53 protein-coding genes and 1 pseudogene (1 of these 54 running past the window's edge) are annotated in these 57,671 nt (G+C 53.1%); 19 read left to right on the forward strand and 35 right to left on the reverse strand.

What is annotated here, in order from left to right; translation table 11 throughout:
* Positions 1 to 46 precede the first annotated feature (46 nt).
* On the forward strand, positions 47 to 430 hold the full coding sequence (locus tag VE954_RS44055) for a zinc ribbon domain-containing protein (protein ID WP_414698960.1): 384 nt from the start codon (positions 47 to 49) through the stop codon (positions 428 to 430).
* Between the two features lie 36 nt (positions 431 to 466).
* On the opposite strand, the gene VE954_RS02165 is transcribed toward VE954_RS44055, so the two are convergent.
* A complete protein-coding gene (locus VE954_RS02165; protein WP_324949187.1) occupies positions 467 to 1,693 on the reverse strand; it encodes a hypothetical protein in 1,227 nt (408 codons plus the stop codon).
* Positions 1,694 to 1,739: 46 nt separating this feature from the next.
* Positions 1,740 to 2,378: a plasmid pRiA4b ORF-3 family protein gene (locus VE954_RS02170; RefSeq protein ID WP_324949189.1), complete on the reverse strand. Its 639-nt coding sequence runs from the start codon at positions 2,376 to 2,378 to the stop codon at positions 1,740 to 1,742.
* A 583-nt stretch (positions 2,379 to 2,961) separates the two neighbouring features.
* On the opposite strand from VE954_RS02170, the gene VE954_RS02175 reads away from it, so the two are divergent.
* Positions 2,962 to 3,486: a hypothetical protein gene (locus tag VE954_RS02175; protein WP_324949191.1), complete on the forward strand. Its 525-nt coding sequence runs from the start codon at positions 2,962 to 2,964 to the stop codon at positions 3,484 to 3,486.
* A 231-nt stretch (positions 3,487 to 3,717) separates the two neighbouring features.
* On the opposite strand, the gene VE954_RS02180 is transcribed toward VE954_RS02175, so the two are convergent.
* On the reverse strand, positions 3,718 to 4,032 hold the full coding sequence (locus tag VE954_RS02180; RefSeq protein ID WP_324949193.1) for a DUF2288 family protein: 315 nt from the start codon (positions 4,030 to 4,032) through the stop codon (positions 3,718 to 3,720).
* Positions 4,033 to 4,189: 157 nt separating this feature from the next.
* On the opposite strand from VE954_RS02180, the gene VE954_RS02185 reads away from it, so the two are divergent.
* Positions 4,190 to 4,393: a hypothetical protein gene (locus VE954_RS02185; protein WP_324949195.1), complete on the forward strand. Its 204-nt coding sequence runs from the start codon at positions 4,190 to 4,192 to the stop codon at positions 4,391 to 4,393.
* Positions 4,394 to 4,401: 8 nt separating this feature from the next.
* Here the strand turns inward: VE954_RS02185 and VE954_RS02190 are convergent, their stop codons facing one another.
* A complete protein-coding gene (locus VE954_RS02190; protein ID WP_324949197.1) occupies positions 4,402 to 4,626 on the reverse strand; it encodes a hypothetical protein in 225 nt (74 codons plus the stop codon).
* Positions 4,627 to 4,867: 241 nt separating this feature from the next.
* The gene (locus VE954_RS02195) at positions 4,868 to 5,722 is read right to left on the reverse strand and encodes an ABC transporter substrate-binding protein (RefSeq protein ID WP_324949199.1); all 855 of its coding nucleotides are present in this window, start codon (positions 5,720 to 5,722) and stop codon (positions 4,868 to 4,870) included.
* Between the two features lie 213 nt (positions 5,723 to 5,935).
* Between VE954_RS02195 and VE954_RS02200 the strand changes: the two genes are divergently transcribed.
* The 4 genes from VE954_RS02200 (at position 5,936) to VE954_RS02215 (ending at position 11,040) form a co-directional block, all read left to right on the forward strand.
* The gene (locus VE954_RS02200; RefSeq protein ID WP_324949201.1) at positions 5,936 to 6,556 is read left to right on the forward strand and encodes a hypothetical protein; all 621 of its coding nucleotides are present in this window, start codon (positions 5,936 to 5,938) and stop codon (positions 6,554 to 6,556) included.
* A gap of 88 nt (positions 6,557 to 6,644) precedes the next feature.
* Positions 6,645 to 9,338 (forward strand): alanine--tRNA ligase, encoded by a 2,694-nt coding sequence (gene alaS, locus VE954_RS02205; RefSeq protein ID WP_324949203.1) that lies wholly within the window; start codon positions 6,645 to 6,647, stop codon positions 9,336 to 9,338.
* Between the two features lie 3 nt (positions 9,339 to 9,341).
* Positions 9,342 to 10,109 (forward strand): exodeoxyribonuclease III, encoded by a 768-nt coding sequence (locus VE954_RS02210; protein WP_324949205.1) that lies wholly within the window; start codon positions 9,342 to 9,344, stop codon positions 10,107 to 10,109.
* Between the two features lie 10 nt (positions 10,110 to 10,119).
* Positions 10,120 to 11,040, forward strand: coding sequence for a LysR family transcriptional regulator (locus VE954_RS02215; RefSeq protein WP_324949207.1), 921 nt, complete (start codon positions 10,120 to 10,122; stop codon positions 11,038 to 11,040).
* A gap of 42 nt (positions 11,041 to 11,082) precedes the next feature.
* Here the strand turns inward: VE954_RS02215 and VE954_RS02220 are convergent, their stop codons facing one another.
* Positions 11,083 to 12,867 carry a DUF885 domain-containing protein gene (locus VE954_RS02220; protein ID WP_324949209.1) on the reverse strand — a complete coding sequence of 595 codons (1,785 nt, stop codon included), beginning with the start codon at positions 12,865 to 12,867 and terminating at the stop codon, positions 11,083 to 11,085.
* A gap of 136 nt (positions 12,868 to 13,003) precedes the next feature.
* Between VE954_RS02220 and VE954_RS02225 the strand changes: the two genes are divergently transcribed.
* The 3 genes from VE954_RS02225 (at position 13,004) to VE954_RS02235 (ending at position 16,675) form a co-directional block, all read left to right on the forward strand.
* Positions 13,004 to 13,612, forward strand: coding sequence for a hypothetical protein (locus VE954_RS02225; protein WP_324949212.1), 609 nt, complete (start codon positions 13,004 to 13,006; stop codon positions 13,610 to 13,612).
* A 291-nt stretch (positions 13,613 to 13,903) separates the two neighbouring features.
* Positions 13,904 to 16,000 carry a S8 family peptidase gene (locus VE954_RS02230; RefSeq protein WP_324949214.1) on the forward strand — a complete coding sequence of 699 codons (2,097 nt, stop codon included), beginning with the start codon at positions 13,904 to 13,906 and terminating at the stop codon, positions 15,998 to 16,000.
* Positions 16,001 to 16,072: 72 nt separating this feature from the next.
* Positions 16,073 to 16,675: a hypothetical protein gene (locus tag VE954_RS02235; RefSeq protein ID WP_324949216.1), complete on the forward strand. Its 603-nt coding sequence runs from the start codon at positions 16,073 to 16,075 to the stop codon at positions 16,673 to 16,675.
* On the opposite strand, the gene VE954_RS02240 is transcribed toward VE954_RS02235, so the two are convergent.
* Positions 16,662 to 17,513: a DMT family transporter gene (locus tag VE954_RS02240; protein ID WP_324949218.1), complete on the reverse strand. Its 852-nt coding sequence runs from the start codon at positions 17,511 to 17,513 to the stop codon at positions 16,662 to 16,664. The genes VE954_RS02235 and VE954_RS02240 overlap by 14 nt on opposite strands.
* The gene (locus VE954_RS02245; protein ID WP_324949220.1) at positions 17,514 to 19,535 is read right to left on the reverse strand and encodes a HEAT repeat domain-containing protein; all 2,022 of its coding nucleotides are present in this window, start codon (positions 19,533 to 19,535) and stop codon (positions 17,514 to 17,516) included.
* 187 nt (positions 19,536 to 19,722) lie between these two features.
* Here VE954_RS02245 and VE954_RS02250 point away from each other — a divergent pair, with 187 nt between their 5' ends.
* The 4 genes from VE954_RS02250 (at position 19,723) to VE954_RS02265 (ending at position 24,688) form a co-directional block, all read left to right on the forward strand.
* Complete coding sequence (locus VE954_RS02250) at positions 19,723 to 20,040, forward strand: thioredoxin family protein (RefSeq protein WP_324949222.1); 318 nt, start codon at positions 19,723 to 19,725, stop codon at positions 20,038 to 20,040.
* A 110-nt stretch (positions 20,041 to 20,150) separates the two neighbouring features.
* Complete coding sequence (locus VE954_RS02255; protein WP_324949224.1) at positions 20,151 to 21,959, forward strand: DUF885 domain-containing protein; 1,809 nt, start codon at positions 20,151 to 20,153, stop codon at positions 21,957 to 21,959.
* A gap of 86 nt (positions 21,960 to 22,045) precedes the next feature.
* Positions 22,046 to 23,386 carry a HAMP domain-containing sensor histidine kinase gene (locus VE954_RS02260; protein WP_324949226.1) on the forward strand — a complete coding sequence of 447 codons (1,341 nt, stop codon included), beginning with the start codon at positions 22,046 to 22,048 and terminating at the stop codon, positions 23,384 to 23,386.
* A complete protein-coding gene (locus VE954_RS02265) occupies positions 23,387 to 24,688 on the forward strand; it encodes a hypothetical protein (RefSeq protein WP_324949228.1) in 1,302 nt (433 codons plus the stop codon).
* On the opposite strand, the gene VE954_RS02270 is transcribed toward VE954_RS02265, so the two are convergent.
* The 10 genes from VE954_RS02270 to VE954_RS02315 form a co-directional block, all read right to left on the reverse strand.
* Entirely contained in the window at positions 24,670 to 26,682 is a 2,013-nt protein-coding gene (locus tag VE954_RS02270) for a hybrid sensor histidine kinase/response regulator (RefSeq protein WP_324949230.1), read from the reverse strand. The two genes, VE954_RS02265 and VE954_RS02270, sit on opposite strands and share 19 nt — an antisense overlap.
* Before the next feature lie 129 nt (positions 26,683 to 26,811).
* The gene (hppD, locus tag VE954_RS02275; RefSeq protein WP_324949232.1) at positions 26,812 to 27,837 is read right to left on the reverse strand and encodes a 4-hydroxyphenylpyruvate dioxygenase; all 1,026 of its coding nucleotides are present in this window, start codon (positions 27,835 to 27,837) and stop codon (positions 26,812 to 26,814) included.
* Positions 27,831 to 28,316, reverse strand: a complete 486-nt coding sequence (locus tag VE954_RS02280; protein ID WP_324949234.1) for a thioesterase family protein — start codon at positions 28,314 to 28,316, stop codon at positions 27,831 to 27,833. The genes hppD and VE954_RS02280 overlap by 7 nt, the downstream gene beginning before the upstream one ends.
* Positions 28,297 to 29,172 carry an S-methyl-5'-thioadenosine phosphorylase gene (mtnP, locus tag VE954_RS02285; RefSeq protein ID WP_324949236.1) on the reverse strand — a complete coding sequence of 292 codons (876 nt, stop codon included), beginning with the start codon at positions 29,170 to 29,172 and terminating at the stop codon, positions 28,297 to 28,299. The genes VE954_RS02280 and mtnP overlap by 20 nt, the downstream gene beginning before the upstream one ends.
* Positions 29,173 to 29,177: 5 nt before the next feature.
* Positions 29,178 to 31,673 carry a Tex family protein gene (locus VE954_RS02290; protein WP_324949238.1) on the reverse strand — a complete coding sequence of 832 codons (2,496 nt, stop codon included), beginning with the start codon at positions 31,671 to 31,673 and terminating at the stop codon, positions 29,178 to 29,180.
* A 33-nt stretch (positions 31,674 to 31,706) separates the two neighbouring features.
* Entirely contained in the window at positions 31,707 to 32,120 is a 414-nt protein-coding gene (gene ndk / locus VE954_RS02295; protein ID WP_324949240.1) for a nucleoside-diphosphate kinase, read from the reverse strand.
* A 311-nt stretch (positions 32,121 to 32,431) separates the two neighbouring features.
* Positions 32,432 to 32,644, reverse strand: coding sequence for a hypothetical protein (locus VE954_RS02300; RefSeq protein ID WP_324949241.1), 213 nt, complete (start codon positions 32,642 to 32,644; stop codon positions 32,432 to 32,434).
* Between the two features lie 208 nt (positions 32,645 to 32,852).
* Positions 32,853 to 33,368: a hypothetical protein gene (locus VE954_RS02305; protein ID WP_324949243.1), complete on the reverse strand. Its 516-nt coding sequence runs from the start codon at positions 33,366 to 33,368 to the stop codon at positions 32,853 to 32,855.
* A 157-nt stretch (positions 33,369 to 33,525) separates the two neighbouring features.
* Positions 33,526 to 33,927: a hypothetical protein gene (locus tag VE954_RS02310; protein ID WP_324949245.1), complete on the reverse strand. Its 402-nt coding sequence runs from the start codon at positions 33,925 to 33,927 to the stop codon at positions 33,526 to 33,528.
* A complete protein-coding gene (locus VE954_RS02315; RefSeq protein WP_324949247.1) occupies positions 33,908 to 34,261 on the reverse strand; it encodes a hypothetical protein in 354 nt (117 codons plus the stop codon). The genes VE954_RS02310 and VE954_RS02315 overlap by 20 nt, the downstream gene beginning before the upstream one ends.
* A gap of 476 nt (positions 34,262 to 34,737) precedes the next feature.
* Here VE954_RS02315 and VE954_RS02320 point away from each other — a divergent pair, with 476 nt between their 5' ends.
* Positions 34,738 to 37,047, forward strand: coding sequence for an ATP-binding protein (locus VE954_RS02320; protein WP_324949249.1), 2,310 nt, complete (start codon positions 34,738 to 34,740; stop codon positions 37,045 to 37,047).
* 18 nt (positions 37,048 to 37,065) lie between these two features.
* Here the strand turns inward: VE954_RS02320 and VE954_RS02325 are convergent, their stop codons facing one another.
* The 3 genes from VE954_RS02325 to VE954_RS02335 all read right to left on the reverse strand — a co-directional run bounded on the left by VE954_RS02325 (position 37,066) and on the right by VE954_RS02335 (position 38,753).
* The gene (locus VE954_RS02325) at positions 37,066 to 37,392 is read right to left on the reverse strand and encodes a hypothetical protein (RefSeq protein WP_324949251.1); all 327 of its coding nucleotides are present in this window, start codon (positions 37,390 to 37,392) and stop codon (positions 37,066 to 37,068) included.
* A gap of 186 nt (positions 37,393 to 37,578) precedes the next feature.
* Entirely contained in the window at positions 37,579 to 38,277 is a 699-nt protein-coding gene (locus tag VE954_RS02330) for a DUF4386 domain-containing protein (RefSeq protein ID WP_324949253.1), read from the reverse strand.
* 23 nt (positions 38,278 to 38,300) lie between these two features.
* Positions 38,301 to 38,753, reverse strand: coding sequence for a hypothetical protein (locus tag VE954_RS02335; RefSeq protein WP_324949255.1), 453 nt, complete (start codon positions 38,751 to 38,753; stop codon positions 38,301 to 38,303).
* Between the two features lie 56 nt (positions 38,754 to 38,809).
* Between VE954_RS02335 and VE954_RS02340 the strand changes: the two genes are divergently transcribed.
* Both VE954_RS02340 and VE954_RS02345 read left to right on the forward strand, forming a co-directional pair.
* Positions 38,810 to 39,856 (forward strand): AraC family transcriptional regulator, encoded by a 1,047-nt coding sequence (locus VE954_RS02340; RefSeq protein ID WP_324949257.1) that lies wholly within the window; start codon positions 38,810 to 38,812, stop codon positions 39,854 to 39,856.
* Positions 39,857 to 39,953: 97 nt separating this feature from the next.
* Complete coding sequence (locus tag VE954_RS02345; protein ID WP_324949259.1) at positions 39,954 to 40,610, forward strand: hypothetical protein; 657 nt, start codon at positions 39,954 to 39,956, stop codon at positions 40,608 to 40,610.
* Positions 40,611 to 40,633: 23 nt separating this feature from the next.
* On the opposite strand, the gene VE954_RS02350 is transcribed toward VE954_RS02345, so the two are convergent.
* Complete coding sequence (locus VE954_RS02350; RefSeq protein ID WP_324949261.1) at positions 40,634 to 42,676, reverse strand: ferritin-like domain-containing protein; 2,043 nt, start codon at positions 42,674 to 42,676, stop codon at positions 40,634 to 40,636.
* Between the two features lie 264 nt (positions 42,677 to 42,940).
* On the opposite strand from VE954_RS02350, the pseudogene VE954_RS02355 reads away from it, so the two are divergent.
* A pseudogene (locus VE954_RS02355) lies at positions 42,941 to 43,348 on the forward strand (DsbA family protein); the annotation flags it as partial.
* 49 nt (positions 43,349 to 43,397) lie between these two features.
* On the opposite strand, the gene VE954_RS02360 reads toward VE954_RS02355, so the two are convergent.
* The 13 genes from VE954_RS02360 to VE954_RS02420 all read right to left on the reverse strand — a co-directional run bounded on the left by VE954_RS02360 (position 43,398) and on the right by VE954_RS02420 (position 57,021).
* Positions 43,398 to 44,342 carry a S1C family serine protease gene (locus VE954_RS02360; RefSeq protein ID WP_324949263.1) on the reverse strand — a complete coding sequence of 315 codons (945 nt, stop codon included), beginning with the start codon at positions 44,340 to 44,342 and terminating at the stop codon, positions 43,398 to 43,400.
* A gap of 131 nt (positions 44,343 to 44,473) precedes the next feature.
* A complete protein-coding gene (locus VE954_RS02365) occupies positions 44,474 to 45,028 on the reverse strand; it encodes an acetyl-CoA carboxylase biotin carboxyl carrier protein subunit (RefSeq protein WP_324949265.1) in 555 nt (184 codons plus the stop codon).
* Positions 45,029 to 45,042: 14 nt separating this feature from the next.
* Positions 45,043 to 46,551, reverse strand: a complete 1,509-nt coding sequence (locus VE954_RS02370; protein WP_324949267.1) for an acetyl-CoA carboxylase biotin carboxylase subunit — start codon at positions 46,549 to 46,551, stop codon at positions 45,043 to 45,045.
* A 10-nt stretch (positions 46,552 to 46,561) separates the two neighbouring features.
* Entirely contained in the window at positions 46,562 to 48,148 is a 1,587-nt protein-coding gene (locus VE954_RS02375; protein WP_324949269.1) for an acyl-CoA carboxylase subunit beta, read from the reverse strand.
* A gap of 11 nt (positions 48,149 to 48,159) precedes the next feature.
* Positions 48,160 to 48,903: a hypothetical protein gene (locus VE954_RS02380; protein WP_324949271.1), complete on the reverse strand. Its 744-nt coding sequence runs from the start codon at positions 48,901 to 48,903 to the stop codon at positions 48,160 to 48,162.
* A gap of 91 nt (positions 48,904 to 48,994) precedes the next feature.
* Positions 48,995 to 49,696 carry an RNA methyltransferase gene (locus tag VE954_RS02385; RefSeq protein WP_324949273.1) on the reverse strand — a complete coding sequence of 234 codons (702 nt, stop codon included), beginning with the start codon at positions 49,694 to 49,696 and terminating at the stop codon, positions 48,995 to 48,997.
* A complete protein-coding gene (locus VE954_RS02390) occupies positions 49,693 to 50,598 on the reverse strand; it encodes a hypothetical protein (protein ID WP_324949275.1) in 906 nt (301 codons plus the stop codon). Before VE954_RS02390 ends, VE954_RS02385 begins: the two co-directional genes overlap by 4 nt.
* Before the next feature lie 90 nt (positions 50,599 to 50,688).
* Positions 50,689 to 52,215 (reverse strand): sigma-54 dependent transcriptional regulator, encoded by a 1,527-nt coding sequence (locus VE954_RS02395; protein ID WP_324949277.1) that lies wholly within the window; start codon positions 52,213 to 52,215, stop codon positions 50,689 to 50,691.
* On the reverse strand, positions 52,212 to 53,696 hold the full coding sequence (locus tag VE954_RS02400) for a sensor histidine kinase (RefSeq protein WP_324949279.1): 1,485 nt from the start codon (positions 53,694 to 53,696) through the stop codon (positions 52,212 to 52,214). Before VE954_RS02400 ends, VE954_RS02395 begins: the two co-directional genes overlap by 4 nt.
* Positions 53,689 to 54,309, reverse strand: coding sequence for a hypothetical protein (locus tag VE954_RS02405; RefSeq protein ID WP_324949282.1), 621 nt, complete (start codon positions 54,307 to 54,309; stop codon positions 53,689 to 53,691). Before VE954_RS02405 ends, VE954_RS02400 begins: the two co-directional genes overlap by 8 nt.
* Positions 54,306 to 55,478, reverse strand: coding sequence for a POTRA domain-containing protein (locus VE954_RS02410; protein WP_324949284.1), 1,173 nt, complete (start codon positions 55,476 to 55,478; stop codon positions 54,306 to 54,308). Before VE954_RS02410 ends, VE954_RS02405 begins: the two co-directional genes overlap by 4 nt.
* Positions 55,479 to 55,488: 10 nt before the next feature.
* Positions 55,489 to 56,217 carry a YebC/PmpR family DNA-binding transcriptional regulator gene (locus tag VE954_RS02415; RefSeq protein WP_324949286.1) on the reverse strand — a complete coding sequence of 243 codons (729 nt, stop codon included), beginning with the start codon at positions 56,215 to 56,217 and terminating at the stop codon, positions 55,489 to 55,491.
* A 24-nt stretch (positions 56,218 to 56,241) separates the two neighbouring features.
* Positions 56,242 to 57,021, reverse strand: a complete 780-nt coding sequence (locus VE954_RS02420; RefSeq protein ID WP_324949288.1) for an AMP nucleosidase — start codon at positions 57,019 to 57,021, stop codon at positions 56,242 to 56,244.
* Between the two features lie 174 nt (positions 57,022 to 57,195).
* Between VE954_RS02420 and VE954_RS02425 the strand changes: the two genes are divergently transcribed.
* Positions 57,196 to 57,671, forward strand: partial view of an ABC1 kinase family protein gene (locus tag VE954_RS02425; protein ID WP_324949290.1) — the beginning only. The gene runs 976 nt beyond the window's last position; only the first 476 of its 1,452 coding nucleotides appear in the window; the start codon lies at positions 57,196 to 57,198; the stop codon falls past the right edge of the window.

Below are 57,671 nucleotides of genomic sequence, written 5' to 3' on the forward strand. Positions count from 1 at the left end.
AGACTGGGACAAACGGGAGACACTTGCCGATACCGGCAGCGCCTTTGTGAATCGCAAAATCAATCGAGCTGTTCAAAATAATAATCCTCTACAAAAGCTCATCGACATACTGCACTACAAGGCTCAGCGCCTTGGCCAGAGGCTCCAAAAAGTCGATGAAAGAGGAACGACCAGAACCTGCTCCCAGTGTGATCGCAAGCTGAAGGACGGACTGAAACCAGAGATAAGGAAATTTTCATGCCCCGAATGCGGGTTTGAATTTCCGAGGGACCAACAAGCCTGTCTTAATTTACTGAAAAGATATGAATCAGCGGTGTGGCTCCGCCTTCCCGAGTTATACTCGGGTCGTAGCAGACGGTTGGCCCTCGGGCCATTCTCCTGCCAACTTCAAGAGTCCTGGAAGGATCTTCCAGGACTCATCGCATCTTAACTACAGGATGTTCGGGAATTTATTCCCGAGAGGATGTCACAGCTTTCTGGTATCCAGCACATCAAAGGAATCAAGCAGGCTGATTTCCGGAACCGTGGGCACGGCTTCCGGCTGCGGCCAGTTATGATCCAGGATCTTTTGCCAGCCGACATGCATCTTGAATGAAAAAACCATCCCATTGAGCAAGGTATTATCCGCGAGACCGTAACTCAAATAACCACGCTCGGTATCCTTGTGTAAAAATCCGCCCAGATCGATCGTGTTGCGGAGTTTGCCGAATAATTCCCGATCCCCAAATTCCTTGGCCGCCAGCATTCCAAATAGGGTGGCCAGGCGTGAAGGTCCCCCATAACGGGATTCGCGCACGACGGCGAAGGGACCGTATTCCCGAACAAAGAGATCCTTCCATTTGGGATAAATCTTCGCCTGGTATTCCTTATCGAAGGGCCTTAGCATGACCATCGTCCACGCATTGGTGTAACCGGACAGATAAGGAATCGTGATGTCGTGCGAAGGATGATAGGCCTCGTGATACAGTCCGGTTTCGGGATCGATCAAACGCTCCCGGATAAATTTCATGACGTCCTCGCCATAGTACTTCGCATAAGGCGTGCCATAGATTCGATCATAGATTTCGAGGCTCAAAAGACCAATGGCATTGCACTGCACGAAATAACGATCCGGCTCGCACACCACGCCGCGAAATTTGCCCTGCTTCGACTCTTCGATTTCTTCGACAATTTTTTGCGTCAGCCAGGTGAATTCACTCGCATAGCGGTCCGAGCCGGTCATGAGCTGGTAAAGGCCGTACATCAGGTTCAGGTGGCCCTTATACATGATGTTGTCTTTGCAGATGGGATCATCACCAAAACCGTAGCGTTGCCAGTCCTCCCAGACTTTCTTGGCCTTCATTTTGTGGATCATCACCGAGAGAAAATATTCTGCCAGAGGCTTGTCTTCGGGCTTGATGATGGCCATGGATGGCATGCTGTAGGCCAGGAAAGCGATGGCATATTTCCACATATCCTGCTGCGATTCGTCCCAGCCTTTAAATTGTTCACCGGTGGCCTCCAATTCCGTATAGAGATGCCGAATATAGTGCCACTGGCCCACTTCATCCTTCTGCAGCTTGCGGACACCAGGCTTTTCAAAATAGGCCCCAGTCTGCGGAAAACTGTGCATTCGAAAGGCAAGGGCCAAAACCAGGCCAAGACCAATCAAAACCAGTCCAGCCACCAGTTTCAGGAAACGTTTTGCCTTCATGCAGGGGGTCCTTTGTGCGAGGGTAGACTGCCGAATTTCGCACAATTTATCGCATATTTCCATCCAACATTTTTTTAATATGAGCGTTGGCCTGACGTAGATTGAACTGCTGTGGGTCAAAGCTCTGCGTCAGGCTCCTCAGGGCTTCGGCGTGCTGGGGATGCTGGGAATCCTGAAGGGCTTCGAGCAGTTCCTCATAACCAAGCGAACCCCCACAATCCTCGGGCGGGCCGTGTCGGGCGCCGTCTACACAAAGTGGCGCAAGGATATCGCGGGTTTTTTTCTGAACCTGCTCAATTTTGATTTTATGCATCCAGTTATCGCCCATATCATAGACATAGCGAAAACTCTTGATTTGCCGCTGGATGAGATCATAGAGATGGATCAAGCGACTATCGCCATCCTCGTCCTCGGCATTGAAATCAAAAGCCGATGGCCGTAAGGAATACACTTCACCCTGCTTGACGATAAAACTGTGCAGATGGTTGTTCTTCCAACCAAAGGCTCCCTGAATGGCCAGATGCAGTTCGTGCAGACTGATGGCATCGCTCACCTGGAGACGGCGCCATATCCGGGGTTCAATATCCGAAAGACTGATATGCAGAGTGACTTCCTGTTCCTCGCTGGGAACAAGTTTCAGCACGCAATCGCCTCGCTTTTTCTGCTTGTTCGGATCCCCTTGCATGAGCAGCCTCCCGATCGGTCATCATCGTGAATCTCTAATTTAACCAATCCTCGGCCTGAATTCTGCTGGAAAAACGTTTTGGAATCGTACGCTTAGGTCGCTTTATCATCTGAGTTTACAAAACTTCGCCGAAAAATACGTGTTCCATGGAGCTTCGCGACGGATGAGTGCATGGAATCGGGAATTTTCAGAGTATCGTGGTGCGCAATTTACGAAGTGCTGGCCCTGAGCTGCTCTGGGGACCTCAAGGTTGAAACCTCTTTCGCGGCATGTCGACAAACTTTTTGGTCGATCTTATGCTTCCACGTGTGCTACGCCGCAAACCAGAACTGTGTGCAGAATCTTTAAGCCTGCTGACCTTACTCCACGTCCCATCGCGGTAAGCCGCTCGCATGGTTATACCAGGCAGTAGGTCCTATGACTTAAAATTTCCTTTTGAAAATGCGGTCTACGACTTAAGTCCTATTTTTTTTCGCTCCCTTATGCCGATATAGGAAACCTGACCGCAAGCTCCAGTGATTCCAAGAATGTACAGGCTCAAGGCCCCGCCTGATGTCCAGACAGAAAACGACGAGGAATTTCGATGTCATATCATTCGACGAAGATCCGGCTCATGTGCAGAAAATTTTATGATGTGACCCTGAAGATCGGTGTCATGGCGCTTGTGCTTGGCTCGGGTGCGTGCTCGGATGACGAACCTGCAGCGTCGAGGGTCCTTCGCGATATGCAGGCTGGCCAGTCATCTCAAGCAGCAGTCTCTCAATTCAAGATTGCCTGGTCGGAACCCATCAAGTCGACAAAGTTCAACTTAGCGGCTAACAAGGATGTCGATGGCAAGACTTTGCAGCAAATTATCACAAGCCAGGTCTCCGGACGAGACGACGGATTGCTGTGTAGCAGCTGTCATAACAATATCGACAAACAGGGAGGCTATGGAGTCCCAGCAGGACGCAACACCGCAAGTCCCGGCCTCAAACCGAATGAGAAAGTCGGTCTCTATTCTTGGGATACTCCCGGCGGATGGGCTGAAAAATTCAGCACCAATGCCACCAAACCCGAAAACTTGAGAATAATGGTTGAGGCCTGGATGAACAATGGTTACAAGTGATTCATGCCACTTGTCACTTTGGGTCAGAAGTCATCAAGGCCAACTCTGGCAACAGGCCATCTGAAGGTTTAACAACCCGCCGATTTCCACAAGAAAAGTATTTTTTGCATAGGTTTACACCTCGAGATCTCATGGTCTTTATGCCTTCCGTTTTGATCGCGTGATGAAAAAAATCGATCCATTGGATTTGAACGTTGTCGATAAACCCGACGCTGATGCCGCAAGCCAGCGTCAGGTCTGGCGGTCGTTCTGAACTTGAATCAAGACAAATGGACTTATAACCAGCACATCAAAGTTTGCGTTCGTTGTCACCCAGGCCTGAACCTCTTCATCGTGCGGTTGTTCCAACCGTTTTTGGGTCATCGCCTCCTGGACCGCGGCCTTGTCATCCCGATGCAAGGCGAGGGCGGCATCGAGGATATCCCAAGGCGGACGGACGACATAGACCCGTCCAAAAGCAAAATGACGTACAAGAGCGGACCAAGGGGCGATGTCCACTTCGGCCGCAAGCTTGGGACGGAGTTCAAGTTCGGGGTTTTGGCTCATGGGTTGCTCCTGTTTGGACTTCACATGCGGACGGTAATTTGGCCCAAAAAAGTCCAAATGTCCACAAAACCAGGTCTTGCCTTTTTCCAGGCGCAGCCTTTGAATAAAGCCATGACCCTTGCCATGGCAAGGGTCATGGCCAGGAGGAGGACGTGCCTTGCTCAAAGTATGCAAAAATTGTGATCTGGAAAAAGATGAGCGCGAATTTTTTATCAGCCTGAAGACAGGGCGGCTTGAGGATTTTTGCAAATCCTGCAAGCGCGAATTAAAAAAATCAGAGAGTGCACAGTCGTGGGAGAAAACCAGAAAACGCAAGGAGCTTCCAGAAAAATTTCATCTGCGCGAGCAGCTGGATAGCTGACCTGGATTTTAGCGCCGGAAATGCTTCAAGGATATGACGTTGTCGGGTGTTTCGCGCCGCGATTGCTTGCGGTCGCCACCCACCAGACGTGAAAGGTGAAGTGTGCTGTCAAAGCCGCCCATATAAAGGGTTCCAGCACAGATTGCGCACGCTACCGAGTCGCTCCATACAGCACGAATGATGAGAACGAGTGCGAGCAGGCGCATGAGATCCTTGAAAACATTCATAGACAAAATCACTGGATCCTCGTCGAATCGATTTTAAAAGTTAGTATTTCTGTTTTATGGGCTTGATTATAACAGCTCCGCATAAACGTACCAGCTGTCTGCAAAATTTTTTTTTTAATTTGTTGGTCGCTTAACCGCAAACGTAGGGAATCTTTAAAAACCTTGCTGCCAGAGGCAGACAGATGGTGCTTCATTCTGAATTTTTAGCCGAGCGGCCAAGAGCGGGAAGCCGCTGCTCGGCTTTTGATCAAGGGCATTGCATGGTGCGTGCGTCGGCCAAAGTTCGCACCAGTTTTGTCACATGATGCGACACCGTATAGAGTTGTCGCTCGGGAATGACAACGACACGACCGGCTTGCACCGCCGCAAGTTTTTGCCAGGCGGGAGCTTTTTTCAGCTGCTTGTGAATGGTCTTCGCCTGGGCAGGATCACCAGCCACGATGATAAAATCGGGATTGAGCGTGGCCAAAACTTCCTGACTCAGCGGCGCCCAGCCTTTGAGCTTGAGGCGAGCCGCAAGATTGATCAGTCCGGCGTGAGCGGCTGCATCGTTGATGATGGTGTCGGCGCCAGGCACAGTATCGTAACCGGAATACTGAAGGAAGGTAGGATCGCCTTTTTTACAAGCTTGTTTGGGTTTGGCGTTGTGCAAGTCCCTTTGCATCTCCTGGACGAGGGCTTCGGCTTCCTTTTCAGTTCCGGTCACCCTGCCGATCAATCGAATGTTGTTCTGGATATCCATGAGGCTGCGAAAATTATCCTGCGTGATGATCGGAATTCCCGCGGCTTTCACCTGATGGCTGATCTCCTGGCGGTTGTAGCTGGCGACGATAACGAGATCGGGTTTCAAAGCCAGGAGCGCCTCGACACTGTCGCCGACCCGGCCTTTGATGGAAGAGGGGAGTTTATCCAAATGGCTGTAACTCTTGTTGTCAGAAAAGATGGAGACCGCGATCAGGCGATGCAGCTCCTGCCGTCGGCTGAGGATATCAAAGAGAATTTCATCCGTCCCCACCGTGGCCGAGGCAATGCGCTGCGGACTGGCAGCCAACCCGAGCCAGGATTTCGAAACGAGCAGGAGGACGAGGATAAAACGGAGCATGATCTTCCATCCCGATTGCGGTGGATCCGAAGCTGTCGCATGCTACTCCTCTTTGCGGTAACGAACAAGAATAGGCCGCACAGCCCGGGAGGCGCGTCGGAATAAGGTTTCTATCTGGGTATATTTGTTTGCTTATCCTGGTTTTCTTGAGTTTTTCCCTGGTCCAGCCGATAACAATACAGACACTTTGCACATACAATTGAAGGCTGGTCTATGCTCTTGCATGGTCGCGTTCTTATAGCGCTGATGCTTATCAGTTCTGGCTTGGGCTGTCGCGGCACCCAGCAGGACCGCTTCGCGCGCATGCAGGGCGAACTCCGCGAAACCTTTGAAGGCCCGGATCAGGACTGCCGCAAACCGCGCAATATTGACCCTCAACTCCAGGGCTATTTCGACGACTATGTGACCGATGCCCAAAGTCTGGGGCCGAATTATTATCCCCTGGGCCGTCTGGACGAGGTTCAGACCCTGGTCCTGGTGCCCCTCGGCGCCGGTGAATTGCAGAATGATACAATGCGCATGGGTTTGAACCGTCGGGTGGAATGCTATGACGGCCGGCGGGTGTTCAACATCTATATCGTGGATCCCGCTTCGACGCCGGAACGTCACCGCTTGCGAGGACGACATATGCTACGGCAAGTGGTATATCACGAGCTGGCTCATACCTATTTTGACCATTACAACGATGACCCCGAGGCCAGCTCCACCGATGTGGGAATCATGGCCGCCATCACCGACGACCGCGGCCTCAGTGACGACGAAATGGAACAGCGCAAATTTGAGCTGTTTTCCACGGAGTCCGATTACCTGAAGCACCTCCCGCCCCGCGATTGATCACAAGCTCATTCCAGATTACACTGTCCCTTTCTTCTCAGCGGCCAATCCCTATTGGCGGCGTAAGACATCCTTGTAGGTAAATCGTATGAAAGTAGCCGAAATTCGCTCCCGATTTCTGAAGTTCTTTGAAAACCACGGCCATACCGTTGTGGAAAGTTCCTCGCTGGTTCCCCATAACGACGCGACGCTACTCTTCACCAATGCCGGCATGGTTCAATTCAAGGACTGTTTTCTGGGCAAAGACAAACGTTCCTATACCCGTGCGGCCAGCGTGCAAAAATGCGTGCGCGCCGGCGGCAAGCATAACGATTTGGAAAACGTCGGCTATACAGCCCGTCACCACACGTTCTTTGAAATGCTGGGGAACTTTTCATTCGGCGATTATTTCAAGGTCGATGCCATTCGCTACGCCTGGGATTTTGTGACCAAGGAATTACAACTGCCGGTCGATAAACTTTATGTCACCGTTTTCAGAACGGATGACGAGGCTTCGGATATCTGGGAAAAACAGATCGGCATTCCCAAGAATCGGATCTTCCGTTTCGACGAGAAGGATAACTTCTGGTCGATGGGCGAAACGGGACCGTGCGGTCCTTGTACGGAAATGTTCGTCGATCGTGGCGAAGCCTACGGTTGCGGCAAGAGCACCTGTACGGTCGGCTGCGATTGTGATCGCTATATGGAATTCTGGAACCTTGTGTTCATGCAGTACAACCGCGATAGCGAAGGCACGCTGCATCCCCTGCCTAAACCTGCGGTCGACACCGGAATGGGTCTGGAGCGGGTGGCTTCGATTCTGCAAAAAACCGAAACCAATTACGAGATCGATACCTTCCTCTATATTCTGCAGAAGGTCGCGGCTCTGGTTGGCAAGACCTATGATCCCAAAGCGAAGGATAACTTCCCTTACCGCGTGATTGCGGATCATGCCCGCGCCACCACCTTTCTGATCACCGATGGTGTGATGCCGGCCAATGAAGGCCGCGGTTATGTGCTCCGCCGTATCATTCGTCGCGCTGTTCGTTATGGTAAAAAATTGGGTCTCGATAAGCCGTTCCTCTACAAGGCCTGCGGCTTCGTGATTGACCAGATGAGCGATGCTTATCCGGATATCAAAGAAAAAGCAGCCTTTATCGCTCGCGCTGTCCAGGCCGAAGAGGAACAATTCTTCAAAACTCTGGAGCGCGGTCTCGCCCTTCTCGATGAAGAGATGGCCAAGGCCAAATCGAGTGGCGTCCTCTCGGGCGAGGTGGCCTTTAAACTCTACGATACCTTTGGTTTCCCCGTGGACCTGACCCGCATCATCTGTGTGGAAAACGGTCTGACAGTGGATGAAGCGGCTTTTGAGAAAGCCATGGAAAAGCAAAAATCCCAGTCGCGCGCGCACTGGAAAGGCGGCGCGGGTGAATCGGCTGCGGATCATTACTATCAGGACATCGCCGAGGAACTGGCCGCACGCAACGTGCAGATCAAGTTTGTTGGTTATGATGCCATGCAGGCTCATGGCCGCTGCCTGGCCATTGTCCAAAAACACGGTCAGGAAAAAACCCGGCTGGAAACTGCAGCGATGGCTTCGCCTGAAGTGACGTTCGAAGCCGTCTTTGACGAAACCCCCTTCTATGCTGAAAGTGGTGGCCAGGCGGGTGACAAGGGTCGGATCAGCGGTCATGGTTTTGAAGGCGAAGTGATCGATGTGTTGAAGCCGGTGGAAGGCCTCGTGGTGGTCCATATCAAGCCGACCAAAGGCATGCTGACCATCGGCGAATCCTATCAGCAGGAAACCGATCAGCAGCTGCGGAATCTGACCGCGCGCAACCATACCGCGACGCATATTCTGCACTGGGCCCTGCGCAAGGTGCTCGGTACGCATGTGAAGCAGGCCGGCTCGCTGGTGACGAGTGACCTCTTGCGGTTCGACTTCAATCACTTCCAGGCTTTGACGGAAGAGGAGCTAACGGAAATCGAGCAGCTGATCAATGATCGCATTTTCAGCGAGCAGGTGGTCCGCAAGGATGAAATGGAAAAAGAGCAGGCCATTGCCGCCGGTGCCATCGCCTTCTTCGGTGAAAAATATGGCGACCGCGTGCGGGTCATTCGCGTCGGCGAGTTTTCAACGGAACTCTGCGGCGGCACGCACGTCAACAACACGGCCGAGATCAATCTGTTCGTGATCGCTCAGGAATCCTCGATCGCAGCCGGCGTCCGTCGTATTACGGCGTATACGTCGCAAAAAGCCTTTGAATACCTGAAGGCTCGCGAGCAGGAAAGCCGTGTGGTCCGCAACAAATTGAAAGCGGCCAGCCTTGAGGACGTCACGAGCAAAATCGACAAACTCCTGCAGAGCGAGCGCGATTTGAAAAAGCAGATCGAAAAACTGCGATCGCAATCCCTCGCCCAGCAGATCGATACCATTCTGGAAGAGTCCCCGCTGGTGCATGAAACCCGCGTGGTCACCTTCCTCTGTCCTGAAGATGATCAGGGCGTGAAAACCCTGCGCGATCTGAGCGATCAGATTCTGCAGAAAGCTCCGAATGCTGTTGTGGTACTAGGCATGAAGCAGGAAAACGCCCACAAGGCTTTCCTTCTCGTTGCCAAAGGCAAGCAGGTACCGACGGGATTCTCATCGCAGGAGCTCTTGCAAAAGCTCGCGCCTGAAATCAACGGCAAGGGCGGTGGCAAGGCGGATATGGCTCAGGCCGGTGGTGACAAGCTGGAAGGTCTTAAAGTGGCCCTAAACAAGGCTCGCGATCTGGCTCCTTCCATGCTTGGGAAGGGCTGATTGGTGACCAAGCTTATTTCGTGGAATGTGAATGGCCTGCGCGCGATTTTGAAAAAAGGATTCGTCGAGTTTTTCGAACAGGAAATGCCCGATATCCTTTGCCTGCAGGAAGTCAAAGCCACCCAGGATCAGATTGATGTCGATTTTCCGGGTTATGAGCTCTACTGGAATGCGGCCGAGAAAAAAGGCTATTCCGGAACGGCCATCTATACCCGTTTCAAACCACTGGATGTGAAGTATGGCCTGGGTCTGGATCATCATGACAAGGAAGGCCGCGTCATCACCCTGGAGTTTGACAAGGTCTTCGTCGTCACGGTTTATACGCCCAACTCCCAGGATGATCTGCGGCGCCTGCCTTATCGCACGACGCAGTGGGACTGTGATTTCCTGGCCTATGTGAAAAGCCTGGAACAGAAAAAACCGGTGATTTTCTGTGGCGATTTGAACGTCGCGCATAAGGAAATCGATCTGGCCAACCCCAAGACCAACACACGTTGTGCCGGCTTTACCATCGAGGAAAGAACCGGCTTTGACAATATCGTGGCCGCTGGGTTCGTGGATACGTTCCGGCACTTCAATCAGGAACCGAAGAATTACACCTGGTGGAGTTATCGGACCAATGCCCGGGCCCGTAATGTGGGTTGGAGAATCGACTATTTTTGTGTCTCCGCTGTCCTGCGGGAGCATCTGGTGGCCGCTGCCATTCATCCCGATGCGATGGGATCCGATCACTGTCCGGTCAGTATAATCGTCAAAGATCTGTTTGAATAAAGGACGTCCGGTGACACTCGATCAACTGCTCGTGCTCAGCAAAATTGCGGAAACAGGCAGTTTTCGAGCGGCAGCCGGTGCTCTGCATCGCGCTCAATCCGCCGTTTCCTATGCCATCAAAAATCTGGAAGATGAACTGGGTGTGGAACTCCTTTGTCGTGATCAGTATCGCCCGACGCTGACACCGGCAGGTGAAGCCGTCCTCCTGAAAGCCCAGCGCGTGCTGGCCGGTACGGATGAGATCCTCGAACTCTCACGACAGCTGAAAATGGGTGACGAGCCCTTTGTGAATCTGGCCATCAGTGCGATTGTGCCGATGGGCCCGGTGATCCCGGCTTTGAAAGAGGTGGGTCAACGCAAGCCACATTTGATACTGAATCTACGAATCGAGGTGCTTGCGGCTCAGATCAAGGTGCAGGATGATCAGGTCGATCTCGCTATTTCGGAACTCCTGCCGAATAAACCCGGATCGGAAGATCTGGAGAAACTCGCTCTGGGTCACGTGCGGCTGCTGCCTGTTTGTGCCCCTGGTCATAAGTTGGCTTTGGAAGACAAGCGCTTGATGGAAACCGATCTGCGGATGCATACCCAGGTGATTCTGCCGAGCACCGACGCGGCGACCAAGGATGTCCGCGCGGGGGTCATGGAAGGAGCGGGGACGTGGAGTGCCAGTGATTTTTCCAGCAAGCGCCACCTTCTTTTGGGTGGACTCGGCTGGGGCCTTATGCCGCTCAGCCTGGTCGACGAGGATCTTCAGACGGGACGCTTGATCGCGCTGGATACGGAGCACTATACGGATTTTTCCATACCGATTTATCTGATGCGCAAACGTAAAAAATTCCAGGGTCCGTGCAGCGAACTCATGTGGAGTATCCTCTCGGCCATCGATCTGAACAGCAAGAGCTGGATCGGTGACCGGGAGGAGGGTTAAGCACAGCAACGACTGAATAGGTGACCACGAGGGGAGTTGATATCAAATCCCAAACCGGGTCCGCAAAAGTTTCAGCGGTGGCGCTCCGGATGCCAGCAGCTGATCATGAAACTTTTTTTCCTCAAAGCCTGGCTGCTTTTCGGCGGCCTGACGCATGGCCGCAAACTGCTGGTAGCCATAAAAATAGGTGGTGAGCTGCACGCTGGAAAGCTGGACACGACGCCATTTGCCAGCTGCCTCGGCCCGCTCCTGATAGGTTTCATCCATCAAAAGTTTCATGGCCTCCACTTCGCTCATGTTTTGCGTGTGGACGCCATAGTCCAAAAGCGTATTGGCAATCGCGCGGGCGAGCAGTTTAAGCTGCACCATCTTGATGCGCTGGCCACCAAAGCCATGATTCGCCATCACCTCTTCACTATACATGGCCCAGCCTTCAGTATAAGGGCCGTTACCAAAAATCGCCCGGAGAGGATGCCTGGTTTTCACCGCATGCATGGCCTGCAGGCAGTGCCCCGGAACCGCTTCGTGCAGCATGAGTTCAATCAGCATGCTCTTATTGTATTCACGATAAAAGGAATCCCGTTCCGCAGCCGCCGGGGGCTCAATGGCCACGAAATTTTCAAACTTATCATCAAAGGGTCCCGACGATTGGCTATAGGCTCCAGCAAATCCGGCATTGAATGCAGGCATACGGATGACCTGGCACTTTTCATTGGGAACGGTCAGGATTTGCTTCTCGCGGATAAAAGCACTGGCCGCATCGATGGCCTGTTCCGCCTCGGTGAATAGCGTGGCATCCGTAGGCTGCTCCAGAGCCATGCGATCCAGCACCGCCCTGACCAGTTTACGTTGCTCCTTCGGATCCTGACTGACCTTGGCGGGTTTTCCCAGGAGCTCAGGACTGAGTTTGACCGCGACTGCATACATCCCGGCCAGGGTGCGATTCAAGGCCGCACGGGCGGACTGAGCCAGCGCATCAGGGTGAATGCTATCAACCAGATCATACTGTATCTTGCGGGCATAAAGCGTTTTCCCCAGGCGGAAATCACGATTGCTGCGTGGCAGGACATCCTTTTCCAAAAACGTTTTCAGATCCTGAATCGCAGCGCGTGCTGAAACCGCAGCTTGATTCAGTGCTTGAGCATGTTCAGGGGCCTTCTCCATCAAAGGCTTGATTCCTGTCTGGCAAAGTTCGAGAAGGCCGCTGGTCTGCAGGATTGCGGTCTGGGTATCGAGTTTGGAGGGATTTTCCAGGCGTTCCCTGGCAGCAGCCACCACCTTCGGCAATCCCTGCAAGCGTTGGATGAGGGCCTGGGCCCGACGGGAGGGTGTTCCATAATTCTGCGAGATCAGACTATCCAGACCCAAACTCAGAACACCGACATACGACATCGCCGAGTTGCGAAGCGGAGCGAGATTTTCCATTTCAAACAGACGACTGTTCACTTCATTGGTCAGGACCGCGGCGTCCACCTGGTTGTCGGGGCTGAGTTGCGTGACATCGACCTTTTGCAAAGCCTCCTGATACTTGTGATAAAAGGCTTCCACGCGCGCAGCGCCCGCCTTGCTGTAATCCCCCCACTCACCATCCCGGCTGTGATCACCCAGCGCACTGGCCACGACGGGGAACAGCTCCAGATACTCATCGATAAAAGCCTGGCTGAGTTTGGTAAAAGCCTGGTCCGCTGGTTTCTGATGCGTTTCGCTGGTGAGCTGTGGGCTCGCGGCCTTGGGAACTGATGTACACGCGGCCGGTCCAAAGGTCAGAAGGGCCAGGGTGATTGAAGCGCAATAGAGACGTGACATGATCTTGGGGCATTCATTCATGGGGCTCAGTTTCCTTGCACGGAGAGTCTTGTTTTCCTGTGACTACACGAGAGCACGGGTCCGAGCAAGGGAATTGCCAAAAACAGTCATCATGCCGCACAATAGGGTTGCTCCTTCAGCAAAAAAGGAAAACGGCATGCGCACCATTCTTTGCCTCCTGCTCGTCATCAGTTTTGGTTCTCTGCGTGCGGAAGAGAGTGCCCTGGGGCTTATGCTTGGTGCCAAAGCCGGAGTGTATCAAACCAGTGGCAACCTCTTCGCTGATAAGACTCTGCAGGGCGGTGGGATCACACTGAAGTTGATTCCGGACGACTTTGGCAAAGCGGGTGACTACGCGAGCTGGATAGGTGGTCTCGGCTGGATGCTCTCGCTTGATCTCGATAATCTGAGCGGCAGGTCCCACACCAAAGCCCACTACCCTTTTTCCGCCCACGAAGACATTCAAATGGCCTGGAACGTGGTCGCGGTTTATGCCTGCTCATTCACGCGGCACATCATGCAGTTGTGTTTAGGACTGCCGTTTTCGAATTCCCTCTATCTTGAACAGAATCTGGGTGGGGAGTCGTTCAACTCATTCTCCATGGGAAATAAAAATCCGCCGATTTTCTTGAACCTGATCAGCGCGCATAAACCCTATAATTTCGGGGCTCAATGGAGCACGAGTTATTGGAATCCAACCTTTGCTGGTGTCCGCACGCATTTCAATCTGATTCAGGCGCAACTCTTCGCAGGCTATGTTTTTTAGGGGTTTTTTGCACAAATACCAATTTCGCAGGTGCTTATGAAAACACAATATTAGGATACACAAGTGTAAGAATTCTGCGAAAAATCCTTAAAATTTCTAAACGCTGCGGATCAGACCGGCGCTTTACAGAGACAGGTTTATCACTCTATAATCGAAATTACAGCAACCACACAAATGAATGCGGATTCCTTTTCGGAAACGCCAGTTGCATCCATCCTGCTGTTAAAATCCGGGCAGTGGTGTCGCACTTCGCGGCATTTGGCATATCCATTTTTTTCACAAAGGACAGACATGAAGTCTCGCTCGACAAGGGCTTTGCAGCCCCTTTGGGTCATGATTGCTATCCTGGGTTGTGCAAAGGCGCCACAGAAACTGAAGCTCGATTATCCGCACAAGGATAACGAACTGATTCTGACCATGCGTGCTGGCGAAACGCTGAATGCCGACGCTCTGCTTCGCTCGTACTCATCTGCGAAAATCGAAGTTTTGAATGAACGTTCCGTGGTCCTGCGTTTCCCTGAAGGTGAAACCGTGGATCTGGAAGCGATCGCGCAGGATATGGCAGCCGATCGCCGCGTGCAGGCTGTGGAAGCGAACCTGATCTACCGCCTCGATGAGAGAATTCCCAATGATCCTGATTTCAGCAAGCTCTATGGTTTGCGCAATGAAGGGGGAGCAGGCGGCGTCGCGGGCGCCGATCTTGGTATGACCAAAGCCTGGGATTACACCACCGGCAGCGCTTCGGTGTTGATCGGTATCATCGATAGCGGGACCGATTATACGCACCCGGATCTGACCGACAACATCTGGAAAAACCCCGGTGAAACCGGTGTTGATAGCACGGGCCAGGACCGCAGCACCAATGGCCGTGATGATGATGGCAACGGCTATGTTGATGACTGGCACGGCTGGGACTTCTTTAACAATGATAATAATCCAATGGACGACAACAGCCACGGCACGCATGTCGCGGGGACTATCGGTGGCCGTGGCAACAACAGCCGCGGCGTGGTCGGCGTGAACTGGCAAGTGTCCATGGTGCCGATCAAGGTCTTTTCGGGAACCGGTGAGAGTTCCGCGGATGTCCTGATCAAGGGGATCGATTATGCGACAGCGCTTGGCGTTGTGGCGACCAACAATAGCTGGGGCGGCGGTGCGTTTTCCGACGCAATGGTAGCTGCCATTGAGCGGGCCAAGACAAAAGGTATTCTGTTTATTGCTGCGTCAGGCAACAACGGCAGCAACAATGATGCCGTCGCACATTATCCTTCCAGCTACGACCTGCCTAACATTATTGCGGTGGCCGCCACCGATCGCAAGGATGCGCTCGCCAGCTTCTCGAACTACGGTGTGAAATCCGTTCATGTGGCTGCTCCTGGCAATGACATCTGGTCGACCGTGCCGAACGGCAGTTATGGGCTTAAGAGTGGGACGTCGATGGCAACGCCGCACGTGACCGGCCTGGTCGCGCTTTTGAAGGCCCGCTATCCGCAACTGAAAGCTCAGGCACTTAAGAATCGAATCATTGGATCCACGCAGCTCGTGCCACAGATTCAAACCACAGTCAAATTCGGTCGCATCAGTGCCGCCAGCGCCTTGGAAGATGATACCGTCGCACCCGCTGCGGTTCAGGACATCAGCATTCTGGAAACCGGCATCAAGGATCTGCGTTTGACCTGGAAGGAAGCCGGTGATGACGGTGATGTGGGTCAGGCCAGTCGCTACCAGGTTCGCATGGCTGCCGAACCCATCCTGGATGACAACGCCTGGGATGCTGCCACATCCATCGTGGTTTCCGAAATCGTGCAAAACGAGGGAATGGTCACGGGTCGCATCACGGGCCTGGACTACAATCAGACGGCTTACATTGCAGTTCGCGCTCTGGATAACGTGGGCAATATGAGCGCCACCTCGGGCAGCACAAGCTTCACGCTGAAGCCGGTCCGTGTGCTCCTGACTGACGATGCCGCGAACAATGCCAACTGGCTGCGCCTGGATGCACCCTGGAGCTTCATGGTGCAGAATGCAGTCAGCTACCTCATGGACAGTGCGGTGGGTTCCTATCAAAACAACGTCAACGTTTCCGCAGAAACAGTGGATTTTACCTTCAATGACAGTGATTTGATCCTGGACGTTAAGACCCGTCATCAGCTCGAAGCCGGCTATGATTTCGGCTATATCGAACTGAGCAAGGATCAGGGCCAGACCTGGATCGAGCTGAAAAAACTGTCCGGTCCCAGCGACTGGACGACGATGTCGATCAGTTTGAAGGATGCTCTCAATGGTGCAAGCGTCTTCCGCATTCGTTTCAGGCTGAAGACTGATTATTCCATCACATACGACGGTTGGGATATCGATAGCTTCCAAGTTGTGGGGCGTCAGCTCTAACGAACCGGCTCATGCTACAATGGGGGAAGCATCCTGGATGCCTCCCCCATTTTTTATTGGTCGAGTCAACCTATGAAACTCGCTTTATTTTTTGCCGCCCTATGGAGCCTCAGTCTGCATGCTGCCGAAGAAGCCAGGCACGACATGCGCGAGCTGTGTCGCTCGGAGGTCAGTGGCACCCTCCTGTCCGCCTACAATGATGTCGATTATCTGCGTGGTCTGATCGCGCAAAGCGAACAGAAGGTCAAGGATTCCAAAGCTCGTCAGCAGATTCTGGATCAGCATTATCATCAGATGCGGAAAAATACCACAGAACCGGTTCCGGTTTTTGAGCTGGATGAAAAGGTTTTGGGCCTGCGCTTTGAAATCGAAACACTGCGCGACCAGGTGTGGGAAGCGGAAAAGCACATCATCGATAATCGGAAGGATTTGGATCAGCGCGAGGCCTTTCGCAAAACATTTGAAGCCCTGGTCCTGCCGGTCTTTCAAATTGTGAGGCCCAAGGATTCGCCGCCCGGTGCCTATTCATTTCGCCTGGAATATAAGCATGTTTGCGGGCCTTATGAGCTCCTCTGCCCTTTGCCCCGCGATCACGGCCTGAAGCTCAAAACCATTGCGGAAAAGCTGGCGCGGCCGCAGTGGTGTGAACGCTATGCTCAGCTTATGCCTCCTTGACCTTGGGAGATAAAAGGGTGCACCCGGCCGAGGCCAGCATGATACAGCCCATGGCCACACCCTGCTGCAGGTTGAGTGTTTCTTTTAGAAACAAAAATCCCATCATCGCCGCCAAGGCAGGCTCAATGCTCATCAGAATGCCGAATGTTTTGGTTGGCAGATGCTTCAACGCTGTCATTTCCAGGGAGTAAGGCAAGGCGCTGCACAAGGCGGCGACCAGCAGCCCTGTCCACCACACGCGCGCCTGAAAAAATTGCTCATCAACATAAAAAGCCCCGACCGGAATGGTCACCAGAGCCGCCACAAGCATACCCAAGGCTGTGGCTGGGCCCGCTGGAATACGGCGGCCCATGCGTTGCCCAAAAATAATATAAAGCGCCCAGCAAAAGCCCGCTCCCAAAGCCAGGAGCAAGCCTACGGGATCCAGGGCATCACGCCCGGTCACCGGTGAAATCAAAACGATGCCAAGTCCCGCCAGCAGGACCCATAAAAGATCCTGTTTGCGACGTGATGTCAGCAAAGCCAGGCCCAAGGGCCCGGTAAATTCCACAGCCACGGCAATGCCAAGCGGTATTCTTTCCAGCGACAGATAGAAGAGAAGATTCATCGTACCGAGCGCCGCCCCATACGGCAGGATATGGGGCCAGGCGGAACGATCCCAGGTGGCCCGCCAGGGCCGCCAGAGCACAAGAAGGAATATGGCGGCCAGACTGATTCGCAGCATGGTGATCCCGGCCGGATGCACCACATCAAAAATCTGTTTGGCAAACGAGGCTCCAAACTGAATCGAAATCATGGCCACGAGCAAAAGAAGGATCGACATGGTCGCACGTGACATTCAGGAACCTCGAAAGGGCTGGACTGTGGCCTTGATAATTTTATCGCCCAACTCCAAACGGTCGACCACATCACGGCCTTCGATGACCTGAGCAAATACGGTATAGGCTCCATCCAGACGGGTGTTGTTGCCAAGATTGAAAAACATTTGCGTGCTGCCCGTATCCTTGCCTGCCGTCGCAATGCCCAATGTGTAGGGCAGATGGGGTGTTATCGAAACTTCATCACGGATCAATCCCTCACCACCTTCGCCATCACCGCGCGGATCCCCACCCTGCACGACCCAATGCGGCACAACGCGATGGAAATTGAGACCGTTGTAAAAGCCCTTTTGTGCCCATTGGACAACTTTGGTGACGGTCAGCGGCGCGTCCTGGGACATCACGATACGTATCCGGCCTTTGGCTGTCTCGAGAATGATTTCGCTTTCAAGAGCCTTATTCATGTTGGCTAAAGATGGTGTGGCTTCCTCCACCTTGTTATTGATGGGCAGCGGCTTTTCAGGATTTTTACCGGTGATTTTAAAATAGGCTTCGGCCGCTTTGATCCCGACATTGCGTACGGGATGCTGCAAGGTTTTTTCTACCAACGGCAGGGTCGCGGGATCAGCAAAACTCGCGAGCGCCCCCATAAGATTTTCCTGCACGGCATATTCATCGAATTGCCATCTTTCGTCGGCTGCCTGGATGAGACGGGGCAAGGCATCCTTCCAACCAAACTTGCCTGCTGCATCGATCACAAGACTGGTGAGCACCGAATCATGCCGGGCAAGCTGCTCCAGCATAACCGCTTTCAAAGTGTCATTCATCAGCTCGGGACCGAGATCATGCAAAGCCGTCACGGCCGGGCCTGCGATCAGGATGGAGGGATGGGCGGCTTTTTCTTTCAGAAGATTGAAACCCTCGGCACCCAGCTGGGGCAGCAGAGTGATCACATCCCGCTGCACATAGACGTCGAGATGCTTGAGCCCTTCCTGAATAACAGCCAAGCGCTGTTCCTGAGGGAGCTGAGGAACCAAAGCCAAATAAGCCTTGCCTTGAAGCCAGGGTGAAGGCTGAGTTTTGGTCATGTCCTGCAATGTTTTTTGCGCGGCACCATCCAGATTCGTGAAGCTGGCCAGTGTGGTCAAGGCTGCGGCACGCACGTGAGGAAGATCACGACCTGCGGTTTGCAGAAGCGCCTTAATCATGTCATCAGTAGGCGTTTGTCCGACCAGGCCACTGGCGGCTTCAATGCGGATATTATGCGATTCCCCTTGCTGCAGAAGGGGTATCAGAAACTGCCGGGTCGTCTCGGTTTTATAACGAGCCAATGCTTTAAGAGCAATCGCTTTGGCTTCCGGTTCACGTGTCTCGGTCAGTGCTGTGATCAGCGTCTTTTCCGGCAACGACGCCAGATCCCCTTTATAACGCGCCAAAGCCCAGGCTGCGGATACACCCAGCGGCGTGGAACTCTTCAGTTGATTCATCAGAATCTGCAGAGCCTCGGCACTGACCTTCCACGAAGGCGCGTCCGCTGCCAGAAATAAAAAGCAGAAACCCATCGCCAGGCCGGACTGCGCCCCAGGATTTTTTTCCTGACTCAGAGCTTTTTCGAGGATAGGGATAATGTCAGGCAGCTGCAGTCGTCCCAAAGCCGAATAAATTTGCGCGCGCACACGGCCTTCCGTTTCCTTGATGAGCGCGTCCTGGAGAGGCTTTAAACTTTCCGGATTTTTGATCAGCCCCAGCGCAAACGCAGCCTGCAATCGTATATCCGTATGCTGGTTTTGCAAAAAGGGAGCGACGGCGGCAGCCGAGGCCGGATCCCCTATGCGACCCAGAGCCAGTAAGGCCCGGGATGTGAGCTGAGGGTTTTTCCCAGATAGGGCGTCCTGCAGATAAGGATGATCACTGTCGCGGTGATCCTCGATTTCAATAAGCTTATAAAGTTCACGATCCAAGGCGGGTTTTCCTTTTGACGTTGCATAGCTTTTCTCAGGCGCCAGGAATGCCAGGGCCACGAGCATAATCCAGGATTTCATAGAAACTCCTCGACAGAAAATGGAGAGCGAACTGCTCGGCAGACTAACGGAAGGCGTTCTCTTTGCAAAGCCTTCAATCCTGGTTCGACCGTGCTTGTCCGTCTGACATGGTTTGTCCGGTCCGGCTTGTAAGGCGCCCAGGGCTTTGTTAAGGTGGCAATTAAACGTGGTCAACGAGGAGACAACCATGGAAGCCTGGACACCCGATGAACTCAAAACGCACCTGGACAAGGGCAATAAAATTTTTCTGAAACTTTGGAAGCGCAGCTGCGGCATATGCAAGCTGTCGACTCCGGCGACCGACAAAATGGAAAAGGAAAATGAGTACCAAATGACCTTTGCCAAGATCTGTGTCGATGATCATCCGGAGATGATGGAAATCGCTGGAACGGAGGCCTTGCCCGTCTTCTTCGTCTTTGATCAGAAGAAGAAAAAGGGCATGTATACGGGATTTAAAGGTCTCGATAAACTGCAGGAATTTGTCGCCGATTCGATTAAAAGCTGATCACTGCACAGGTATACGGCAGACCGCGGAGCCAGGTGGCTCCGATTCCTCTTTCCCAAATCAAGTTTTTTTGCGAGGCTTTGGCTCCCATCCTTACATAGGGAGTTCCCATGCACCGTAAACTTCGAACGGGATTGATCGCGCTGGGTTTTGTGCTGACCGCAGCCTGTCAAACCCCATCCCAGCCGCAGACGGAAACTGAACGTCTCAATGATTTTTTCGAACAGGCTTTCCAGGAAAATTTGGCCCTCTCCCCACAACGGATGACGGCTCTTGGCATCAAAAAGGATTATGACCGGTTCGACGATATTTCCGACGAACAAAGCCAAAGGCGCATGCAGCTGGCCGAGAAAAATCTGGCGACGCTGAAGACCTTTGATTTTGACAAACTCGATAAAAGCGCCCAGCTGAGCTATCAGATTTTTGAGCGGCAGATTTCGGATCAGAAAGCGGCGTTTCCCTATCGCTTCAATACGTTTCCTGTGAACCAGATGTTTGGCGCCCAGGCCGAGCTGCCGTCGTTCCTCATCAATATGCATCGGATTGACAATGAAGCCGATGCGCGCGCCTATATCAGCCGCGTGCGGGATAGCAAACGCCTTTTTACTCAACTCCGCACCAATATTCAGGAGCGTGAGACGCGCGGCGTCATTCCACCCAAATTTGTCTTCGCCAAGGTCCTATCGGATTCACGGAATGTGATCAGCGGTGCCCCCTTTGAGCCGACCCAGGCCCCTTCTGCATTGCTGACTGACTTCACCGCCAAACTCGGTAAAATCAAGCTGGAAGCGAAGGTCCAGGAAAGCCTGATGAAGGACCTGAATCAGGCGTTGGTCAACGACCTGCAGCCGGCCTATCGGGATCTCATCGCAGCCGTCGAAAAACTGGAAGCCCAATCTTCCACCAAAGTCGGCGCCTGGACCCTGCCGGACGGCGAAGCCTTCTACCGGAATCAATTGCGGCAGATTACAACGACCAACCTGACAGCCGACGAGATTCATCAGCTGGGTCTCTCGGAAGTAAAACGCATTCATGGCGAAATGAATGGGATCCGGCAGAAGGTTGGTTTTAAAGGCAATCTGAAGCAGTTTTTCACCCATCTGCTCAAGGATGACCGCTTCTATTATGAACAAAGCGCGACCGGCAAGGCCAACTATCTGCACGACACGCAGGAGACGATGAACCGCATGGAAGCGGAGTTGCCGCAGCTCTTCGGTATTTTGCCGAAGGATAAACTGCAGGTGAAGGCGGTCGAGCCATTCCGTGAAAAAAGTGCCGAGATCGGTTTTTATAATAGCCCGGCCATGGATGGCAGCCGCCCGGGAATATTTTATGTCAACCTCTGGGATATGCGTCAGGTGCCCAAATATGAAATGGAAGCCCTCGCCTATCATGAAGGTGTGCCCGGGCATCACCTCCAGCTGTCGATTTCTCAGCAGCTGAAGGACCTGCCCAAGTTCCGGCGTTTCGGAGGCTTCACGGCTTTTATCGAGGGCTGGGGACTTTATAGCGAGTACCTGCCCAAAGCCTACGGGTTTTACAAAGATCCCTATTCGGATTTTGGGCGGCTTTCCATGGAACTCTGGAGAGCCTGCCGTCTCGTGATCGATACCGGCATCCATGCGAAAAAATGGACCCGTGAGGAAGGCATTCGCTATCTGACTGAAAACACTCCAGCCGATCAGGGCGAAATCACGAAAGCCGTGGAACGATATATTGTGATGCCTGGTCAGGCGACGGCTTATAAGATCGGCATGCTCAAGATCATGGAACTGCGCAAAACCGCGGAGGAGAAACTGGGCCAGAAGTTTGATATTAAGGCCTTCCATGATCAAATCCTCAAAAATGGTCCTTTGCCCCTTGACCTTCTAGAGAAGGAACATCTTGCCTGGCTTGAATCCCAAACCCGACAGGGCTGAGGCCAGGTAATTTCTGCCTCCTGACTTTATGAATATTCCACCGATCCTCCTTGCAGCCGGACTTTGTTCGGCAGCAAGGAATGAGCATGAGATTTTTGACCCCCATAGTGGCTTTGATGGATCGCTTCCTTTCGCCGAACCTGCGAAAGATGGAAGCGCGTGATCTGTCGCGCGTGCGCTTTCTGGTCTTTGTCATCCTCTTTGCCATCTCTTGCAATATTCTTCTGGGTGTTCTGCATTTGGCCTGGAATCAGCGCGATATTCATTGGACTTATCAGGTTCTGGTGAATGTCGTCATTGCCGTGGGACTGCTGTGGCATCTGCGCCGTGCTGATGACTACCGTCTGCCTGCGGCGCTCTGTATGATCTGGGTGCACGGCATTTTACTTTTTGCCCTTTGGACCGTTCCTGGTCTTTTCTCGGTGACCTATCTCTGGTCGCCATGCTTTATCGTCATCAGCAGTTTGATTTGCGGCAGGAAGGGTTCCTTCCTCTCTGCATTGTCGTTGACGGTTATCTCGGTCCTGACCTCTCTCTATCACTATCATCAGGGCACACCCTGGGTGACGATCTCGCTGGACGAGTATAAGGGACAAATTCTTTCACACCTGACGGGTTCCATGCTGATGATGGCCATCGTTACCGGTGTCTATGAATTCATGCGCGATGTCAGCGAGAAGCAGTTAACCCGTCAGCGCTTGCTGACGGCTCGTCACCTTCATACGGGGGCTGTCGGAGAACTGGTGGGTCATGTGGCCCATGAAGTCAATAATCCATTGGCCATACTTCAGGGCAGCGTGACCCGTCTGCGTCGGCAGGTGGAACGGAATGAATGGACTCATGAAGCGCGTAAACTCCTGTCCAATATGCAGCGGAGCCATGAGCGTATTATCCGCGTTCAGAAATCCCTGTCGGTGTTTGCCTTGGGCAACCAAAACGAACCTTTTGTCAGCTCGGATATGCGCACGATCCTTAGGGATGTGCAACTGGCCATGAAACCTCAGGCTCAGGCGCAGCAGGTGTCCCTGACGTTTCAGGACCACTCCAGCGGTGACCCCTTGCGGTGTCAACCTCATCAGCTGGTTTATGTCCTTTGCTGCCTTATTCAGAACGCTCTGGATGCATGCCGCGATCATTCCAGTCCCAGCATCATGGTGAGTGTGCGCGATGACCATAAAATTCTGACCATGACTGTGACGGACAATGGCAAGGGCATCGATCATGCGCTTCAGGAGCGCATATTCCAGCCCTTCTTTACGACCAAGTCTGGCGGTATCGCCCAGGGCCTCAGTCTCAGTGTAAGTCGCGGCATCCTGGTCGAGCACGGTGGGGAAATTCAATTCAGCAGTCGCCCTGGGGCCACGTCCTTCACCTGTCAGATCCCGAAAGACATGATGGCAGCCGATAAGCTGCGGAAAGGAGCCTGAATGAGCTTCGGTCTCGATCGGCTCGTGAAACTCCTGGATGTTACCATTCATCCCGTGATCAAAAAGCGGGGCGGTATGACCTTGCTCCGCAGTCGGATGCTCAGTCTCAGCTGTATCATGGCCATCATAGCCTGCCTGTGTTTCATCGGCATTATCATCGCAACGGGGCAAACGGAGCTGCGAGCCATCTTTATTTACGTTATCACAGGGCAGAGCGTGCTCTTTTTGATTTTGAATCGTTATGCGCAGCAGAACGCGCTTCTGTCTTCCCTATGCTTGATTCTGCTCGGCGTGCTGCTGGGCATGGCCATAGGCTATCAAGGACGCAGTATTTTCGCCTCCGGCTTTCTGTGGTTTCCGGTTCTCATCATGCCGGCGTTCCTGCTTTGTGGCTGGCGCCTTGGCCTTGGCATCAGCGCCGTCATCATGCTTGTGGCACTCGCTACGCTGGCCTACTGTCTGGGATTTGGGAGCAGCTTACCCTTCCAAGGCGATCGAACCATTGGTATTCGCGCGGTCCTGCTCAGCGTGGTCCTGGCCAATGGGTTGACTTTGGGTTTGGTGGCCATTTACTTTCATTTGCTGCATGACAGTGAAACATCGAGTCAGGCGCAACGAAGCTGGCTGCAACGCACCGCGAGGATGCAGGAACTCCTGCAGATGTCAGGGCACTTCGCCCTCCAGACCAACGGTCCTCTGGATGTGTTAGGAACAGCGCTGCATAATCTCGAAGAACCGCTCCGCGAGTCGGTCCAGCCGCAAACGTTGCTGGCTTTGCTCAAACCTGTGGAATCCAGTGTGCAGGATCTGGCGGCCGTGTCTCGCAGCTTCAGTCTGTTTTCACGACGCTATCTAGAAGAAGGTCTGGAGCAGACCAGTATCAACGCTGTTCTGCAGCATGTGGATACGATCTATAATGTCGGTGCTGGGATGCGGCAGGCACGACTGCATTGGGAAAAGGTGGTGCCTGATATTCTGATCTATACCCAAACCGCAAAGCTTGTGATGCTGCTGATCAGTGTTCTGCGGCATGTGGGGGCGGAAGGTGGAACCGGGCTAAGTATCAGGACAGCCCTGGAAGCCGATGGGCTGGATATTCATCTACGTTATCAGCTGGCCTTATCGGACCAAAGATCTGTCAAGGTTCAGGACGAAGTCGTCTATGACCCGGAGTTGACCCAGGATTTGATTGAAGGACTTTGCACCGAGCTGGGCGTGGTGCGAAGTCAGCTGCAGGTCGGCTTGCAGCATGAATTTCACTTTCATATGCTGCAGACGCAAAGTCAAGCGCGTTTGGCCTGATCGCCGTCCTCGACCACACGTCGATTTTCTATGGTGCGCAGGACGGCTTCAATAGCCATGGGTTTTTCAAAAAACTGATCGGAGCCGAGAGCCAGCGAACGTTCTTCACTGCTATCCATGCCCTCACCACTGACCGTAATAATCAAACAATCAGGATCCTGATCACGAATACTTTGAATAACGGAATAGCCATCGATATCCGGCATTTTCAGGTCGACGACAATGACGCTCGGGCGTTTTTCGAGATAGATCCTAAGACCGCTACGGGCTTTGGTGACGGCAAAGGTCTGCATGCCCGCCGATTCAAAAATTTCCTGCACGAAGCCTGTGTATTCCTCATCATCGTCAATGAGCAGCACGGGACCCACAGGCAAGGCCGCCTTGCGCTTTTCATTCCTGGGTTCCTGTGTGTTGCTTTTGTGCGGAAAGGTCAGACTGAAGGTCGTGCCCATTCCAGGCGAGCTATCCACTAACAGGGTTCCGCCCATCATTTCACAAAGGCGTTTGGTGACGGGAAGGCCAAGGCTCAGGCCGTAGATGCCTTCCCTGGAATCATTTTGAATACTTTCAAACGGCGCAAAAATTTGTGCCAATTGCGTTGAATCCATGCCATGGCCGGAGTCGCGGATGTCGATTGTAAAGAAGCGTTTGCCATCCTGGATGATCGAATAAAAGTGCAGGCTGATGCTACCCTTGCTCGTATAGCGGACTGCGTTGCGTAAAACATTCATGCAGACCTGGAGCAATCGACTTTCATCGGCATAAACAGTACCGAAGTCCTTCTGACAAAAACATTCGATCGTGATCAAATGCGGCGTTGCGATTTTATCCGCCATACGCTTCAGGATCTGCATGAACCGTTCGGCATCGAACAGGGTTTCATGCGGTTTGAAGCCATTACCATCCAGGGAACAGACGTCCAGCAGATCGTCCACCAGGGTCATGAGGTACCAACCCGCGCGATTGACCTTATGCAGGTCATCGCTGAGCAAAGTCTGCTGGCTATGTTCCAATTCATCCACGAGCAATTCGCTATAGCCAATGATCGTATTAAGGGGCGTTTTGAATTCATGACTGAGTTTGGACATCAGCTGAGCCTTGGCCTGAGCCACACCCTGAGCAAACGCTTCGGCGGAGTTCAAACCTTGGATGGCCTGGAAATGATTGGCATCGGGAAGTGAGCTCACCGGCCGGGTCATCTGTTTCAGAATGGAGCCAGCAAGAAACGGCAAAGGCACCAGAAAACCCAGAACATCGTTAATATTCTGGGTTAAAAGCAGATGGACCTGAAGCGACTCCGGTCGGGAAAAAAGAAAAAGCAACTGATTGACCAGCTGTAAGGCCGACATCCAGCCCAGGGTCAACATCAACGGCCGTTGTTTCTCCCAGCCTATCTTGGTCAAAAAAGCGATATTGAAAATAGCGGTCAAACACGTAATCCCGACGATCGTGGGCAGATAATCCATGAAGACCCCAAGCCGCAGATCCAAAAACTGCAGACCGCAGAGCCCGCTCGCCAGGGTCAAGGGCATGATCCAGAAGCGACGACCTTCGCCGAGGCGATAGGGTCGATGAGACTTCAATGCCAGGAGGGTAACAAGGCAAAGGGCAAAACTTCGCGAGAAGGCATTGATTTGTTCGCTATGCAAAAAGCCAGCTGCGTCCGCGCTGGAATCCTTGAGCGAAAGAAAACTGAAAGCATCGAAGTAAGCCGCCAGCAAAAGACAGGGCATAAAACCATAAAGGGACGAACGTTCTGAAGCCGCCCCCGGAATCCTGGAAGCCAGAGTCAAAAGAGTGAGCAGAGGCAGCATCAGGATGGGACTTAACGCCAGGGCCAGCGGCAGCATGGAAGCGGATGATCCGAAGGTCAGGTGACTGGAAGCCAAACCCAAATAGCCAACCGTCGGCAGCAGCGACGCGGCCATCAGACTGACCAGCAGGATCAGACTGCGGCGCGTGAGAGGAGATTCCACATTTTCAACTTCCGACATCTTTCGTTCCTAAACCGATGAGTTACCAACCGTAGGGTGTATCGGCAGTCGGAGGCTGATTTTGAGGCTGAATTCAAAAAGTCCGGGCTCAGCCGGACTTTCTTACCATCTAATAAGAATGCAAGGGGCTCACAGGACGCCGCGACGCTTCTGGTCGCGCTCAATGGCGCGAAACAGGGCTCCGAAGTTGCCTTCCCCAAAGCCAAGGTTATTATGTCTTTGAATGAATTCGAAGAAAATCGGCCCGATGACGTTTTCGGTAAAAATTTGCACCAGGTATCCGCTTTCATCGCCATCGACGAGCAGGTTGTGATCCTGAATCTTTTGCTTGTCTTCCTTCAGATTCGGCACGCGCTTGAAGGCCATATCGTAATAGTCATTATCGATGTCGAGAGTTTTCAGGCCCTCGTCCTTCATCTTGTCCATCAGATTGATGATGTTGGACGTGAGGAGCGCGATATGCTGAATGCCTTCACCCTTGTATTCATTCAAATACTCGTTGATCTGCGATTTGGCTTCCGTCCCCTCGTTGATGGGAATACAGAACGATCCGCAGGGTGAGCGCAGAGCATAGGACTTCAGTCCGGTGGACTCGCCGCGGATGTCGAAGTAGCGAATCTCTTCAAAGCCGAATACGTCCTTATAGAACTGGGCCAGCGGCATCAGCTGATCTTTATAAACATTGTTCGTGAGGTGATCGACCAGGGCAAAGCCTTTGGACGGCACGATCTCAGGTTTTTCCAGATCAACAAAACCGAGACGTTCCCAGCGATCCTTGGCGGCGTGAAAGTCGACAAAGTAAATCAGGCTGTTGCCCACACCTTGAATCGCGGGCAGGTCATAGTCCGAAGTTTCCGCCCGCTTGGCGCCGCGGGATACAGCGGCTTCCAGAGCCTGGCGCGCGTCCTTCACCCGCCAGCCGGTGCTGGAGGCGCAGGGGCCATGCACTTCATTGAACTTGAATGAAAACGAACCGGGCTCGCTGTTCACCAGAAAGTGAATATCGTTTTGCTTATAGTAATCAATTTTTTTGGACTTATGACGCTTGAGGCGTGAAAAACCCAGCTTTGTAAACAGCTCGTGCAGTTTTTCCGGCTGCTTGCTGCTGAACTCGATAAAATCGAAACCAGTAATACCTGTTGGGTTGTTTACCATGGGGGTGACTCCTCGTCAGTGGTTGGTTTTGATCCTGCTGCGTTACTGTTGCCTGCTTGAAAACGTTGGATAATCACATCCGGCATGCGGATGGGGCGGTTTTGCGCGTTCAGGGCCACGATTGTGATTTGACCCGAGACCAGAAGCCGCTTTTGTCCCTGGGTATCCACGAGGTAGGCGTTCTGTTCAAATGGAATCGCGGGAGAACGGGAGTACTGTCCTTCCGAAACAATCAGCACCTGGTCGCCATGCTGCGCCGGAGCTTTAAAGTCCAGGACAGCCTTGCTGACCACAAAATGAATGCCCTGGTCGAAGAGTTCTTTGAGAAAACGAATCCCGATCACGTGCTCACGGGAACGTTCAAAATATTTGAGATAGTTGGCGTGGTAGACGAAGCCGGAAAGGTCTGTGTCTTCGTAATAGACCGGAAATTCCATCTGGCCTCGGATTATGCCTGAATCAGCCAAGATATGTCCCATAAAGCAGCGCCAGATCCTTTTTCTTTTGCAGCGGAATCATTTCCGGTGCTGTCATGATCGCGTGTTTGGCCGCTTCGAAGATACGGCTTTGATGCTGGTCGGGAAGGCTGTTGAGAAGTTCCTTGATTACGCGATTCGCCTTGTCGGTATTGGCCTTCAGAACGGCAAGGACCGCCTCAACGGTCACATCCGCTTCATGCTGGTGCCAGCAATCATAATCAGTGGCCATGGCCAGCATCCCGTAAGCCATCTCCGCTTCCCGAGCGAGCTTGGCTTCCGGCAACGCAGTCATGCCGATGACTGAGGGTTGAATGGTTTCACGATAGTGTTGCGATTCAGCCCGGGTGGAAAACTGAGGGCCCTCGATACAAACGTAGGTCCCACCGCTGTAAACCTGATCCGAAACTTTACGGGCTGCGGTTTCAATCCAGCCTCGAAAATCAGCACAGAAGGGATCGGCGAATTCCACATGGCCGACAATCCCGCCGCCAAAGAAGGTGGAAGGCCGAATGCCTTTGGTTCGATCAAAAATCTGGTCGGGGATAACGAGATCACCGGGATGAATATCATCTTTCATAATGCCGACGGCACTGACGGCCAGGACATGGGTCACGCCCAGGGACTTAAGCGCGTAGATATTCGCCCGGTAATTCACTTCCGAAGGGAGCCAGCGATGGCCCCGTCCATGACGGGGCAGGAAATAAATCGTCTTGCTGTAGATTTTGGCTTCGACGATCACATCAGACGGATCGCCAAAGGGCGTTGGGATAGTGTGCTCTCGAACCCTTTCGACGCCGGCCATCTGATAGACACCCGAGCCGCCGATGACACCCAACTGCACTTTGACTTGCGCCATGCTGCTTATTTCCTCTGGTTAAACTTGGCCAAAAGGTCGTCCATTGTATAGTTATTCTGCGGCGAGGATTTGCCCTTCGCACTGATCCCACCCACGGAGCTGCGTGCTGGCTCCGAGCGCGGTTTCAACGGACTGCGCTTGGCATCACCATTCGCCTGAGGACGCTGCTCCTGCTGCTGCTGTCCGCCGGGCACAGCTTCAGGACGCGCGGCGGCGCCTTGACCCTTGGGCACGGCATTCAAACGGCGGCTGAGACCGATCCGGCGACGCTGCAGGTCGACTTCTATCACGCGAACATCGACCACGTCACCGACGGAAACCACTTTCGAGGGATCGTCGACAAACTGATCGGCGAGTTCACTGATGTGAATCAAACCATCCTGATGCACACCGATATCCACAAAGGCACCAAAGTTGGTGACGTTGGTGACTGTGCCTGGCAGAGTCATGCCGACTTTCAGATCTTCAATTTCCGAAACATCGTCGGAATACATCAGGCGAGCCCCGTCTTCACGTGGGTCACGGCCTGGTTTCAAAAGTTCCTTGGCAATATCCTGGAGCGTGGGCATCCCGTAGCGTTCCGTGACATATTTTTCCAATGGAATGGTTTCCACCAGCGTCCGGTTGCCAACGATTTCCACAATGCCCTTGCCTTGATCGGCGGCGATTTTCTCGACGATCTCATAGGCTTCAGGGTGAACAGCGGAATTATCCAGCGGGTTGGCCGATTCCGGAACCCGCAAGAAACCAGCGGCCTGTTGGAAGACCTTAGGCCCGAGACCGAGGACATTCATGAGGTCCTTGCGCGACGCAAAGCGTCCATCCTTATCGCGTTTGGCCACGATATTCTTCGCTACAGTTCCGCCGATGCCCGACACATAGCTCAGCAGTTTATAGCTGGCTGTGTTCAGATTCACGCCCACGCGGTTTACGCAGCTTTCAACCACTTCTTCCAGACTCGTTTTCAGTTTGGTGACGTTGACGTCATGCTGATACTGACCCACACCGATGGAGCGGGGATCGATCTTCACCAGCTCGGCCAGGGGATCCTGCAGGCGGCGAGCAATACTCACGGCGCTGCGGATGGTCGGATCCAGATCCGGGAATTCCTCGCGGGCGATATCCATGGTCGAATAAACGGACGCGCCGGCTTCATTCACGACGAGGCGTTTGACGTCCTTCAGATCCTGTTCTTTCAAAACCGCAGCGATCAAACGCATGATTTCGCGGCTACCGGTTCCGTTGCCGACTGCAATGTAACGCACATTGTATTCGCGGATCAGGCGCAGAATTTCTTCCTTGGCGCGGGTGGTCTTATTGGTTTCCTTATCACCCAGGTCGGTGAGGAGCGTGGTGTGGGTCAGGAGTTTTCCCGTATCATCGACCACGGCGAATTTCGAACCGGTTCGCAGACCAGGGTCGACACCAAGGACGCTCTTGCCGGGAATGGGTGGCAGGAGCAGCAGGTTTTCCAGGTTGTCCGAGAAGACGCGGATGGCTTCTGTCTCTGCGGTTTGCTTGAGCTGCAGACGGAGTTCGGTTTCGATGGAAGGACTCACCAGACGACGGTACGAGTCTTCCACGATCCCTTCGATCCAGGCTTTGACTTCAGGCGTCATGCGACGGTCGGCGATCACCTTAGATTTCAGTTCATGAGTGATCCGGCCGACATCCACATCTATCGCAACTTTCAGAACCTTCTCGGCTTCACCGCGGCGTACAGCCATCACGCGATGCGAGGCGGCCTTGCTGATCGGTTCCTGATAGTCAAAATAGTTTTGATATTTGGATGGATCGGTTTTCTTGCTTTTCTTATCCTTGCCTGTGACCGCGGATTTCTCAGGTACAGCGTCTTCAGCGTCACCGCCTTCGATTTTTTTGGATACCAGCACGCCGGATTCCTGCGAGATATGTCGCACCAAAGCCCGGAGTTCGGCTGTTTCCGCTATCGTTTCCGCGTAAATGTCAGCGGCACCCGCCAACGCGGCTTTTTCGTCGGCGACTTTCAACGCGGGATCAATGGTGGCATCCGCTGCGGTGACGAAAGGTCGCGCGGCTTCCAAAAGATTGGTGAGCGCCGCGGATTCCGCCAGGATTTTATCCAGAAGAGGCTCAAGACCCTTTTCGCGAGCCACCTGAGCGCGAGTACGGCGCTTGGGTTTGAACGGCAGATAAAGGTCTTCGAGCTCCTGCTTGGTTTCGCACTTTTCAAACTTGGCCTTGAGCTCCGGATATTTGTCCATCAGCTCGGGGCTTTTTTTGCAGTGTTCTTCGACTACCTTCAGGTATTTTTGCTTGTTACCTTCCAGTTCGGTCAGGTAGTTGAAGCGTTCCCGAATATCCCTCAAGGCAACTTCATCCAGACTACCGGTCATTTCCTTGCGGTAACGGGCGACGAAGGGGATTGTACACTCCTCATCGAACATGAGTTTGACTGAGTTATGAACTTGAAATTCCTTAAGCCCGAGTTCCGATGAAATTTTGCCAATAAGATTGACCATAGGGATCCGCTCCAGAAGATTCACGAAATGGTTTCAGCAGATTTCGCTGGATGCAAAGAAGAAAGCGACTTCGTTCTTCGCAGCTTCCGGCGAGTCCGAGCCGTGCACAGTGTTTTCGCCGATGGATTTGGCGAAGTCTTTACGGATCGTGCCAGCCGCGGCTTGGGCCGGGTTGGTAGCGCCCATGATATCACGGTTGCGTACGATCACGTTCTCACCTTGCAGGGCCATGACGACGACAGGACTGCGAGTCATGAACTCACACAGCTCTCCGAAGAAAGGGCGGGCTTTGTGCACGCCATAGAAAGATTCAGCCTGAGCGCGACTCAGCTGGATTTTCTTGATGGCAGCAATGCGAATGCCCTGATCTTCGAATTTGCTGATGATTTTACCAACAAGGTTGCGTTCAACGCCATCAGGTTTAATGATCGAAAGTGTAAGTTCCACAATAGGCTCCTCAAAGAGACGAAAGAGTTTTCAATGTATCCTAAGATAGGAAAAAAGCGCAGATAATCATACTTGAAGGTTGAGAATTGGCAAGGGAGACGAGAGTTTTTCGGCGGATTTTTAGGCTGAGTTGACAGGGTTCCGGTTAAAAGTGACCGGCTTGCAAAAATTTGTGGGCTAAATGGCACCCGGATGAGGACCCGGGTCCGCAGGCATGAGCAGGCTGTCGGTGCCAAGGCACAGAATGATCATCAGCGATTTTTTCGACGCGAGCGGTTCAAGATAAGATCCATCCGCCACGCGTTCGTCGCTTAGTAACACATCAGCTGGCCTTCGATTTTCACGACGCGTGAGCCGCCGGTTTTATAGCACTTCAGAACGGCCCTTTTGTAGGCGCGGTCTTCCGTGGGGTTGATCGCTTCCGAACCACCCTCATTTCCCACGGCCGATCCACCGCCACCGGACTGGCAGCCGCTCAGTGCAAGGCAAAACAAAATCATGTGACCAAAAGCCAAGGTGCGCATGGGGCCTCCTTAGGAATATACCTCTTACATTGTATCAAGCCTGAAGAAGGCCGCAGCGGGCAGAAACTGCCGGGATATGGACTATGAGATGGCGTGCATGGGGGGCGCAGCGGCCCAGAAATTGCCGGGATATAACTTATGAGATGGCGTGCATGGGGGTGCGCAGCGGCCCAGAAACTGCCGGGATATGGGGGAGGCGTAGCGGGCGTTAGATGGCGTGCATGGGGGCCGTGGCCGTGTACTGGAAAGATGTGGAAGGACTGCTTTGCATCACGAGACGATCGCTGTCCACTTTGATCAAAGCTTCAAAATAAGGGATCACCGCCGCTGTCGCTTCATCGTGGAGGTTGCGCACGATCAGCAGCAGCTGACCGGCTTCCTCTGCAGCCAAGGTATAGCGCCCTGCCTGAATCGTTTCTCTCTGACTGGGCTGCTGACATTGGGCATCCGCATGGAAATGGCGCACAAAAGTCGTGGTGGCGTTGGCCTCAAAACGTAGGGTTTCCCGATAAAATCCATCCTTGCCAGCAAGACAGGTCGAAGTGAAGTCCCGATCAAGGAGTGGAGCCGCCAGTTCAGGAGCTGGGGTCGACAATGAGGTGGTCTGCCTGATTTCGTGCTTCGGCACGACGGGGGAAGCCGGGGCGGCTTGAAAAAAGGCCAAGGCTCCCAAGCCAAGCAGACCAATAGACAGAATCAACGATATTTTAATGAGTATTTTCATAATATTAGGCTCCGGGTCAGACCAAGCAAGGATAACGTGAGCCTGATGAGGACGAGATGAAGGGCAAAATATTGCATCCTATTTCATCACTTGCCTTGATTTCCTGTTCTTTATTACGGTCGGCACCTATGCGATGGGTCGGATCACGCATCTTTTGCTATTCGAAGCCATACTCCCACCACCACGGCATCGCGCTGGGGCCCAGTACGAATCGCACGAGAGACGGATAGATAAGCTCAGCTCGCACGCTATTGGCCATAAGCACAAGGCAGCGCCGCCTCCGCTCCTGGCAGATAACCATGTTGCCCGTCCATTCGTTATGCCCTGCTTTAAACCAGGTGCGGCCATCGACATCATTAAAGGTTATGAGTCCACTAGCCGCCGCCAGTTGAATCCGTGGCCCTCGGGGACCAGCCCTGGTGATGAGCGTTGGAAATTGCCTCGCCGTGTCGATCGATAACTGCGGACGAACCATTTCCGCACGCAACTTGGGTGACAGACCAACGCCGCGGACAATCGCAGCCCATAGCAAAGCCTGATCAGCAATTGTAGTGTCCATGGATCCGGCGACTCGAACCCGGCTGCAGGACCTGAAACCCCTCGCCTGAATACGCATAACGTGTGCCTGGACTAAAATGGAACTTCAACTTTTCGTCAGGTTCAAGCCAGCGGAAATTGGCAAACCCGGTGCCATGATTCAGTATGATACGCGGCGTCAACGCCCGCCAGCGCTCGTCACCGTTCAGGTCGGCATAATCCTCATATATGACTGCAAATGATGATGATTCGAGAAGTCCTTCATAAAGATCGCCGTTGGGATCAGCCTCCAAAAGCATGGCTTTGTTCAAAGACTTTTTTTTAAGCATCACGACAGATTTCGCTGATTTACCCATGTCATCCATCCTTTGAAACGGGCGCGGTTCGGACAGTCTGCGGTAGCCAGTTAAAACTTCTTGAAGTGCGAAGTCAAACCTTTGTGGTTTTTGGAACGGTAGCTGTCGAAGCCAAGCGTGGAAAAACCGAGGTAGCACAAAAAATCACCGATTGAAACTATCTCCCATTGTTTGAAAATTATCGCATGAGCATCGCTGCCGGTCTGACTCAAATAACTCCAGGATTTATTCTCTGAGTACATGCCACCGAACGACTAAACTCGTCCGTGTGTGATGAGGTGGGCGATGCCTAGGACTGCCGCATAGGCGGGAATGCTACATTGATTACACCACGTCGACGTTTCGGCCGGCGTTCTTCCTCCAGGAAGTCTTGGTATCTGATGCTGAATAGTTTGACATCCTCATGGCATTGGATCCACCCTAGTGATCGCTAAGCATGTCCAGGATTGCATAAGATATTCACATGGAGCCGTGTCATGAATGAAGAGGATCTGCAAAAAATCATAGCCGTCTGTGCTGCAGAGCCAATTCATATCCCAGGAAAAATTCAGCCTCACGGCTATATGATAGTCTTTACCGAGGTCGACCATACGATCGTGCAGACGAGCGCGAATTGCGTGTCAATCCTTGGAATAAGCTCCGAAGCGGCTGCGGGCAAGTCCCTTGACGTATTCCTTACGCCCGACAGCACGCAGAGCCTTTCAGCTGCCCTCGGCAGAGAAGACCTTCGCTCAGCCAACCCACTAAGAATCAAATTGGCCAACGTTTCAAACTCCTATGATGGAATACTGTCACGTAGCGACTCTGTTGTGGTGCTCGAGCTTGAGCTCTTTCAAGAGGAGCGAACCAAGGATATGAACTTCTTTTACTACCATATTCATTCACTTATTCAATCAATCCAGACCAGGGAAACTCTGACTGGAACATTTAACTTCGTGGCATCCGAAGTCAAGAAGCTGACAGGATTCGATCGCGTCCTTATTTACGAATTCGATGCTGAATTTCATGGTAAAGTCGTTGGCGAAGCCAAGCAGCCGTTCCAGGACTCTTATATGGACCATCGCTACCCTGCTTCCGATATTCCCCCACAGGCCAGACAGCTTTATCTTCGAAACTGGCTTCGTATCATACCTGATATCGAATATGAGCCATCGCCGCTCATACCGGAAGTCAATCCAATAGTAGGCGGTCCCCTTGATATGAGCGGCACGGTGTTACGAAGTGTATCCCCTGTGCATATACAATACTTAAGGAACTTCGGTGTACGGTCATCCATGTCGATATCAATTATCAAGGATGGTCAGCTTTGGGGTCTCATTACATGCTCGCACCTCCAGACTCGTTTCGTTCCTTACGACGTCCGCTCGATTTGCGAATTTGTTGGTCAAATAATGTCGCTCCATATCTCCAGGATTTCCTCACAGGTGATTTACGAGAAAAAACTTCGAATTCACACGTTGCTCACGGAAACTCGACAGCATCTTATCGCTAACGGAGTCGCGACAGGCTACGTACAGTCCGCCTCCAAGGTGCTCCATATCGCGGATGCCAGCGGCTCTGCCTTGGTCATCAATAATGTAGTCCACAGTATCGGCGCAACTCCCGCTCATGAAGAAATAAAACGTCTGACAATATGGTTAAGACAAAATCAGAACCATATTCAGAATTTTTTTGTTACTGACAGACTTTCGGAAGTGTTTCCTGATGGGGGGAATTTATTGGAGACTGCGTGCGGAGTTCTCGCTGTTCCTTTAGACACCGTTCATGGTAATTATATCCTCTGGTTCAGGCCTGAAATTATTCAAACCGTAAAGTGGGCTGGCGATCCTCGCAAGAATTCTCATATTGATGAAGGAGAAAGGCTCATACCCCGCCGCTCCTTTGCCGTTTGGAAAGAGCAGGTCAGTATGCGGTCTGAACCCTGGCAAAGCTGGGAGATGGAAGGCGCAAAAGACCTGGGACGGAGCATCACTGACATTGTCCTCCATACAGAAATGTCCAAGCTCAACATCGCACTGGAAGCCAAAGCACTGGAACTCGAGGCACTTAGCAAAGCCAAAGACGAATTCCTTGCACTCGTTTCTCATGAATTAAGGTCGCCGCTGTCAGTAATTCTTGGTTATGCCGAGTTGCTCCGTCATGACAAGCCCGGCTCACCACTTTTCCGTAAAGGGATTGAAGCCATTCATCGAAATGCACGGACACAAGCGCAGTTGATTGGCGATTTGCTTGATGTATCGCGGATCGTGACAGGAAAGTTGAGCCTCGATTTACAAGTGGTCAGATTAAGTGAAGTCATCGCAGATGCTGTGGATGCCATAATGTTTTCTATAGAGAAGAAAGGGATCAACCTGGAAACCCGGGTTGATGAAACATTAACGACGATGAGAGGTGATGCGAAGAGATTGAAGCAGGTGCTTTGGAATCTCTTATCGAACGCGGTCAAATTCACGCCAAAAGGCGGAAAAATCACCCTCGAGGCACAACGCCGTCTTTCGATGGTGGAGTTTCGAGTGAGTGACACGGGACAGGGTATAATGCCCTCCTTTCTGCCCTATGTTTTTGATCGCTTTAAACAGGAGAGCCTGTCAGCGGTTAGTGAACACGGCGGATTGGGCCTAGGCCTGGCGATAGTTAAGCATATTGCGGAGCTGCACAACGGCAGCGTCTACGCCGAAAGCGCTGGAAAAGGCACTGGAGCTTCTTTTGTCGTGACGATGCCTATAGCCTCATCGCCGATTGGTGAAGCTACCTTTGTTCCTCATGATCCACAACCCTATCACTGACCCGACCTACGTGCTTTATCAAGCACTGCGATCGAAAGGACGCTCGGGAAGGACTTTAGTGGAAAATAAGGCCAGAGGGAGTTCAAGGCGCAAGCGAAATGGGACTGCCTGGTCCTGCAAGGTGTGATGTGATTTCATCTCCACATGGATGCTGCCCCCGGCGTCTTGAATGTAACTGCGAACGGCAGCCATGCCCATGCCGCGGCCGCTGATGGAGGTCAAAGCCTTTGCCGTGGACATACCATCCCCAAAGATCAATTCTGCACAGGCTTGAGTATCAAGCATGCTACCTTCAGGCACGAGCCCACGTTCACCAGCCAGAGCTATGAGACGGGAAAGATTCAAACCGCGCCCATCGTCCTCAAGCCACCAGGATGAGTAGGAGAAATGTAAGCCAATGAAATTTCATGCGATCCCTGCGGTTAACGTCCGGATAGGTTTCGGAGTTCCTAGGGAAAAATTCAGATCAATTCTCTTTCTTTCGTAAAAATCAGATGCCAATCCAGGCAGTGTTCGGATTTTTAGGTGAACCTAGGGTGTATCACGATGGGAACCTCGTATCAGACCGACACCAACCAGAATGAGCCAGACGGACCAAAGAAGAAAACCGACCAGCGCACCCTCAGCAAAAATCCCTGCGGAAAACGTGAACACTTCCGCCAGGTGCTCGATCAAACCGAGACAGAGAACCAGTGCTGCACTCAGGCCTAAAATATCGATGCCTCGGCTGATTCCAGCATGATCGCGCACCATCAAAACCGTCCAGATGGACAGCGTGAGTTGACCGATGTGTTCACCCAGACCAACCCCCAAGAATTGATGCTGCACCGCAAAAATCGCTTCAATAGCAGAACGAGCTGAATCAGACGGGGCTTCCACGTAGAGCCGGGACAAAAGGGGGACGATAAAGGTCCACCTCAGGAGCGCGATCATTTGAATGGCAGCAGAAAAAAAACCGACGATGCGGATGGAGGATTCCAGCTTTTTACGCCGGCTGAGGGAACGATAGCGGAGCAGCGCGGCCGCAAAGATCAGAATCGACAGCGCGTAAGCGTACCACAGACCGATCAGGCTTGGGCCTCCTTGATGAAAGCTCTGCATTATGGATCCTGCCGGCTCACGCAGAATATCAGGATAATCGTAACGGATGGCCAGCAGCGTAAATGGGATCTGCAGAAGGATGGGGAACGCGATAAACAGTATTCCTGTGGCTTTTTGCTTTTTCATCATCGACTCCTGGGCTGGCATGACGGTTAGAATGGGAAGCGGATACTGATGCCGGGCGTGGGATTGACCTTGGTTCCGAACTCTTTGGAAGGCAGCACAGCCACACCCAAACGGAAGGCGAGCCGGCCGTCCAACAACAGGATTTGCACACCGGCTTCATAGAGGCCGCCATGTTTATTTTTCCAGTCGCGCGTGATGCCATAAACGTGGGAAGCTGAGACGTAAACATGCTGGGAGGGCCAAAGAGTCACGCCGGTCCGAACGAATTCGGTGGAAACGTGTTCCCCTTTGTCATTTTTTGACAGGATGGTTGTATACAAGCCCGTATGAATCGAAAAATCGGCCCATTTCAACTCGGGTCCGATGGATGGATTACGGAAGAGATTCAGGTAGAGGTCCGCGGCATTTGCGTCGCTGGATGTGGAGGCAAAACCCATGAAGAGGCTGGACAGGATCAGGAGTTTCACTATCGGTTTCATGACTGGCTCCGTTGGTGTTGTGTCCTCATCCTAACGGCCAGCGGGAGATAAAGAATATGACCGGGGATGCAAAAAAAGTGACCGCAGCCGCAAATCCTCCTGCGCCCCTGGTTTCGAATACACTTATCCGGGCGACTTTGGCTTACGCAGCTTTTCTCGGCCAGGATGTGGCTTGGTTAAGAGAACGCGCCGAACTCAAGGATACGGATGGCAGTGATCCGGACGGTCACATCAGTGAAACCTATTATGATCGCCTTCTTTTTCACTCGAGTGTTCTCGCGCAGGATCCGTTCTTTGGGCTGCGCCTCGGGCAACAGCATAGCCTCAGGCATATGGGTGTCTTGGGATTCTTAGTCATGAACTCAGCCACATTTCGCGACGCTCTTCGGGCCTATGAACGGTTTCAAACGGCCCTGGGTGAATCCATGATCATGAAGGTGGATGAGCTGGATACCTGCTGTCGGATCACCATTCACTGCCATGGGGGCGAACTTTCGGGGCGCCATCGCGTGGAGGCATTCGTCAGTTCCCTGCAGGCGGCAACGTGGGAACTGACAGGAAAAAAACTCCAGTACACCCGGGTGACTTTGGTCAAGGATATGCCGCAGAATGTGAACACCTACATCGAAGTTCTGGGCATAGTGCCAACCCTATCCTCACACAATAGGGTCGAGTTCGATGCGTCCTATCTTGATCTCAAAATTGTGCATGCTCTGCCCGAGATGAATTATTTTTTCGAGAAAAAAATCGATGATCTATTAAAGGCCAAACAGGAAGGCGAACTGCCCCGCCGCATCAAACGCGAAATTATGCGGCGCCTGGGAAGCCATCTTCCTATCACGCTCCAGGAATTTGCCAAGATCCTGGCCTTGTCCACCCGGAGTCTGCAGCTGAAGTTGCAGGAAGCGGGAACCAGCTTCAGCACATTGCATGAAGACGTTCAAAAGGAATTTGCGATGGGTTTTTTAAGAGAAGGACGGCCGATCGCTGAAATATCCTACGCTCTGGGTTTTTCGGAACCTTCCGCCTTTCAGCGGGCTTTTAAACGTTGGACGGGTGAATCACCTGCGCAATTCCGCAACGGTCCGGGTTTTACCGGCTGAGTCCGCAACAGTTCCGGCATGGCCTTTGCTAGATAAGCTTCCAGGACCTTGCATGTGCAAGGCGCCCGCCCTTGTCACACAATCAAAGGATCCAGTCATGAATAGAGAAGCCACAATCAGGGACGTTGTCGGGGTCAGAAGTCGTATTTCCTGGGGAGCAATCTTTGCAGGTTTTTTCGTTGCTCTTGTGACCATTGTTCTGCTGACCAGTTTTGGTTCGGCCATTGGTTTTTCAGTCGCACGGTCTCATGACGTTGGCACCGAGCAAATTACGGCCGGTGCTACTATTTACGCAGTGATCATGACCCTGATCTCCCTGTTCCTCGGAGGCTGGGCTACGAGTCAATGCGTGGCCCGTGAAACTAAAGTGGAAGCCGCATTCTCGGGCCTCGTCCTGTGGGGCGTGACCTTCATCGCTTTAATTTTCCTGGCTCTCAACGGCATCAGCCTGGGGCTTGGAAGTGTCATGGGAATTAATACGCTGATCAGCAATCATATGATGACCATGCAAATCCGAGGCATGGCGGAACAGCTTGTACTCACCCCTGAGCAGATGGCTATATTCCAGGAGAAAATGCGCAACACGATCAATGAGGCCAACGTCGCGGCGGCAACCTGGTGGTCGTTTGGGGGGCTCATCCTTTCCGTTCTGGCTACGGTTATGGGAGCTGTGATTGGCAGCGGCCCGAATCTGAATGTACGCCGGGTCATCCCACGTATTCATGCCAAGGGTACCCAGCCTGTTCGTATGTAACAATCCAACCGCCAGAGGACACTTCAGGTGATGTTTCCCGGCACCTTATCTTCAAAGTTCACCGCCACGTGGGAATTATCGCAGAGGGGTTTATTTTGGGAATGACCGCAGCGGCACAATCGGGCACTTGCCGTTCGAAGGACGACGCGGCCTGTGCCGGCGCAGATTTCGAGATTACCTTGGACCGACAAGGGGCCGTTGCTGATCCGATGGACCTCCAGCGGTCCGTTCCGCACGGCTAAAGGAGTATCGTCAAGCGTCTGAGGATTCCCTGTCGCCACGAACTCTGCCGTATTGTGGGCTCCATCACAGAAGGGTTTATTCTGGGATTGTCCGCAGCGGCAAAGTGTGGCCCGTTTGCCAAACTTTTTTCCATCCAACACAAGATCAGCCAGGAAGGCATAAGGCCCGTTTTCACGAATGCGCATGATGTTCACATCCGGGACGGGTTCCTCTGGACCTCCATCTTTTCTGGAATATTGAATCGCTCCTGAAGGGCAGGCTCGGGCCACAGTCGCGAGATATTCAGGATGGGTGTTCTCGGCAAATATCCATTTTCCAGGCGTATTGGCTTTAAAAACCAAAGGCAGTTCCGTCACGCAATGACGGGAATGAATGCACTTTTTTCCTTCATAGGTGAGGCGGATCGCTTCTGTTTCGGAAACTTCAATCCCCAGAGGTTCCGGCTCAGGCTTGCTTGAGATCGGTGCAGGCGTTTGACTCAAGACCGCAGCACTTTCATCCTGGCGCCTTGGAGTCACCTCCGGCATCGCCGAGATTTGTTGCTGGACCTCTCTGATGTTCTGTTCGGTGGCGGTCAGCTGACGGATGCAACCTTGCATCAAGGAAACATCATGCCAGGCTTCAAGCGATCCCTTCAAATGGGACAAGGCAGCTAAAAACTCGCCACATCGTTCGACCATGAGCCGTTTCTCCGTGATCTGCTTCAGAGGCATCAGAAATCGTACCATCGCGAAGCTCATGCCGGCATGGACGCCAGGTTGCTTGTCACTGGCTGGAAGAAATGTCAAAGTTTCGGCCACGGTTGCCATCGCGTGCATCAGGGTCTGCGAGGCTTCGATCAGGATCGCTTTGGCCTTTTTGGGTCGATCTTCAATGGTATAAATCTGGACCAGAACCCGAAGCATCATTGTATAAAGAGCATTAGCGAGGTCCATGAATTGGGCGGAAATCGCGTCATCCACCCACACCCGCCGCACTGGATTCAGAGGTTTTCGCATCAGCGGATTTCTGGCGACCGGTCGAGCCGGTTGAAAGTCAGGATTACGCTTCAGCAGAGCGCGATATTCATCCCTGATGCTACAGAATCTTTGAAAATGGGAATCCTTGAGCGTCATGGCGCCTTCGCCCTGGGCTATAATGGTGTCGATGGCCGCCAATGCCTGCTGCGTGTTTGTGATCAGGACAAGACCAGGCAAGGCTGAATCCAGAGGCCCGATCTGCTGATCCCGTGGCCCGCAGAAAAAGTTGGCTTCCCCATGCTTCCCGGCGAGCTGAACCACGGCTTCCTTGATATTCAAATAAAGCGAGCTCACGGTCGCATAGTCACCGGACGTGGGCATGAGACGTCCCTTCTCCGAAAGCCTTGTGTAGGTTTGCTGATGTTCAAAACTGGCCCCATCCGCCAGCTCCTGGGAACGAGGGCGCTCCAGGTAGATGAAATGTTCGATGGTATCCAGATTGAATGGCGCCAATTCAATGATCAGATCGGCTGGATAATAACCGGGAGACGTGGGGAAATTTGGGCGCATGAAGTTCGGGCCAACGCCGATGGCGCTTAAGAGATTCGAAACCAAAGTCAGATGAGTCATTTCCTCAAGAGCCACGCTGAGGATGACCTGTCTCCACCGGTTGATCGTATCCAATTCATGTGGCGAGACACCTTCCTCGGGCGATCGTTTCAAGCTGAACATGGCATACAGATAGAGACACATAAGGTTATGCTCAATCTCCGACGCTTCAGCCAGCGCCGATGACAATTGAATGCGTGATTCGATGACAAAGGTCGGTTCATTATCCATGGCTGACTCCCGAAATCGTTGCATGGATCACATCCTAGGCTTTCCCTCATGCAGTGGCAAGACTCGCGCAATAACATGCAGATCGTGGGTTGAATTGCGGATTGAATAAGAATGGTTTTATGGGATCGGTAGGATTAAAAGAAGCTAAACCTTTTGTTTAAAAAGTGCGTGGGAGATTCTATGAAAATTTTACAAACCAACGCCACAGATCATCATCGAGGGAAAAAAGGCGCCCGCATTCAGCTGATGGAATTCGGTGATTTTCAATGTCCTTAATGCGCTTCAGCTTTTCCTATCGTCGAAGCCACGTTGGAGCAACTGCAGGGCGAGGTGGATTTTATTTTTCGTCATTTCCCTTTAACCACCGCTCATCCCTATGCTCTCGCTGCTGCGATGACGGCCGAGGCTGCGGATCGGCAGGGCAAATTCTGGGATATGCATAGGCTCCTGTTTGAGAATCAATCCCTGTTTGGCAGTGATGCACCTCTGCTCCTGGGGGAACGACTTGGCCTCTCACTCGAACAATTTGAGGATGATTACCAGTCCGATGCTGTGGCGAAAAAAATAAAGGATGATTTTCAATCAGGCCTTCAAGCTGGAGTGAATGGGACGCCCGCATTCTTTATCAATGGCGAGCTCGTCCAGGAAAATTGGACGAAGGGCGCTCTTTTGAACGGGATTCGCGAACGTCTTTAAAAGGTTTAACGCAAGGTTGGAGCCACGTTTGACCCCAACTCGCCAGCCTTTAAGCGGCATGGCGGGGTTGAACCTTCAAATTGAGTTCAGCCTTGCCGCGCAGGACCTTGAGGCCAAATTCATTCGCCCCATTCAGAACCAGCACTTTTTGCAGATCGTCCACGGTATGAACCTGATGGCTGTTGATTTCAATCAGCAGATCGCCTCGCCTGAGATCAGCATGGGCAGCCGGTGACCCATCGGCCACCTTTTCAATCAGAAGCCGACCCGGCACCATGGTCTTACGGGGTTGCTCGCTTTTATCCTGGGCGTGACCCGCCGACAGAACTTCCACGCTTCGAGCCACGATCCCCAGGTAGCGGCGGCGCACCTGGCCCTTTGAAATAAGAACCGAGGCGACCCAATTGGCTGTCGTCGCCGGGATGGCAAAACCAAGTCCCTGGGCAAAGGGTAAAACTGCTGTATTGATACCAACGACATGCCCTTCAGCGTTCACCAGAGGGCCGCCTGAGTTCCCTGGATTGATCGAAGCATCTGTCTGAATCAATCCTTCCAGAGTGGTCCCATTAGGATGCGGCATACGGCGGTAAAGAGCGCTGATGAGACCCAGAGTCACCGACCGTTCAAAGCCCAAGGGATTGCCAACGGCGATCACCAGCTGGCCGACGCACGCTTCATGGTCTGCCGCTAACGTTAAACTTTGTAAACCCGAAGCTGTCACGTGAAGCACGGCCAGATCGGTTTGTGGATCGCGCCCCACGACGGTTGCAGGATATGTGCTGCCATTCATGAAGGACGCTTGAATGCGGCCAGGATGCTGGATCACGTGATCATTCGTTAACAGATAGCCATCAGGGGTCAAGACCACGCCACTGCCGTGACCGGCCGCGTGGCTGACACTGACCACACCAAGGGCTACGGTCTCGGACAGGGTCTCAAGCTCACGACTGAGGCTGGAGAGAAGACTTGTCGAACCTGAATTCATAAACCTCATGCCTCTTCCTTTCCAATAAGCTTGATCTGTCATCATTGCTGATGAGCACGAAAGCCTATTAAACTTGGAACATAAGGCTCATTTTGAGGATGGCAAGCCTTCGCAGGAAACGAAGGCCTTGGCGTCTGAATTCAGGGTCCGATCTGCACCAAAACCTGGCCCACGCTGACCTGGGCACCGGCTGCAACCTGGACATCTTTCACGGAACCCGAACTGCGGGCAAAGATCTTGTTTTCCATCTTCATCGCTTCGATCACCAGAACCTCGTGACCGCGTTCAATCACCTGGCCGGGTTCCACTAAAACCTTGAGAACCTTGCCAACCATGGGCGAGCGAATGACTTCTCCATCCGCGCCGGCCCCCGCCTTGCGGCCGTTCATGCCAGGCACCTGAATGGCAACTTCGCTTTGGATGATACGCGTGAAACTCTGCGATCCACCGACATATTCAAGCAGGACCTCGGCAAAAAGGTCGCCAGGAAAACGTTGGGTCGTGACCGAACGATATTTCAGCGGCACTTCCGGATCCTTGGGCGAACGCCTCACGAAGAGGGTGCGCATGCCCGGTTCCCAGCAGATTTCAAACGACTGCGTACCGACCTGCGCGGGACTCCAGATTCCAGGCGACACCTGATCCGGCAGCGAAACCTCGGCTCCAGCGCTTTCATTTTTACTGATCCATTTCATAAGGTTTCCTTCCGTTAGTGCCGACAGGATTCCTGTCGCGCGCGCAGCTGCCATTGCGAAGGACCGCTCTCGGTTGTCCCACGTCGACCATCGGTTTTCACCTGAGCCTGGAAAGCGGTGAAAAGGCGGCCATGCTCATCGTCGGCGGATCCCCCTTTGAGGGCGGCCTCGATTTCCTTCTGATGCAAAGCCAGAAAACCGGTATCGAATTCACCCGAAACAAAGGCCGGATGCTTCAAAACCACTTCATGGAATTTGGCTGTGGTGGGCACCCCATCACATTCAAATTCTGAGAGTGCGCGGAGCATACGTTGAATGGCCTCGTCACGATCGGCGCCGTAGCTGATGAATTTGGCCACCATGGAATCGTAATCCGAAGGAATCGTATAACCGGCATAAATATGCGTGTCGACCCGCATGCCGGGTCCGGCCGGCAGATGCAGGTGCGTAATCTGGCCTGGATTGGGCATGAAATCCTGCGCCGGATCTTCCGCGTTGATACGGGTTTCAATCGACCAGCCGCGAATTTGAATATCACTTTGGGCGAGGCGCAGTTTGCCGGTCGCGGCCACGCGGATTTGCTCCTGAATCAAATCGATGCCCGTGATCATCTCTGTCACCGGATGCTCGACCTGAATGCGCGTATTCATTTCCATGAAATACGCTCGATCCGGTGATTCACAGATGAATTCCACCGTTCCCACGCCTTCATAATCAGCAGCCAAGGCCGCACGCACGGCTATTTCGCCGAGATGATGACGCTGCGCATCATTCAGAAAACGGCTGGGGGCCTCCTCAATCAATTTCTGATGGCGCCTCTGCACGGAGCAGTCGCGTTCGAAAAGATGCACTCCGCTTTTGCCATCACAGAGCACCTGAATTTCAATATGCCGGGGGTTACTGACATAACGTTCGGCAAAGACCGTATCATCGCCGAAGTAGGAGATGGCTTCGCGCTTGCAGGCTTCAAAGGAATCCTTCAGCTCCTCGTCTTTCCGTACAATGCGCATCCCGCGTCCACCGCCGCCGGCAGCCGCTTTTAGAATAATCGGATAACCAATTTTCTTGGCCAGCTCCTGCAATTCAGCGACCGAGCCTAGAGCGCCTTCGCTTCCTGGTACCGTGGGGACATTATGTTTTTTCATCAGGTTTTTGGCTTGAACCTTGTCACCCATCATATGCATGGAGTGATCGGAAGGCCCAATGAACTTGACGCCCATTTTATTCACTGCGGCACAGAATGCGGCGTTTTCCGATAGAAAGCCGTACCCCGGATGCACGGCGTCCGCGCCGGAAACCCGAATGGCTTCCAGAATGGCTTCGACATTCAAATAGGTATCTTTGGAAGCCCGGCCCGGCAGTTGAATCGCTTCGTTCGCATACTTCCGGTGCAGGCTGCTGGCATCAGCATCGGAATAGATGGCCACGCTGGGGATTTCCAGATCGCGCAGCGCTCGCATAATGCGCAGAGCGATTTCTCCGCGATTGGCGACCAGAACTTTCTTGAAAAGAGGCTTTTTCATGGCGTTTCTCTTAGAGGGGGATATTCCCGTGTTTGCGTTTGGGCGTTTCCACCCGCTTATTCAAACTCGCTCTCAGGCCGTCCAAAAGATAGCGCCGGGTTTCCTCAGGGAATATGACAGCATCGATATAAGCCCGGTCCGCCGCTTCATAAGGCGTCGCAAACTTGGCTGAATAGGAATCGACGAGCTGCTTGCGTGTTTCATTGGGATTGGCGGCACTGGTGATTTCATTGCGGAAGATAATATTACAGGCGCCTTCCGGTCCCATCACCGCGATCTCGGCCTGCGGCCAGGCCAGATTCAGATCCGCCCCAATGTGCTTGGAGTTCATCACATCATAGGCGCCGCCATAAGCTTTGCGCGTGATCACGGTCAGGCGGGGAACGGTGGCTTCGCTGAAGGCATACAAAAGCTTGGCGCCGTGCCGAATGATGCCGCCTTTCTCCTGATCGGTTCCAGGCAAAAAGCCGGGAACGTCGACAAAGGTCAAGAGAGGAATATTAAAGGCGTCACAGAACCGAACAAAGCGTGCCCCTTTCACCGAGGCATCGATATCCAGACAGCCTGCGAGGTGATTGGGATTGTTGGCGACAATGCCAACCGCATGACCGCCGAGGCGACCGAAGCCGATCAGAATATTCGCGGCATATTCCTCGCGGATTTCAAAAAAGGTGTCAGGATCCAAAACGGTGCTGATCACCTCGCGCATATCATAAGGCTGGTTGGGATTGTCCGGCATGATATCCCGCAATTTTTTCTGGGCATCCGCGATGCGACGCTGCGCGTTGGGATCCTGATCCAGCGGCTGAAAAGGAGCCGTTTCCAGGTTATTCGACGGCATGTAACTCAGCATTTTGCGCAGGGACAGCACGGCGTCGCCTTCAGAGGGATAACGCAGATCAGCCACACCACTCGTGGCCGTATGGGTTTGACTCCCGCCGAGCTCTTCAAACGTGACCTCTTCACCCGTCACAGTTTTAATCACTTCCGGTCCGGTAATAAACATGTGGCTTGTCTGATCGACCATCAAGGTAAAATCAGTAATCGCCGGCGAATAGACGGCACCACCTGCACAGGGACCCATGATCAAGGACAGCTGCGGGACCACGCCCGAAGCCTGCACGTTGCGATAAAAGATATCGGCATAACCACCAAGGCTCGCCACACCTTCCTGAATCCGCGCCCCGCCGGAATCATTCAAACCGATGACCGGCGCTCCATTGCGGACGGCCATATCCATGACCTTGCAAATCTTCTTGGCAAAGGCCGCGCTCAAACTGCCACCGAAAACAGTGAAGTCCTGCGAGAACACATAAACCAGCCGACCTTCGACGGTCCCGTATCCCGTGATCACGCCATCGCCGAGGATGCGCTTTTGCTCCATCCCAAAGTCCTGGCAGTCATGCGTGACAAACGCATCCAATTCCGTAAAAGAACCCGCGTCAAGCAGCTGATGAATGCGTTCGCGTGCGGTCATCTTGCCCTTTTTATGCTGGGCTTTGATGCGATCCTCGCCGCCGCCTTGAGCCGCTTCGGAACGCAAGGCGCCGAGGCGATCAAAGGCCTGTTGCCTTTTGGTTGGAGGTGTATCAAGCATCGGTTTATCCTTCAGTTGGTTTGCCGACCTGGGAATTCAAGCCAAAGATCGGGTATGAACAGGTTGCGATAAAAATCATCAAGGTCAGGCAGGGTTTCAGGCGCGCCCTTTTCCTTGGGCAGGCGCGATTCCGTCTCACGTCCACCGATCCAAATCAGTTCACCGTTATTGGTATCAATCAGGAGCAGGGCAAGGCTGGCCCGCCGATAATTAAACATAAGACCGCGATCATTCAGCTCGCCCTTGTCCGCTTCGACAATGAGCGGCAGCAGCAGGGCATCCGACTGCGAGGCACTCCGACTGAAATTGGTGAGCCATGCCCGCCAGTCAGGTCGGGGCGCGATCACCTCGCGATAGTAGCTGGCTGGGTGCTGGCATGACTCGCAGGCCTGGCCAGGTCGGAACCAAAGATCATCGATCTTTGTGAGGAGATCAGGCTGCTGGCTTTGTTCCAAAAGTTTCAGGACCACGCGGGGACTGATGCCACGCATGTAAGGCTGACCGTCAAAGCCCTCCAGCACATACTGGTCGAATTTTTGACAAAGGGCCGTGATGTCCGCTGTCGGAATTTTAAGCTCCGGCTGCTTGATGAAGCGCGCGCCCTGGGGCCACACGCGGCAGGGCGCCACAGCAATACGCGCGGGAATGCGGGCCAATTGTTCCGCCTGTACGCCGTATTCGCCTCTTTCGGGCGTAATGCATTGGGTTTGACTGAAAGCAAAAATAAGAAAGATAAAAGCGAGGCAGCGTCTCAAAGCATGTTTTCCTTTCGCGCGTGATCCTCTTTTGACTTGTCTCCACAAGGTTTATCAAAAGGTCTGACCGGGATCCAGCGAAAGAAGGTCATCAGCCTGAGCTTAGGTCACGCAGGCGAGTCAGCTCGTCATCGGGATTGTGGCTGTGACGGCAGATCCACTGATCGAGGAGACGCTTTTGCGCCGCGGCATCGAGCAGAATTTTATCCTGGGGAAGTTCAGCCCGGCAGCGTTCACTCAGGCTGTGCAGGGTCAGGGCCACCGATACGGAGACATTAAAGCTTTCCACCATCCCATACATCGGGATGGTGAAACGATAGTCCACATGTTCATGCCAGGCCTGGTGCAGGCCTTCGCGTTCATTGCCGAAGACCACGGCCAGGGGTTCATCCAGGGGCAGAGCCGCAAGCGTCATCGCCGTGCCCGCAGGATAGGCTGCAGCCACTTTGAAACCCTTCTCCCGCAAACCTTTCACGTAAAGGTCCAGATCGGTGAAACGGCGAACCTCCAGCCACTGATCGGCGCCGCGGCTCACGGTCGATATCTTGCCAAATTTTTGGTAAAGATTGACTTGGTCGCAGCAGAGGATCCCAAAGGCTTCGGCGGAGCGGAGACAGGCGCCAACATTGTGGGGATCGAAGACGTCCTGGAGAACCAGACGCAGGTGCCGGGTCCGCTGGCTGGCCACATGTAGCATGCGTTCACGGCGTGTAGGACTGAGCCTGGGACTCAGGAGCTCCCAGGCATCGGCAGGATAAAGAACGTCTTCGAAATTGTTGCGCCAAACACTCATGGTTGGGTGACAGCTTCCGGTGTGCGGACCATGGCCGGGCCATGATCAGCCGCAGCTGCAACGGCGGCGGCTTCCGCTGCTGCTGCTTCGGCTCGGGTTTCAATCACAAGGCTCGCCCCAATTTTTTCCAGGGCTTCACCGACCAGGCGTCCGATGCTTTGGGATTGCAATTCGGCATCCAAAGGTTTTTGCAGAATATGACCTGCGAAATAACGGAGAGCCGTTTCCCAGTTCTTATTGCGCTCCTCGGCCAGCTCCCGCAGCCCACGCATGCTGCCGTAAAGTTGTTCCATGCGCGCAACTTTTTGTTTGTAACGCTGCAGTTCCTCGGGTTTGATCCGTGGGGCTTCGTCTTTCGCGCGGGCCAGCTGACTTTCCATCTGCTGCTTTTCGCGACGAACCTGCTGCGTTTGCAGCTGAGCTTCCCTTATCTGCTGCCGCAGAATTTCGAGTTGCTGACGGGCTTTTTCATCACCCTCTCTTTGCAGTTTGGTGTTTTCATCGTGAATGATTTTCTTTTCACGAATCGCGTCGCCGAGCTGTTGGGTCAGGACCAGGACCTGCTCGTCAAGATGCTCGCGTTGCAAGAGATAGCGCTTCTGGACGTCCTCTCGCTCGGATTTCAGTTTGTTCCATTCGAGGGTGCGATCGGCGAGCTTCTGCTTAGCATCTTCCAACTGCTTGTCAGCCTGGACTGACTGTTGCCGGTATTTATCGGCGTTTTCCTGAGCATTGCGGAGCCCCTGCTCCAGCTGCTTGTTCTGTTTGCTCAAGGCTTCCAGACGACTCGATACATCAGCAAACACAGCCTGGTTTTGGGCCAGACGGTTGCGGCTGTAAAAGGCGAAGCCCAGACATGCCAAAGCAAAGATCAACGCAAACGTGGGGATGAGTTCTGTCATTACTGATTAACCTCATAAGTCAGACAAAATAATCTCCAGCTTTACGTAATTTGAGCCGGAAAGACAAGCAATCCTTGCTGCTTTGACCTGTCAGTCGCTCACAATGACGTCCCTCTGGATACCATATTTTTTCATCAGCCGGTGCAGGTAAGCCCGTTCCAAACAGAGCACGCGTGCGGCTTCACTGACGTTCCCTTTGGAGCGACCGAGAATAAAGCGAATATAACTGCGTCCCAGGTTCTGATGCAGGTCCTCCCAGGGCACAATAGCCGTTTCATAAGCGAAACTTTCCTTGCCACTGGTGGCCGATGGCAAATGGTCGTCGGTCGTGGTTTCCACCGCCTCTGTGGCTTTGGCGCTGGGTGCCGGAAGACTTTGGCTGCCTTCCGCTTTGCTCCTGGCCCCACGCAATCGGGCGACCAGATCCGGAATATCCTCGATCTCTTCGCTTTCACTCAGGATCACCACGCGCTCGAGAATATTTTTCAATTCACGTATGTTGCCTGGCCAGTGATAGGCCGAGATTTGATCCATCGACTTGGAACTCAGAACACGGGAGCCGATCGAATGTTCCTCGCAAGCTGCTTCCAAAAAGTGCTGGGCCAGGAGTTTGATATCATCCCCGCGCTCACGTAGCGGCGGTGATTTCAGCGTCACCACGTTCAATCGATAATAGAGATCCTCACGGAAGGTTCCCGATTCAATCATGCCTTCCAGATCACGGTGCGTGGCTGCAATCAAACGCACATCGACCTGTAAGACTTTTTCACCGCCGACGCGGCAGATTTCACCGCTCTGCAGAACGCGCAGAAGTTTGGCTTGCACGTTGAGGTCAAGCTCACCAATTTCATCCAGAAAAAGGGTGCCGGTGTCGGCCTGTTCAAAAAGTCCTTTTTTGGTGCGAATGGCGCCGGTGAATGCACCCTTTTCGTGGCCAAAGAGTTCGCTTTCGACCAGGTTTTGCGGGATGGCGGCGCAGTTGACTTTAATCAGCGGCATATCGCGTCGGTCCGACTGCCGATGCAGACTTTTGGCGATCAGTTCCTTGCCGGTTCCACTTTCACCCAGGATCAAAACGCGGCTGTTGGTGCCGGCCACCTTGGTGATGATCTTACGGAGTTGCACGATGGGTTCGCAGGCCCCTAAAATTTCCTGGCCCCGCAAAACCTCCTGGGAAAGTTTCTGGTGCGCGGCTTGAATCTTATGGAAATCAAGGCAGCGGCTCAGGCTCACCAGAATACGTTCCGGTGTGAAGGGCTTTTCAATAAAGTCGAAAGCACCCATTTGCGTCGCCAGATAAGCTTCCTTCACCGTACCTTCCCCAGAAATCATGATCACGCGGGACGCGAAACCATGGTGACTGAGAAGTTTCAGGAAATCAAGACCACTGCCATCCGGCAGCCTGATATCCAAAAGGATCGCATCAAAAGGCGGTGGATTCTGCGGACTGATCTTGCCGACCTGAATCAAGGCCTGGGCATAGGTTTCAGCCTCGACAATCTGGGCCCCTTCTTCGGTCAGGGCCATCCGCAAAGCCAGACGAATATTGCGATGATCATCGACGACGAGGACTCGTTTGCCGCGGATGATATCCTTGCTCGTGACTGTATCACTCATGATGAAAGAACCTCGGTATGATGTTCGCTGGGTAATTGAATGCGGAAAATGGTCTGCCCCGGTTGGCTGGTGACGGTCAGCTCGCCCTGATGGTCCATCACAATTTTTTTGCAGATCGCGAGACCCAGGCCCATGCCGGGATTAGGGCCTGTGTGCTTGGTGGTATAATAGGCTTCAAAGATGCGGCTCAGGTCCTCTTCGCGAATGCCGGGACCGTCATCGATGACGCTGACCAGATAATTGGTGCCGATTTTTTCCAGACGCACGTGAATATGCGCCTGCCGGTTCGTGCTGGCTTCCGCAGCATTTTTAATCAGATTCATGATGACCTGCTTCATCAGCTGACTATCCATCATGATCGGAGCCGAGGCAAGCTTTGTTTCAAGGACCAGTTCATGCTCGGGAAAGGCAGCCCTTTCCATTTCCAGCAGCTGCTGGCACAGGCGGAGCAGGTCGGCCTCTTCCCAGGTGGGGTCAGGCAGGCGGGCGAATTGCGAAAAATGATCCACCATGCGGCGAAGGGCATTCACTTCCTCATGGATGATCTTGGTCGCTTCATCCAGGAGCAATTGAAATCCGGCATCCTCGCCTTTGTATTTGCGCTGCAGTTGATTGACCATCATCTGGATGGGTGTCAGGGGGTTTTTGATTTCATGCGCCAGCTTCCGGGCCATGGTCTGCCAGGACGCAAGTTTTTCCAGATACAGGGTTTTGCGGCGATTGAGTTCCACTTCATCCGCCATCGCATTGAACTGGGCGGCAATCACGCCCATTTCACCCGAAAGCTGCGAGGGCAGTCGAAAGCTAGGATCCTTTTCCGACCAGCGCCGAAAACCCTTCAAGACTTCCTGCACATTGCGCACATAGCGGCGAACCAGCCAGACCAGGACAACCCCGACCAGAGAAAATGCGCCGATCAAAATAAGCCCATTCGTGAGGAGCAGACTCGGAGCAATCTCCTTGTCCCAGGTGGCTTCGATCAACTCGTATTTTTGTTTGACCTGCTGCACGAGTTCAAAGCGCTTACGCACTTCACTGACGGGAACAGAGACCATGTAACGACCCACACGCAGCTCCGTGCGGGTGAGCCAGGCGAGATCGGGGCCCGTAATTTTCTCGCGCAGCACTTCGATTTTGATGCCATCGATGGGCGCAAGGCTATTGATATCAGCCTGCATCAGAAGATCACGGATCCGCGCTTCATTGAAGTGGCTCAAGGGCTCTTCATCAATGATCGCCTTCATTTCCAAAAGCAGAGTCTGTCTTTTGGAAGTATCCAGTTCCTTGAGCGAGTCCATATAATCGCCCAGAGCCTGGTCCAGATCTTCATCGTAGGCCATCTCCGCCAGACTATGCAGGGCTTGCCTTATGCTGTTCAGTCCACTGACATAGCCGCCTAAAATAATGAGAATGGCCAGGGCCGCGGCGCGTACCACCGTGGTTTGATGCCAGGCGAGGTGTAAACTCTTGCGTTCAACCACGGCCGGCTCCCTTGATGGCAGGTTTGGTCTTGTCCATATCCGGTGCCAAAGGCGAAACGACGACCACGGTCTGGGTGCTCTCACTGAGTTTCAAATCGCCCAGCATGTGCGAGAAAAGTCCGCGCATCACTCCGGACTGCTGTTGAATAAGCCAGCTGCGGACGTCCTGAGCAAATTCATTGGATACCTGTGAAATATCCAGGCGAACCTCAAGCCTCGCGCCCTGACTGGCGATTTGAGCAATGTTGCTCTGGCTGCTGATATCGGCCTGTAGGCAAAGATCGATATACTGCTCAAAGCTCTGCAGGGAATTATCCTTGCGTTGCTCCAGAAAATGCAGGAGCGCAAATTTTTCTTCCCAAAGGTCAAACTTGATCGTGCATTCCGAAATAAAGACGAGCGAGCGCCGCGCGCCATTATCCAGCCAGCGGACTTCAAGGTGACTGAAGGTTGAAAATCCGGAATACAAAAGCTTTTTCTGCTGCTCGGTGAGAGAGTCAGCCAGGCTGATGCGAAGGCTGTAGCGCTCCTTGTTCTGCTCCCAACGGGCTTTGATTTCCGCCCATGCGGAGCCAGCGTGCAAGAGAAGGAGGAGCACCAGATACTTCATCATGGTTCCCACTCCTGCTCCAGCACTTCTTTCATGCTTTCAGGCAGGGCGCGAAAGGCGAGCGCAACATCGGCAATCAGGCCTGCACTATGAAAGCGAAGGCCGAGCCGAGCCTCACGGCCCTCGTAACGGAATTCCTTATACCGATCCGTGCCGTGCGTGAACTGCATATAAATACCAGGATCCGATGCGGCATCGAGAATCGGCAGCGGCTGTTCCCAGCGCAGGGATCCGCGGTAACTGACGCTCTCAAATCCCACACTCAGGCCTTGAACCTGGGCTGTGATCATGGACTGACCGAAAAGGTTTTCGGTGATGGCCCCTTCCAGTTCGTAGCCCATCTTGTTGAAGCCTTGACTGTTGAGAATCACCGACGCACCGTAGGAATACCCTTCACTGGGCCTAAAGCTGAGAAGACGGTTTTCCCGATAAATTCCCACTTTCGGGCCAATCAAGGTCCGTGGAAAACCCGGCACGGAAAAACGCTCACCGCGATTGTTCATGTAAATCGCCAGCCCATATTGCAGTCGTGTGCCGTTGCCCTGATCAAAGGTCCAATAAGCCTGCCCACGACTGCCGAAACCTAGAATATCCAGATAACGGGCCTGGGCATCCGCGGCTTCCATCCGTGCATCAAACTGCACGCTTTCCTGGGAAAAGCGCGGAAAACCATAGGCCACATGAAAGCCGCGCATGATGCCCTGACCGTCGTAATCGACGGCTGCGGAGGCACGATGCAGGGAGTTAAAAAGATTGCGGCTGATGAGTTGGGCACGGACGCTCAGCGGATTGAATTCCGTGCCGAGGTGTTCCGAGGAACTTTGATCCTGGGTCAGCCCGAGGGAACCGCCCCAGGCCCAGGGACCAAAGACGCCCGGATCATCGACGAGTTCGATTTTCAAACGGGCCTGGCCTTGATTTTGACCCTTGGATAAAAAGAACTGCACGGACTGAAAAAGGCCCGTCCCGAGCAGCCGATTGCGATCGGCGGTCAGTTCCTCTTCGGAGACGGAAGCCCCGGGCGTCAGATGAAGCTCGCGCTCCAAAAAAGCCGAAGGAAGCCTCGTGCTGCCTGTGACATCCACTTTTTCCAAAAGAAGGCGGCGTTCGGCCGCCTGGCTGGATCCGGCCAGGAGTCCTGGAAGGATCAGGATGCACAAGGCTTTGAGCATGGATAGAACCTTATTCGGGCATCGCGGCGTTGTGATAGACGTTCTGCACGTCGTCGTTGTCTTCGAGCCAATCGATTAATTTCTGCATGGTCACGGCTTTATCACGGTCAAGCGCCGAATAGTTCTCCGGCACACGCATGATTTCCGCCACATCGGCTTCCAATCCTGTCTTGTCGAGGGTCTCTTTCAATTCGTTGAAGGCTTCGGGAGCGCAGATAATTTCCACGACATCATCCTCGTCCTTCACATCATCCGCGCCGGCTTCCAAGGCTATTTCAAACAACGTCTCGAAATCCTTGACCTTGCTGCGCTGATAAACAACGGTGCCTTTTTTGTGGAACATGAAACCTACGGAGCCTTCCGTGCCGAGGTTGCCGCCGAACTTGGTAAAGGCATGGCGAACGTCGGCCACGGTGCGATTGATGTTATCGGTCAGGCATTCCACCAGCACGGCTGCGCCACCTGGACCATATCCTTCGTAGACCCGTTCCACATACTGTTCGGCCTCAAGGTCCCCTGTGCCTTTTTTCATGGCGCGTTCGATATTATCACGGGGCATACTGTTGGCGCGGGCTTTTAAGACGGCCGTTCGCAAGCGAGCGTTGCTTTCGAGGTCACCACCACCCAGGCGTGCGGCGACCGTGATTTCTTTGGCCAGCTTGGTGAAGATTTTTCCACGTTTGGCGTCCTGAGCGCCTTTACGATGCTGGATGTTTTTCCACTTGCTATGGCCTGCCATCTTTGTCTCATCCTCCTGCCGAACTCAGTAGCGGAAGTGTTTGATCTTCTCGCCTTTTCCTTCGATATCGGTCATTGCTTTTATGCCAATCTCGATATGAAGGTCAACAAATTGTCCACTGACCTTACGGTCGCTTTCCTCGGTCTTCACGCCTTCCGGTGTCATTGGTACATCAGACACTAAAAGCAGGGCCCCGCGCGATATCTCGTTGGCAATACCACAGGCGAAAATCGTGGCCGTTTCCATATCGATCCCGATGGCCCGTAGATTACGCAGACGCTGTTTGAATTCGTCATCGTGTTCCCAGACCCGGCGGTTGGTGGTGTAGATCACACCCGTTCGATAATCCATACCCGCTTCTGCGATTTTTTCCGAAACAAATTTATGTAATTTAAAGGAAGGCATGGCAGGAATTTCTTTGGGCAGGTAATCGTCCGAGGTTCCGTCGCCACGAATCGCTGCAATGGGGAGAATAAAATGCCCGATTTCAGTCGTGTCCTTGAGGCCACCACACTTGCCAAGGAAAAGCACACCTTTAGGTTTGATGGCACTCAGGAGATCCATAACCGTGGCAGCGTTGGCCGAGCCAATACCGAAGTTGATCATCGTCAAATTTTTGCCATCCGAGCAGGTCTGCATCGGCCGATCCAGACCCTTGATCGGCTGATTGAATTTGGCTGAAAACCGGCGCACATAATCTGAAAAGTTGGTCAGCAGGATATACTTGCCAAACTCATTCAGGGCAGTTCCAGTGTAGCGTGGGAGCCAGTTTTCGGTGATTTCCTGTTTGGTGCGAAGAGCCATCGGGTGAATTCCCTTTCTTGGTGGGGCGTGGCGTCTGGGAAATTTTGATCCCGTGACCTGTGCCGGGGCATATGTGTTATTATATTCTTGAAATCGATGCTGAGAAAACAGCAACTTTGCGAGCCAGCCCGAGTCTGGTCTGCTCTGGGCGCCGATTCGATATGAGGTGTCTTTGTGAAAACAAATAGGGACAGGTCTTCCAAGGTATCGCGGTCCTTTCTGGGTGGAATGGCTTCCGAACATCTGGCGCTTGCACGCGAAATATCATGTATTTACAAGAAGTTGCTGTATACCGGCGGCATAGCCCTTCCCCTTCGGGTCTCGAAAGCTTTTCTCAAGGAACCCGGCATCGATCCCTTCTGGTCAGAAAAAAGAATTCTCGAACTGGTCGGTGATGTGGCCTTATCCTGCCTCGATTCCCTGGGTCCCGTCTACGGAAAACTCGGTCAGATTGCCTTGAGCCGTCTTGATGAGGAAGGCCAGCAGCTCGCGCAGAAGATGCAGCTGACCCGTCTCTATGGGGCATGGCCGGCCATTCCGTTTGAAGACATCGAAGCCATTCTGGATACTGAGATTCCGGATTGGCAGCAGGAATTTGTCGTGGAACCCTATCCTTTGGGTGTGGCATCGATGGCCCAGGTGCATGCGGC

The organism is Oligoflexus sp. (genome assembly GCF_035638955.1).
Lineage (GTDB): Bacteria > Bdellovibrionota_B > Oligoflexia > Oligoflexales > Oligoflexaceae > Oligoflexus.

What these genes read in the sequence shown, in the direction of transcription:
- VE954_RS02410 (WP_324949284.1), bottom strand. Translation starts at nt 55,478, where the DNA reads ATGCTCAAAGCCTTGTGCATCCTGATCCTTCCAGGACTCCTGGCCGGA.
- VE954_RS02255 (WP_324949224.1), top strand. Translation starts at nt 20,151, where the DNA reads ATGCACCGTAAACTTCGAACGGGATTGATCGCGCTGGGTTTTGTGCTG.
- VE954_RS02350 (WP_324949261.1), bottom strand. Translation starts at nt 42,676, where the DNA reads ATGCAACGATTTCGGGAGTCAGCCATGGATAATGAACCGACCTTTGTC.
- VE954_RS02250 (WP_324949222.1), top strand. Translation starts at nt 19,723, where the DNA reads ATGGAAGCCTGGACACCCGATGAACTCAAAACGCACCTGGACAAGGGC.
- VE954_RS02330 (WP_324949253.1), bottom strand. Translation starts at nt 38,277, where the DNA reads ATGATGAAAAAGCAAAAAGCCACAGGAATACTGTTTATCGCGTTCCCC.
- VE954_RS02340 (WP_324949257.1), top strand. Translation starts at nt 38,810, where the DNA reads ATGACCGGGGATGCAAAAAAAGTGACCGCAGCCGCAAATCCTCCTGCG.
- mtnP (WP_324949236.1), bottom strand. Translation starts at nt 29,172, where the DNA reads ATGGCGCAAGTCAAAGTGCAGTTGGGTGTCATCGGCGGCTCGGGTGTC.
- VE954_RS02365 (WP_324949265.1), bottom strand. Translation starts at nt 45,028, where the DNA reads ATGAAATGGATCAGTAAAAATGAAAGCGCTGGAGCCGAGGTTTCGCTG.
- VE954_RS02335 (WP_324949255.1), bottom strand. Translation starts at nt 38,753, where the DNA reads ATGAAACCGATAGTGAAACTCCTGATCCTGTCCAGCCTCTTCATGGGT.
- VE954_RS02390 (WP_324949275.1), bottom strand. Translation starts at nt 50,598, where the DNA reads ATGACAGAACTCATCCCCACGTTTGCGTTGATCTTTGCTTTGGCATGT.
- VE954_RS02230 (WP_324949214.1), top strand. Translation starts at nt 13,904, where the DNA reads ATGAAGTCTCGCTCGACAAGGGCTTTGCAGCCCCTTTGGGTCATGATT.
- VE954_RS02280 (WP_324949234.1), bottom strand. Translation starts at nt 28,316, where the DNA reads ATGGGACATATCTTGGCTGATTCAGGCATAATCCGAGGCCAGATGGAA.
- VE954_RS02180 (WP_324949193.1), bottom strand. Translation starts at nt 4,032, where the DNA reads ATGAGCCAAAACCCCGAACTTGAACTCCGTCCCAAGCTTGCGGCCGAA.
- VE954_RS02420 (WP_324949288.1), bottom strand. Translation starts at nt 57,021, where the DNA reads ATGGCTCTTCGCACCAAACAGGAAATCACCGAAAACTGGCTCCCACGC.
- VE954_RS02195 (WP_324949199.1), bottom strand. Translation starts at nt 5,722, where the DNA reads ATGCTCCGTTTTATCCTCGTCCTCCTGCTCGTTTCGAAATCCTGGCTC.
- alaS (WP_324949203.1), top strand. Translation starts at nt 6,645, where the DNA reads ATGAAAGTAGCCGAAATTCGCTCCCGATTTCTGAAGTTCTTTGAAAAC.
- hppD (WP_324949232.1), bottom strand. Translation starts at nt 27,837, where the DNA reads ATGGTAAACAACCCAACAGGTATTACTGGTTTCGATTTTATCGAGTTC.
- VE954_RS02315 (WP_324949247.1), bottom strand. Translation starts at nt 34,261, where the DNA reads ATGGGTAAATCAGCGAAATCTGTCGTGATGCTTAAAAAAAAGTCTTTG.
- VE954_RS02245 (WP_324949220.1), bottom strand. Translation starts at nt 19,535, where the DNA reads ATGAAATCCTGGATTATGCTCGTGGCCCTGGCATTCCTGGCGCCTGAG.
- VE954_RS02235 (WP_324949216.1), top strand. Translation starts at nt 16,073, where the DNA reads ATGAAACTCGCTTTATTTTTTGCCGCCCTATGGAGCCTCAGTCTGCAT.
- VE954_RS02415 (WP_324949286.1), bottom strand. Translation starts at nt 56,217, where the DNA reads ATGGCAGGCCATAGCAAGTGGAAAAACATCCAGCATCGTAAAGGCGCT.
- VE954_RS02375 (WP_324949269.1), bottom strand. Translation starts at nt 48,148, where the DNA reads ATGCTTGATACACCTCCAACCAAAAGGCAACAGGCCTTTGATCGCCTC.
- VE954_RS02290 (WP_324949238.1), bottom strand. Translation starts at nt 31,673, where the DNA reads ATGGTCAATCTTATTGGCAAAATTTCATCGGAACTCGGGCTTAAGGAA.
- VE954_RS02260 (WP_324949226.1), top strand. Translation starts at nt 22,046, where the DNA reads ATGAGATTTTTGACCCCCATAGTGGCTTTGATGGATCGCTTCCTTTCG.
- VE954_RS02225 (WP_324949212.1), top strand. Translation starts at nt 13,004, where the DNA reads ATGCGCACCATTCTTTGCCTCCTGCTCGTCATCAGTTTTGGTTCTCTG.
- VE954_RS02385 (WP_324949273.1), bottom strand. Translation starts at nt 49,696, where the DNA reads ATGAGTGTTTGGCGCAACAATTTCGAAGACGTTCTTTATCCTGCCGAT.
- VE954_RS02310 (WP_324949245.1), bottom strand. Translation starts at nt 33,927, where the DNA reads ATGGACACTACAATTGCTGATCAGGCTTTGCTATGGGCTGCGATTGTC.
- VE954_RS02345 (WP_324949259.1), top strand. Translation starts at nt 39,954, where the DNA reads ATGAATAGAGAAGCCACAATCAGGGACGTTGTCGGGGTCAGAAGTCGT.
- VE954_RS02320 (WP_324949249.1), top strand. Translation starts at nt 34,738, where the DNA reads ATGAATGAAGAGGATCTGCAAAAAATCATAGCCGTCTGTGCTGCAGAG.
- VE954_RS02360 (WP_324949263.1), bottom strand. Translation starts at nt 44,342, where the DNA reads ATGAGGTTTATGAATTCAGGTTCGACAAGTCTTCTCTCCAGCCTCAGT.
- VE954_RS02270 (WP_324949230.1), bottom strand. Translation starts at nt 26,682, where the DNA reads ATGTCGGAAGTTGAAAATGTGGAATCTCCTCTCACGCGCCGCAGTCTG.
- VE954_RS02220 (WP_324949209.1), bottom strand. Translation starts at nt 12,867, where the DNA reads ATGAATGAATGCCCCAAGATCATGTCACGTCTCTATTGCGCTTCAATC.
- VE954_RS02300 (WP_324949241.1), bottom strand. Translation starts at nt 32,644, where the DNA reads ATGCGCACCTTGGCTTTTGGTCACATGATTTTGTTTTGCCTTGCACTG.
- VE954_RS02175 (WP_324949191.1), top strand. Translation starts at nt 2,962, where the DNA reads ATGTCATATCATTCGACGAAGATCCGGCTCATGTGCAGAAAATTTTAT.
- VE954_RS02305 (WP_324949243.1), bottom strand. Translation starts at nt 33,368, where the DNA reads ATGAAAATACTCATTAAAATATCGTTGATTCTGTCTATTGGTCTGCTT.
- VE954_RS02200 (WP_324949201.1), top strand. Translation starts at nt 5,936, where the DNA reads ATGCTCTTGCATGGTCGCGTTCTTATAGCGCTGATGCTTATCAGTTCT.
- VE954_RS02395 (WP_324949277.1), bottom strand. Translation starts at nt 52,215, where the DNA reads ATGAGTGATACAGTCACGAGCAAGGATATCATCCGCGGCAAACGAGTC.
- VE954_RS02170 (WP_324949189.1), bottom strand. Translation starts at nt 2,378, where the DNA reads ATGCAAGGGGATCCGAACAAGCAGAAAAAGCGAGGCGATTGCGTGCTG.
- VE954_RS02405 (WP_324949282.1), bottom strand. Translation starts at nt 54,309, where the DNA reads ATGATGAAGTATCTGGTGCTCCTCCTTCTCTTGCACGCTGGCTCCGCA.
- VE954_RS02165 (WP_324949187.1), bottom strand. Translation starts at nt 1,693, where the DNA reads ATGAAGGCAAAACGTTTCCTGAAACTGGTGGCTGGACTGGTTTTGATT.
- VE954_RS02370 (WP_324949267.1), bottom strand. Translation starts at nt 46,551, where the DNA reads ATGAAAAAGCCTCTTTTCAAGAAAGTTCTGGTCGCCAATCGCGGAGAA.
- VE954_RS02265 (WP_324949228.1), top strand. Translation starts at nt 23,387, where the DNA reads ATGAGCTTCGGTCTCGATCGGCTCGTGAAACTCCTGGATGTTACCATT.
- VE954_RS02240 (WP_324949218.1), bottom strand. Translation starts at nt 17,513, where the DNA reads ATGTCACGTGCGACCATGTCGATCCTTCTTTTGCTCGTGGCCATGATT.